The following is a 55086-nucleotide window of genomic DNA, read 5'->3' on the forward strand; positions in this document are numbered from 1 at the left end:
ATTTCATCGGAAGTTTGGTGAGGGCAATTCAGCGGCTTACGCGACTGCTCTTTCAAGCCATCCACGCCCAACGCTGCATACCGTTCCAGCCACTTGTCGATGGTTGGACGACTGACGCCATACCGCCGGCTTAATTGGCTTTTGGTGTAGCTGCCGCTGAGCCAATCGCTAATTAACTTCACTCGTTGATCCATTGGGGACTCTTGTTTCCAGGGCATGGTCAGCACCTCCTGACCATGATTGATACCTGTAAACCATGTCCCCGGTCTCAAACGTAAAGGATGTACCCGGTCTTTACCCCGCCCAGCCCTCTCCCCGAGGGAGAGGGAGCTGACCGAGGTGTCTTGCGTTATACATCGACCTGAAAGTCCGAGTCGATTATGGATTCGGTAAAGATCGATCATGTCGGCGGAGTTTTCCAATATCCCCCAATCAGTCCCCTCTCCCTATGGGAGAGGGTTAGGGTGAGGGGCTCTAGCTCTTCGCTCTAGCCCTTGCCTTTGGTCCGGGTCATATTCGGCCCGCCATTCTTCTCAAGATGCTCAATGATGATCCCCGCCACATTCTTCCCCGTGGTGGTCTCGATCCCTTCCAGCCCCGGCGACGAGTTCACTTCCATCACCAGCGGCCCGTGATTGGAACGCAGGATATCCACACCCGCCACCGCCAGGCCCATGACCTTGGCCGCGCGCAATGCGGTCATGCGCTCTTCCGGGGTGATCTTGATCAGGCTGGCGCTGCCGCCACGATGCAGGTTGGAGCGGAACTCGCCCGGCTTGGCCTGACGCTTCATCGCTGCGATGACCTTGTCACCGACCACGAAGCAGCGAATATCCGCACCGCCCGCTTCCTTGATGTATTCCTGAACCATGATGTTCTGCTTCAGGCCCATGAACGCCTCGATCACCGATTCGGCGGCGGTCGCGGTTTCGCACAACACCACACCGATGCCCTGCGTGCCTTCCAGCACCTTGATCACCAGTGGCGCGCCGTTGACCATGTCGATCAGGTCGGGAATGTCATCCGGCGAGTGAGCAAAACCGGTCACCGGCAGACCGATGCCGCGCCGCGACAGGAGTTGCAGCGAACGCAACTTGTCCCGTGAACGGGCGATGGCCACCGATTCGTTGAGCGGGAACACCCCCATCATTTCGAACTGACGCAACACCGCGCAGCCATAAAACGTCACCGACGCACCGATCCGCGGAATCACCGCGTCGAAACCCTCCAGCGGTTTGCCGCGATAGTGGATCTGCGGCTTGTGGCTGGCGATGTTCATGTAGGCGCGCAAGGTGTCGATCACTACCATTTGATGCCCGCGCTCGGTTCCGGCTTCGACCAGACGGCGGGTGGAATACAGACGCGGGTTCCGCGACAGCACAGCGATCTTCATGCAACACCTGTGGAAGAGGTAGATACCGGGAACACCGGCTTGTCTTGTACATACTTGATGCCCGGATTGACGACCAGATGGCCATCGATCAGGGCTTTGGAACCGAGCAACAGGCGATAGCGCATGGACTTGCGGCAGGCGAGGGTGAACTCGATCGGCCAGACCCGATCACCCAGGGCCAGAGTGGTGCTAATCACATAGCGCTCCTGGGCATGACCGTTGGAGCTTTTGATGGTTTTGCGCGTCACCAGTGGCGCTTCGCAGCGGCGGTGACGCAATTGCACCACCGTGCCCAGGTGTGCGGTGAAACGTACCCACTTCTGGCCGTCGCGTTCGAACGGCTCGATGTCGGTGGCATGCAGGCTGGAGGTGCTGGCGCCGGTGTCGATTTTCGCTCGCAGGCCTGCGACTCCCAAATCCGGGAGCGCCACCCACTCGCGCAGACCGACAACGGTCAAATGGTCAAATGTCTTCAATAGAAAAAACCAACGATTAACGCGTCCAGGCCTCAGGCGAAACCCGGGCCAACGCTTTGAATGCAGGTTTGGCGAACCAGTAGCCCTGCATCAGAAATATTCCACAGTCCGCCAGGAAATCCCGTTCACCGGCGCTCTCAATGCCTTCGGCAATGACTGTAACGTCCAACTCCGCACAGATTGTGACAATCCCCCGAACGATCACCTGACGAACACGGTCTTGATCGACATCGCGGATCAGCGCCATGTCGAGTTTGATCAGGTCCGGTTGAAAATCAGCCAGCAGATTGAGCCCCGAATGACCGGCACCGAAATCGTCGATGGCGGTCTTGAAGCCGAATTCGCGGTATTCACGCAGAATATTGGTCAAATGGCGATAGTTATCTACGTGCTCGCTTTCCAGGGTTTCAAAAATCAGTCGGTCGAGCGGGAAACAGTGCTTTTTTGCCGCTTCGAGCGTACTGCGAATGCACAGCTCTGGACGATAGACGGCGTTGGGCATGAAGTTGATCGACAAGTGTGTCTGCATATTAAGATCAGCCGCACCTTTGATGGCGCGGGTCCGGCAGAGCTGGTCGAAGCGGTAGCGGTTTTCTTCTGTAACCTGATTCAACACAGTGAATGCGCCTTCACCGCTCACCCCACGGACCAACGCTTCATGGGCGAAAACCGACTGATCGCGCAGATCCACGATGGGTTGATAGGCAAAGTCAAAATCGAAGCCCAACGGTTCACTGTGCTGGCAGCCCTGGCAACCGGTGTGAGTCGAAGTCAATGAAGAGGGAAATTTAGTCATTCGAGCACCCCCATGCCGGTGCACCGGCCAAGATCACAGTCTATCTGGAGGGCCGAGTTGTTGCGCCCGACAGAAACGGTAGTACAGTTCCGACTACTGGCTGAACGAGGAATTCAAATGGCGCAAAAAAGCGAAGAGGACGACAAGGTTCGTCTCGACAAGTGGCTATGGGCCGCGCGTTTTTACAAAACCCGTGCCTTGGCCAAAGCGGCGATCGAAAGCGGCAAGGTGCATTGTCGCGGTGAGCGCTGCAAGCCTGGCAAAGAGCCGCGCATCGGCGATGAGTTCGAGATTCGTACCGGGTTCGAGGTGCGTACGGTGAAGGTCGAGGCGTTGTCGATTGTGCGGCGCGGCGCACCGGAGGCGCAGACGTTGTACGCGGAGACCGAGGCGAGTATTGCCAAACGTGAAGCGGCCGCGGCAATGCGCAAGGCGGGGGCGTTGGGTGTGAGTACCGACGGCAAGCCGAGCAAGAAGCAGCGGCGGGATTTGTTCAAGTTTCGGGGTAGCAGCAACGACGAGTAAGCGCGACGTTTCCGGGCTGCTTGTGCTGGCCTCTTCGCGAGCAAGGTTGCTCCCACAGTAGATCCGGTTCCTCCAGTGGATACTTGATCAATTGTGGGAGCGAGCCTGCTCGCGAATCGAGGGAGCAGCCCTCGCCGAAGCCAGCTCGGTATCAGGCGCTACGCACCACACTCATTCGCGAAACCAGCGGCAACTTGCTCAGCAGATTGAAAATCGGCGAAGTCACCTTCAGCCAGAAATTCGAGGCGTGATAAGCAAACGGTGTGTAGTAACCCCAGCCCAACGCCCACACCGCCAGCAGCATACCGCCGATGTAATCGTCCTGACCCCAATGCGCACCGGCCACCAGACGCGGCAGCATGAACAACAGTGCCAGACCCCAGATCGCCACAAACTGCCCGACCGTGCGGCTGAACACGCCCATGAACAGCGCCCAGATCAGCAGCACCGAAGCATGGTCACCGGGAAAGCTCTGGCTCGAGCGATCCTTCAGCTCCCAGGTCTTCTCCATGTGCGGGAAGTAATCGCTGATATGCACCGCGCCTTCCAGCACCATCGACGGGCTGCTGTGCTGCCAGTCCATGTGGTCGGCGAATTTGGAAAACAGTGCGCGAATCACCACCATCAATAGCAGGATCGAGAAAAAACCGAAGAACGCACGACGCACATCAATTGCCTTGAAGACCCAGTCGCCCTTGATCAGCAGCGTCAGCAAGATCAGACCGACAACGATGTCGAACGGACGCAGACTTGCAATTGCCCAGATGTGGAGCCATATCGGGTTGCTGGCCAGCGGTGCATTGAGCAAGCGGAACAGCCACTCGTCGAAAATCACACACAGCGAGTTGCCCGTAGGCCATAACCAGAAAGCCAGTAGCGCCAGTGGCACTACGTTGCACAGAACCAGCCGGCCGAGGTTCCACCTAGATTGGAACAAACCCGGATTGTTCATAAAATGCCTCCCATGGCAGAGCAGTCGGCACCAAAAAGAGTGCCAAGAAGCGCAAATTTTCACGCCTTGTAACCATTTTGTCACCACATTCAGATACCCAAAATTATGACCGAGCTAGCGGATACCGATTTCACCCAACGTTTCATCTTCGATGACAGCGACACGCGCGGCGAACTGGTTGCGCTTGAACGCAGCTACGCCGAAGTCCTCGCCAAGCACCCGTACCCGGAGCCGGTGGCGCAATTGCTGGGCGAATTGATGGCGGCCGCCTCGTTGCTGGTGGGCACGCTGAAGTTCGATGGCTTGCTGATTCTGCAGGCGCGTTCCGAAGGGCCGATCCCGCTGCTGATGATCGAATGCTCCAGCGAGCGCGAAATTCGTGGTCTGGCGCGTTATGACGCTGAGCGGATCAAGCCGGACGCGAGCCTTGCCGACCTGATGCCGGGCGGTGACCTGACCCTGACCGTCGACCCGACGATTGGCCAGCGTTACCAGGGCATCGTCGATCTTGATGGCGAAACCCTGTCTGAGTGCTTCACCAACTATTTCGTCATGTCGCAACAAGTCGGCACGCGCTTCAAGTTGTTCGCTGACGGCCGCCGCGCCCGCGGGATGCTGCTGCAACAACTGCCGGCCGATCGCCTGAAAGACGAAGAAGAGCGCGCCGCCAGCTGGCAGCACCTCACGGCACTGGCGAGCACGCTGACCGCCGATGAGTTGTTGAGCCTGGACAACGAAACCGTTCTGCATCGCCTCTACCATGAAGAGCAGGTGCGCCTGTTCGATGTGCAGAATCTGCGCTTCCGTTGCACCTGCTCACGCGAGCGTTCGGGCAACGCGCTGGTCAGTCTGGGTCTTGAGGATGCACAGCAATTGGTTCAAGAGAACGGCGGCACTGTCGAGATCGATTGCCAGTTCTGCAACCAGCAGTACCTGTTCGACGCAGCCGATATTGCTCAATTGTTCGCTGGCGCAGGCGTCGACACGCCGTCAGATACCCGGCACTAAAACGGTTCAGCGCAGGTAAATTCACTGCGTAACGACGGAATTTCGCCGTTACGACGGGAGGACCCTACTCTTTTTGGGCTTTTCTGGCATAATCCGGCCCACTTTTTTCGCGGTAGTAGTGCACGACTTTCTACTACAAAACGTTTGGAGCACACTCGGCCACTGGCCGACGGGGAACCTCATGACGCAAGCCAATAACGCCGTGTACACCGATCTGAGTGTTGATGATCTGGTTAAAGAAGCCCTGAACCGCGGTGAGGGCGAGCTTGCCGATACCGGCGCTCTGGTTGTTCGCACTGGTCACCGCACCGGTCGTTCGCCTGTTGACCGTTTCATCGTTGAAGAGCCTTCCACCCAGGCCGCTATCGCCTGGGGCCCGATCAACCGCAAGTTCCCGGCCGACAAGTTCGACGCGCTGTGGGCTCGCGTAGAAGCCTTCAACAACGCGCAAGAGCACTTTGTGTCCCACGTGCATGTAGGCGCGGCGGAAGATCACTACCTGGCCGTGAAAATGACCACCCAGACTGCCTGGCAGAATCTGTTCGGTCGTTGCCTGTTCATCAACCCGGCCCAGTACAACCCGGCCGGTCGTGAAGAGTGGCAAGTGCTCAACGTGGCCAACTTCGAATGCGTGCCTGAGCGTGACGGCACCAACTCCGACGGTTGCGTGATCCTCAACTTCGCACAGAAGAAAGTCCTGATCGCTGGCATGCGTTACGCCGGTGAGATGAAGAAAGCCATGTTCTCCGTGCAGAACTTCCTGCTGCCGGCCGCTGACGTGCTGCCAATGCACTGCGCTGCCAACATCGGCGAAGAAGGCGACGTGACCCTGTTCTTCGGTCTGTCGGGCACCGGTAAAACCACCCTGTCGGCCGACGAAAGCCGTTACCTGATCGGTGACGACGAACACGGTTGGGGCGAAGGCGTGGTGTTCAACATCGAAGGCGGTTGCTATGCCAAGTGCATCGACCTCTCCGAGAAGAACGAGCCGGTGATCTGGAAAGCCATCAAGCACGGCGCAGTGCTGGAAAACGTTGTCATCGACGACGCCAAGCACGCCGACTACGCCGATGTCAGCCTGACCCAGAACAGCCGCGCCGCGTACCCGCTGGAGCACGTTGCCAAGCGTTCCGAGAAGAACCTGGGCGGCGAGCCAAACGCGGTGATCTTCCTGACCTGCGACCTGACCGGCGTGCTGCCGCCAGTGTCGATCCTCAACGAAGAACAAGCGGCCTACCACTTCCTGTCCGGCTACACCGCACTGGTGGGCTCGACTGAAATGGGTTCGGGCAGCGGCATCAAGTCGACCTTCTCCACCTGCTTTGGCGCACCGTTCTTCCCGCGCCCGGCTGGCGAATACGCAGAGCTACTGATCAAGCGCATCCGCGGCTTCGGCTCCAAGGTTTACCTGGTCAACACCGGCTGGACCGGCGGCGGCTACGGTGTCGGCAAACGCTTCAACATCCCGACCACCCGCGCGGTGATCGCAGCGATCCAGAGCGGCGCGCTGATCGGTGCAGCCACCGAACACCTCGACACCATCAACCTCGACGTGCCACTGGCCGTACCGGGCGTTGAAACCAACCTGCTCAACCCACGCAACACCTGGGCTGACAAGGCTGCGTACGACGAGGCTGCCAAGGCATTGGCCGGTCTGTTCATCGAGAACTTCAAGAAGTTCGAAGTGAGCGACGCGATCAAGGCTGCAGGGCCGAAGTTGTAAGATCTGTCGTCAATGAAGAAGCCGCCCCTTGGGGCGGCTTTTTTGTGGGCGTTTTTCTTGCTATGTGCCCTGCGAGGGCTTTCGCGTCAGCAATTCAGACAGCGAGTGAGTATTCATTGGGAAGTTCTTGAGTTTGTCTTGACTCACATACGCGGCTTCGATAACGCTCGTGTGTGAAGTCGGTAGTTTTCTTTGCTTTGGAATATCGAGACTCGGTTCACTCGCTGATTTTTTGCCGAGTGAAGTCTTGGAGGAAAGAAGCCTGGAGTCCTGCAGTCGGTAACCGCGTTCATCCGTGGAACCCAGAAGATTCAGATCTTGCTCGAGACCTAGTACGTGCATCACTGACAAGTACGCTCCCATTGTGACGCCTGCACTACCTGCTTCCAGTGAGCGTAATGTCATGACTGACATTCCAGCTCTTTCAGCGACTAGTTTTGCAGTGAGTCTGCGCCTAAGACGGGCCAGTTTCAGGCGCTCACCAAGATCGTTCAAGAGTCGTGCAACCTTCGGAAGTAGCGGCGAGGTTCTCCTGGCCATAAAGCTAAAATTCCTTCGCTTTTGGGGTGATAAAAACGGAATAATTACAGTTGGCCGGGGGGCAAGGAGTTACGTTTACCCTTGGGTCATTCAACCTTCTGAGCGCCCCATCACTCAACTGTCTGACGTGATCACGGCCATTTTTGCCTGGCATGCATCACTCTCAATACTTCCACACATTCGTCTTTGATCGTGTAAACGATGACGTAACTGGGGGTTGCGACGATTTCCCGTGTTCCTTCAACTCTGCCCTTTTTGTACAGCGTTGGACGCTGTCGGGCGAGCTCCCCTTTTGATTCAAATATTTCATCGAGGTCAGCCGCTGCTTCAGGGTTGTCCTGACTAATACGATCCATAATCCGCTCTCGGTCAATATGCGTCTCCGGACGCCAAATCAACTTCATTAGCGCACTCGTTTACGCAGGGCATCACGCTTGGCGGCAAATATTCGGCGGGTTTCTTCATCGCTAATACTAGGTCTTGGATCGTCAATACTGATCTGTACCTGTCGTTTGAACCATTCGTCATATGCGGCTGCCTCATGCGCTTGTTTCATTGCTTCGGCGCGATCAGGACGAGCGTATGTTTTCATTTGCGATGGGTCATAGCTGGAAGCGTCAACATCGAACTGGTTGATACCCAGTCCTCTCAAATAGGTCACCAGTGTTTCAAGCCTTTTGAACAGGCGCACCTGGCCACTCCGTTGCGCTGTTAGCAGATATTCTTCATTGCCATGCTGAATTTGGATCGCCCAGCCACCAGACTTGGCGACGATACTTGTGCTTTTTACAGAGCCGTTTTCAATCAGGCGACTGAGAGTGCTGTGATCAATGGTTTCAGTGGTCATGGAGGCAAACTCTTGGCTGAACAGTGGCGTCCATCGTACGCAATCAATAGTAGTTTGCAAAATTCAACTCCTGGCAGTAGACACCGAGTGTCCAAAATTATGTTCGTTCGTGAGGCAGGCGATTCTTGTCGGAAACACACCTGCCTGAGATTGTTTTCAGGCTGGATCCTTCCAATTGAGCATTTGCTGCTGTGCGACTTGCAGCAGGTCACAGCCATCCTGTGTCAGCAGATAAAGGGCGTGGGTGATGTGGGGGATGTCTTCGACGTCGGCTTGTCTGAAGTTGAGGCAGTAGAGGGTGCGTAGTAGGTCGCTTGAAGCGCGCAGGCGCTGAACGGCGCATTCGAGGATGTCTTGCGGGTTGGCCGTTGTGTCGATGATCAGGGGCTTGGTGTCGGTGAGGTTTGATTCGAGTGGGCGGTAGCGATCAGGGGTAAGCGGATTCCATGCTTTCATTGTTCTTCTCTCTATAGGCGTTCCAATAGCCGCCGCCATCATGACCAAACGATGGGAGGCGACTGTGTTCGGGTTGGTCAACCAGAGAGAGAGAACTCCGTGTACGCCGAAGCGTCCCAAACACAGCCGCCATAAAGCATGCCGCACAATAGATGGCGGCAAGCATACAAGGGCATGCGTAGTTTCTCTCTCTCAATTTCAGGTGACCAAACCCGAGTCGCTGATTTGGCAGCGACAGTTACGACTATAGATTTGACTTACCAAGCCGCGATAGGCGGTAACGGAGTCTAGGTTTGTAGGAACTGGACGAATAGCGGATAGGCTATTGCTGTAGGTTTTTTCGTCCGCTCACACCCCCAGCGCCATCAACCAATAATCCGATACTCCGCAACGTTCAATAGGCTCGTCGTCAGCCCCGTAGCCGGCGCGTAGATCGCGCCTTTCACCGCCGAAAACGGCACGCCTTTGCTGCCCAGCGAAACATAGCGCTCACCTTTATCCAGTTCGGTGAAGTAGGTGTAAGAAACGCTGTGCATCTGCTTGTAGCGCGCTTCGTCGGCGACGATGGCGCCCGTCAGGCGCAGCAGATCTGTTTCGCTCAGATGCAGGGTTTTGTTCAGTTGTACGCCCCAGCGTTTGAGGCAGGTTTCGGCGAGGTGGCGAACGATGCGGCCAGGTTCCACCAGGGTTTTCAGGTCGCTTGCGCTGGCAGGCACGCCACCGTCAGCTGTGGCGTTGCCGGCCATGGTCGCGTGGCGACCGGCCATCGGGTAGACGCAGGTTTTAGTGCCGGTGGCGGTTTGTGGAATGACGCAGCTGAACCCTTTGGAGCGTTCATCGCGGGCATAGAAGGCGACATATTCTTTGACGTTGGCGCCGAGTTTGACGCGCGCATCCTGGAAGTTGCCGATTCCTGGTACCGGATCAAGGGCAAATATATTCACCGGGATATTATTCAGCTCGCGATCATTGAGCATCGCATTGGCCAGCATATGGCAACTTACACCACCTCGGCTCCAGCCCACCAGATTGGCCTGAGTGGGAATAACGCCATCCTTGCGAAATGTCTTGATGATCTGCTCCTGTAACTTTTGTTGGGTCACGCTGCGATCACCGTAGTTATATTTACGCCAGAACCACGAACCCTCGACTTTTACATCTTCAATGGGAATCCCAGCGGCTTTGAGGCGGTTGTATTCGGCCTCGGTAAGTTGCTCACGCTGCCAGTCGCACTTGCCCTTGATAACATTGACGGCATGCTGCACGTTTTCCTCCCAGCCTTTACCGAACAGTGTGCCGGTAAGGCCGTACTCCTTGGTTTTGGTGAACAGATCGTCAGCTTGCAGGTTGCCGCTGCCAGGTCCGTCGACGATGATCCATTCGGCGAACTCACGGCCGGTATGATTGGCGGCCAGTGTTGAAACCAGTTCGCCGTCCCAGAAATTTTCATGGGCGGTATCGAACTTGTTGGAGCCAGTGCCGCAAAAAAATATGGTTAAAACTGTCATGGTGTTGCTCTCGCTTAGTTGTAAGAGCGAACAAGTTAGTGCGGGTTTCATATATAAATAAAGAGTTCTGGTGTTTCCGAGTTTGTAGCAAATTTTAGTTATATGTTGTTTGTGGTGGTTTTTGTTTGGCCACTTCAAGCAAGTCACAACCATCCTGAACCAGCAGATAAAGCGCGTTAACGATGTTTGGAATATCTTTCACGTCAGCCTGTTTGAAACATAAGCAGTAGAGCGTTTCCAGCAAATCCCCGGCCGCGCGCAGGCGTTGATCGGCGGCATTGATCAGGTCAGTCTGGCTGGAGTGGCTGTCGATAAGCAGTACCGGGTTTTCGCTGTAGCAAGTCTTGAGGGGGCGATAGCGGTTGATCATGTGAGGCGTGTCCTGTTCGAAGGCGCTGGGGCGGGCTGGTGCAGTGTTTGCAGCCGCGCCGGCCACTATAGAAGGGCGTTTCTCTGTGGGACAAGACAGCCGCAATGGACAGTATTCGTAGGGGGTTTTCCGTGTTTTGAGGAAATACCCTACGTGTTTTCGCAGCTTTTTCAGGCCAAAACCCTTAGGCGTAATAATTCCTACGTGATTGTCAGGCGATTCGCGGTAAACCGCTGTATCGTGCGCGCCAGAATCTGTAGGGCGTTTCCAAACGTCTGACACGCGCTTAAAGGGAATTAGGTATGCACTGGCTACGAATGGCTGCGATTTTATTGCTCGGGCTGGGCACTTGCCGTTTGGCGATGGCCTCTGACATTGGCAATGCGTGGGTGCTGGATTGCCTCGATCGCACCGATTGGCCGGAGGCAATCATCAGCCAGGCGAGCATGGACACGGCGGCGCGCGGTGAAGTGTTGATGTTCGCCAAAGCTCTGTTGGCCAGCGAAGCACTGGATGAGGAAGGGCTTGAGCAGCGACTCGGTGTGCCCCACGTGCAATTGAAGTCGATTCGCCACGTGCGTGATGGCCTCTGGGAGGGGTTGTTGAGCACCTATCGCAACGCCAGTCAGAGCTGTGATGAACAACTGTTCTGCCCGCGTGTGCGCAGCGTCGCTGACCTGCGGCAGTTGGCGGCAGCGTTCACGGGGGACATAAGCCCGGCTCATGCGCTGTGGGCGAGCAAGAGCCAAGGTGTGCATGAGCAGATGCTGAATGAGCAGTTGCGGGTGGCGGTGTTGCGCCCCTGAACCTTCGGTGTGGTGTTGTTCTGACTGGCCTCTTCGCGAGCAGGCTCGCTCCCACAGGGACCGTGGCAATCAAGTAATCGCTGTATCATTCCGAATCGATTTGGCCCCGACCTTTTCTCGACTCGCTGCGATCGCCCGCTAGGCTGTTGGCATGGCAGCAGTCAATGGAGTGACAGCGAATGCACAACACCCTGGAACAGGTTTTTGGTTTCCCACAGTTTCGACCCGGGCAAGAGGCGGCGATCAGCGCGGTGCTGGCCGGGCGCTCGGCAGCGGCGATTTTTCCCACCGGTTCCGGCAAGTCGATTTGCTACCAATTGCCGGCGCTGATGCTGCCGCACCTGACGTTGGTAGTCTCGCCGTTGCTGGCGTTGATGCAGGATCAACTGGCCTTTTTGCAGCGACACGGTATCTCGGCTGGCAGCATCGATTCGGCGCAGAGTCGCGATGATGCCAATGACGTGATGGCCCGCGCCCGCTCGGGTGAATTGAAGATTTTGATGATCTCGGTGGAGCGCTTGAAAAACGAGCGCTTTCGCAACTTTTTGCAGCAGGTACCCATCTCGCTGCTGGTGGTGGACGAGGCGCATTGCATCTCGGAGTGGGGCCATAACTTCCGCCCCGATTATCTCAAGCTGCCGGACTATCAGCGCCAGTTCAACATCCCGCAAACCTTGCTGCTGACCGCTACGGCAACGCCGAAAGTCATCGCCGACATGCAGGCCAAATTCGCTATCGCCGCTGACGATGTGGTGACCACGGGCTTCTACCGGCCCAACCTCAATCTGCTGGTGGAACCGGTACGTGGCCAGGACAAGCGCCGGCGGCTGGTCGAGTGGATGACCGAGCGTGCGGGGCAGCCGAGCATCGTCTACGTGACCTTGCAGAAAACTGCTGAGCACATCGCTGAACACCTTGAGCGCAACGGCATTCAGGCCGAGGCGTATCACGCCGGTTTAGCCCACGACAAACGCGAGGCGATCCAGAAGCGCTTTATGGCTGGGCAGTCCAATTGCATCGTCGCGACCATCGCATTCGGCATGGGCATCGACAAGAGTGACATCCGCAATGTCGTGCACTTCGACCTGCCCAAATCCATCGAAAACTACAGTCAGGAAATCGGCCGCGCCGGGCGTGACGGGCAGCCGTCGGATTGTCTGGTATTGGCCAATCGCGACAGCCTCAATGTGCTGGAAAACTTCGTCTACGGCGATACGCCGGAGCGCGACGGCATTCGCTATGTACTCGATGAGCTAAAGGCCTCGGTGCCGGAAGGGCAGTGGGAGTTTCTGCTCGGGCCATTGGCTGATCAAAGCAACATACGTGCACTGCCGCTGAAGACCTTGCTGGTGCAACTGGAACTGCGCGGTTTGATCGCGCCGCGCTACGCCTATTACGCCGAATACCGTTTCAAATACCTGTTGGAACCCGAAGCGCTGCTTGAGCGCTTCGACGGTGAGCGCAGGGATTTTGTCGGCGCAATCATTCAGACCTCGGCGCGCGCGCGCACCTGGGCCACGGTGAATTTCGAGGCGATGTATTCGCAGTATTCCGCCGAGCGCAATCGAGTGGTGAAGGCGCTGGATTACTTCCAGGAGAAGGGTTGGGTCGAGCTGGAAAGCAAGCAGATGACCGAGGTCTACAGCCTGCTGCACAGCGACTTCGACAGCGATGCCCTGAGTGCCGAGCTGCATGAGTATTTCACCCGGCATGAGCAGGCCGAAGTGGCGCGCATCCACGCCATGCTTGAGGTATTCGCCACCGAACGCTGCCTGGGTTATCGCCTGGCGGAGTATTTCGGTGATCACAATGCGCCTGAGCGGTGTGGGCATTGTTCGGTGTGTCATGGTCAAGTGGCGCGGTTGCCGGCACCACCGGAGTTGCCAGCACTTGTGGATAAAAACTTTGCGGCGCTGTGTGGTGATTTTATCCACAGGCATGAGCAGTACAGCGGGGTGATTCCAACGGCTGAGCGGTTGACGCGATTTTTGTGTGGGATCAGCGTGCCGTTGTTCACCAAGCTCAAGGCGCGCGCTATTCCCGGGTTTGCTGCGTTGGAGGAATATCCCTACGCCGAAGTCCGCAGCTGGGCTGATGATCATTTGCTCGGTTGAGCAAGAGCCCTTGTGGGAGCGAGCCTGCTCGCGAAAGCGGTACATCAGGCAACACTATTTTGAATGTGATGACCCTTTCGCGAGCAGGCTCGCTCCCACAAAAGCAGGGCTGTATCCATCCGCTGAATGTCGATCATCACGGTAATAAACTTCAAAAACCGTCGTTGGCTGACTATGGTTGAGGTCTGTCTTTGGATCGCCAACAAGAGAACAACATGGGCCAGACAACCTTCGATATTCAGCAAGCCGCGGTGATCGGCGCGGGCACCATGGGCCGGGGCATTGTCATGTGTCTGGCCAATGCCGGCGTGACGGTGCATTGGGTGGATAACAATCCACAGATGCTTGAACAGGCACTCGCCACTGTGGCCGAGACTTATGCACACAACGTGCGCCAGGGACGGATTGATCAGGCCGAAGCGGATGCGCGTTTGGCGCGGGTCAGTGCGGCAGCGGATTATGCGGCGATTCGCAATGTCGATCTGGTGATCGAGGCGGTGTACGAAAATCTTGAGCTGAAGCAGAAGATCTTTCGTGAGCTGGATGGTTTGCTCAAGCCTGAGGCCTTGTTGGCAAGCAATACCTCGGCGCTGGACATCGATGCGATAGCCGCAGCGACAAAGCGTCCGAATCAGGTGCTGGGCCTGCATTTCTTCAGCCCGGCGCACATCATGAAACTGCTGGAAATCGTTCGCGGCGCACAGACCTCTGCGACGGTGCTGGAGGCGGCACTGGCACTGGGCAAACGCATGGGCAAGGTCAGTGTGGTGTCGGGTAACTGCCATGGTTTTATCGGCAATCGCATGCTGCATCCGTATGTCCTCGAGGCGCGCAAGATGTTGCTTGAGGGCGCTTATCCACAGCAGGTCGACGCAGCGCTGCAAGGTTTCGGTTTTGCCATGGGGCCGTTCCGCATGTACGACGTGGTCGGCATTGATCTGGAATGGCGTGCACGCGAGTTGGCCGGCAAGGGCCAGGATGCGCCAGAGGTGCAGGTGGATAACCGTTTGTGCGAGATGGGCCGGTTCGGGCAGAAGTCTGGCAACGGTTATTATCATTACGAACCGGGCAGTCGTCAGGCTGAGCACGATCCTGAGGTCGATGCGCTGGTATTGCAGGTCAGCGAAGGGTTGGGCTTCCAGCGCCGCGAGATCGGTCCTGAGGAGATCCTGGAGCGCAGTCTTCTGGCATTGGTCAACGAGGGTGCGAAGATTTTGCAGGAGGGCATTGCCGAGTCTGCACACGACATCGATCTGGTGTACCTGAACGGCTACGGCTTCCCGGCGGACAAGGGCGGGCCGATGGCCTGGGCGGATCAGCAAGGGCTGGCGAATATTCATTCGCGGCTGTTGGCGCTGGAGACGCGGCAGGGCGATCAGTGGAAACCGGCGCGGTTGATTGGTGAGTTGGTGGCGCAGGATAAGGGGTTTGCTCAAGTGTAATGTCGCGGCCAAAATCGTTCCCCCTCACCCCAGCCCTCTCCCCCAGGGGGGAGAGGGGGAAGGGAGCCGATCTGCGTGGGTTTCAGCATCTGAGTTCGACTCGAAGGATCAGGTCGGTGTATTTCGAGAGAACACCTCGGTCAGTCCCCTCTACCTCTGGGAGAGGGCTAGGGTGAGGGCAAGCAGCCTCACTCAAAAAACAAGAGAACCAGCCCAACCATGTCCACCCCTCAGCGCACCGACTACCCACACTTCCAGCCCATCACCACACGCTGGCACGACAACGACGCCTACGGTCACGTCAACAACGTCACCTACTACAGCTTCTTCGACACGGCGGTGAACACTTACCTGATTCAGGTCGGTGGTCTGGATATTCATGACGGTGAGGTGGTGGGATTTGTAGTCAGTTCGGCGTGCGATTACTTCGCCTCGATCGCCTTCCCGGATCTGATCGAGATCGGTCTGCGAGTCGGCAAGTTGGGCAACAGTTCAGTGCAATACGAATTGGCGGTGTTCAAGGTGGGTGAAAGCGAGGCGTGTGCGGCCGGGCGCTTCGTTCACGTATTCGTCGATCGGGCGAGTAATCAGCCGGTGCCGATCCCTGCTGAACTGCGACAGGCACTGGAATACCTGGTGGTGTAAACGGCAAAAAAAATCGCAGCCCTTGGGCTGCGATTTTGCTTTACCGGCCAGCGAGGTGTTTGAGGCCTCAGTCGCGATAGTACTTGTGATGCTTGCGGTGGCCGTAGGCATGGCCGCGACCACGGTGGTCGTCACGATAGTAGCGACGATCATCATGGCGGCGATCGTAACGACGATCGTCGTCATCGCTCTTGTTGCCCATGTAGTTGCCCAGCGCGCCACCGGCGCCGCCACCTGCTGCGGAGCCGATCAGGCTGCCGGTGGTGCCGCCCATGCTGCGGCCGACCACGTTACCGCCGGCTGCGCCCAGCGCACCACCGATGGCGGCTTCGCCACGGCTGCGTTTGTCGGCGCCAACCGCGCTACCACCCGCGCCGCCCAAGGCTGCGCCGATGGTGGAACCTGTATTGCCGCCTAAGGACTGACCGACGACCGAGCCAAGAACCCCGCCCAATGCGCCGCCCACACCTGCTTCGGTGGTGCCGCCTGCGGAAGCAAAACCACTGACCAGGCCAAGGGACAACAAGAGAATCGAGGAGAACTTCATAGATGAGCCTCAAAGGGATGACGGCGCCGATCCTGAGGCTGTGTAACGAGCGTGACAATCGAAATCCGACGAATAACACGACTTGTATACAATTTTGCAAGTTGCTGTTTTATCAGCGGAACTTAACCGATTTTCGCCGGTCTTTAGCTACTTCGGACAGGCCGCTTTTGTGAAAAAGCGGCCTTTTTTGTGGGCGTTGGAAAAGTGCTAGGGCTTGGAAGCGTATTGCTTGAACCTACGCCTTCGCGAGCAAGCTCGCTCCCACATTTGAAATGCATTCCAATGTGGGAGCGAGCTTGCTCGCGAAGAGGCCGGTTCTGACATCGCGTTACGCGGACTTGGCCATGATCACCCCAGTCTCACTCGCCGCTTCCAACCGAATCGCAATGAACTTCGACGTCGGTGTATGGCTGCCATCCCCGGTGCTTTCCAGCGGCACCAGCGGATTCACTTCCGGGTAATAAGCTGCGGCTTGCCCCGCCGGAATATCAAATGCCAGCAGTGTGAAGCCCTTTACCCGACGCTCGCGACCATCGTCCCATATCGAAACAATGTCAGCCTTCTGTCCCGGCCGGAAGCCCAGACGAATGATGTCCGCCTCATTGGCGAACAGCACATCACGCTGGCCTTTCACTCCGCGATAACGGTCGTCGAGACCATAAATCGTCGTGTTGTACTGATCGTGGGAGCGCATCGATTGCAGGATCAGGTCCGGTATTTGCCCGGTGGCGCGAGTGCGTTCGTGCACCAGATCTTTCGGCAACATGTTGGCGCGGAAATTGGCCCGGCCCGACGGCGTGTTCCACTTGCGTGCGCCAGCGCTGTTGCCGAGGTAGAAACCGCCCGGGTTCTTGATCTTCTCGTTGAACGCTTTGAAGTTGGGAATGGTGTCGGCGATCAGTTCGCGGATGCGCCCGTAATCAGCCACCAGCCAGTTCCAGTCCACCGGTTTACTGCCCAATGTGGCGGCAGCGATACCGGCAATGATCGACGGCTCTGAACGCATCTGGTTCGACAGCGGCTGCAACTGACCGTTGGAAGCGTGAACCATGCTGAACGAGTCTTCCACGGTGACCGCTTGCGGGCCTTCGGTCTGGATATCGATGTCGGTACGACCGAGGCACGGCAGGATCAGCGCGTCTTTACCGTGAGCCAGGTGGCTGCGGTTGAGCTTGGTGCTGATCTGCACGGTCAGGTCGCAATTGCTCAGTGCGGCGAAGGTACGCGGGCTATCCGGCGTGGCTTGGGCGAAGTTACCGCCCAGACCGATGAAGACCTTGGCGCGACCCTCAGCCATTGCGTGGATCGCTTCAACCACGTTGTGGCCGTTGTGGCGCGGCACCTTGAACTGGAAGCGTCGCTCCAGCGAATCGAGGAACGCCACCGGCGGACGCTCGTTGATGCCCATTGTGCGGTCGCCTTGCACGTTACTGTGGCCGCGCACCGGGCACAGGCCGGCGCCCGGTTTGCCGATGTTGCCGCGCAGTAGCATCAGGTTGGCGATTTCCTGAATCGTCGGCACCGAGTGGCGATGCTGAGTGATGCCCATCGCCCAGCACATGATTACGTTCTTGCCCTTGGCGTACATACGCGCGGCTTGCTCGATTTCTACGAGGGTCAGGCCGGATTGCTCGACGATCTGTTCCCACGGGGTGTCATCGACCACGCCCAGGTACTCGAGCACGTTGGCGCTGTGGGCATTGAGGAAGTCATGATCGAACACGGCAGGTTCGCCAGCCTTCTGCGCATCGCGCTCCCACTGCAGGAGGAACTTGGCCATGCCGCGCAGCAGCGCCATGTCACCGCCGAGTGCCGGGCGGAAATAAGCGGTGTTGGTTGGCTTGTCGCCGTTGGTGAGCATTTCGATCGGGTGTTGCGGATGCTGGAAGCGTTCCAGACCACGCTCTTTCAATGGGTTGATGCACACCACTTGCGCGCCGCGTTTCACTGCCTCACGCAAGGGTTCGAGCATGCGCGGGTGGTTGGTGCCCGGGTTCTGGCCCCAAACGAAAATCGCATCGGCGTGTTCGAAGTCATCGAAGGTCACGGTGCCTTTGCCGACGCCGACGCTCTGCGCCAGGGCAACACCGCTGGCCTCGTGGCACATGTTCGAGCAGTCCGGGAAGTTGTTGGTACCGTAGGCGCGCACAAACAGTTGATACAGATACGCCGCTTCGTTGCTGGCGCGACCCGAGGTGTAGAACTCGGCCAGATCGGGGCTCGGCAGACTTTGCAGGTGCTTGGCGATCAGGGTGTAGGCGTCGTCCCAACTGATCGGTTTGTAGCGATCGGTTTCGGCGTCATAAACCATCGGCTCGGTCAGACGACCCTGATACTCGAGCCAGTAGTCGCTCTGCTCCAGCAAAGAAGTGACGCTGTGCTTGGCAAAAAACTTGGCGTCTACACGACGCTTGGTCGCTTCCCAGTTCACCGCTTTCGCGCCGTTTTCGCAGAACTTGACCATGCCGCTTTCCGGCGAATCGCCCCACGCGCAACCCGGGCAGTCGAAACCGCCGTTCTGGTTGGTCTTGAGCATCATGCGCAGGTTTTTCAGGGCGTTGTCGCTGGTCAACCAGGCCTGAGCCACACTGATCAGGGCACCCCAGCCGCCGGCGGCACCTTTGTAAGGCTTGTAGCGCGGGACAGGTTTCTGGTCGGCTTGATGATGTTGGCTCACGCTTGATTCTCCATCGCGGGGCTATACACCCGCGGCGCACTTTTCTGCGGCAGGTGGATGAGATTGAGGTTATGTCGACGCGCCCATTGCACGGCAAGACCGGTGGGTGCGGAAAGGCTGACCAGTGTCTGGATGCCGGCGCGCAAAACTTTCTGGATCAATTCGAGACTGCAACGGCTGGTGACAATCGCCAGTCCGCCATCTGTGGATATCTTCTGGCGGATCAGTCCGCCGATCAGCTTGTCGAGGGCGTTGTGCCGGCCGATGTCTTCGCGCCCGAGCAACAATTCGCCGCTGGCGTTCATGAACACCGCCGCATGCACCGCGCCGCAGTGCTGACCGAGCGGTTGGAACGCACCGATGCGCTGGCGCAGACCGTCGAGCCATTCGCTCGGTGGCAGCGGCGCGCCGGGCAAGACCTTGAGATCAGGCAGCGCCTGCTCCACCGCTTCAACCCCGCACAATCCGCAACCGCTGGTGCCTGCCATTTGCCGGCGCTGTTGCTTGAGATTCCAGAACGCACGGTTGGCGATGGTCACTTGCGCATACTGCGCTGAGCCTGCGCCGGTCAGTTGCAGGTCATAGATGTCGGTGGCATCGATGATGATGCCGCTGCCGAGGCTGAAGCCGACGATGAAGTCTTCCAGGTCGGTCGGCGTCACCAGCATGACGGCCTGGCTGATACCGTTGTAGGCAATTGCCAACGCGACTTCCTCGGCGAGCGCAGTGCTGGCCGATTCCTCACGGGGTAAATCGCTGTAACTGTAGGTCTGGCTGGCGGCAGGCGCGGGCGTTTCAAGTGCAGGCGCCGCGCAGGCAGGGCGCTTGGCGTTCATGGCATCACCGACGGTTTGATCAACGTTAAGACTAGGCGCGGCAAGTTGTCGCGTCTAATCGCTAGTGTCGATCTATCGATAGAGGCCGTCGATCAAGGCGCCGTTGGCGATTTCTGATAGAGCGCGAAACAGGCCTCGGCGAGCGCCGAGCGTGGCGCCCCGCGACGCATGATCAAGCCCAGTGGCGCTAGGGTCTGGGCGTTTTCGATGGGCTGCAGACGCAGGTGGTCGGTGAGTTTTTCCAGCCCGCCGTCCAACGGCATGATCGCGCAGCAGAAACCGCCGTGTACGGCTTGTAACAATTGATGCACGGCGTCGGTTTGCAGCAACGGTTGCGGAGTCAGCCCACGGCTGTGGAAGTTGTGGTCGATGGACTGACGGAAATGCATGCCGCTGGTGAGCATGCCCAGCGGCAGTTCGATCAGCGATTCCCAGCTCAGCGGAGCTTCGCCGAAGGTAAAAGTGCGCTGGTCGTACAGCAGGCCCATGCGGGTTTCGTCGAATGCCAGTGATTCGAAACGTTCGTGGTCCAGGCGGTCGAGATAAGAAACACCGATGTCGATTCGGTTGTTCGCCAGATGCTCGAGGATCTGCTCAGAACTCAGTGCCGACATTTCAAAGCGCAGATTCGGGTGGGCGCTGTGCAGGCGTTGCATCAACGGCAGTGGATCGAAACTCGACAGCGGCACCACGCCCAGCCTCAGCGTGCCGATCAGATTGCCGCGACACGCCGCCGCTTCCGCGTGCAAACCGTCATACGCCGCCATCACCGAACGTGCCCACGCCAGCACGCGCTCGCCCGGCGCGGTGAAACCTTCGAAACGCTGGCCACGGTTGACCAGTGGCAGGTCGAGTTCTTCTTCAAGACTGCGCAGGCGCATCGACAGGGTTGGCTGGGTGATATGGCAACGCGCGGCGGCCTGGCCGAAATGGCGGGTTTCGTCGAGGGCGATGAGGAATTTCAGCTGCTTGATGTCCATCTTCGCTCCGGGCGCTGGCAGGGTTGGGCGATTCTACCGCTTGCGCGGTGGCAGGGTCATTGGTCGGCTTGGAACCGGGTTTGTCTGTCGTGGTCTAGGCTTGGACGACTGAACCTTTATTCCATGGAGAGAACCACGATGAGTCTTTTAAGTTTTGTAAAAGAAGCCGGTGAAAAGCTGCTTGATCTGTTGACCCCGGGCAACGCCAATGCCAGTGAGCAGTTGAAGGAACACATCAGCAAGGTCGGTCTGGGTAATCCGAATGTGCAGGCGACGGTGGATGGCGACAAAGTGACCGTCACCGGTGAAGTCGCGAGTCAGGAAGAGAAAGAGAAGATTTTGCTGGCGGTGGGCAATATTGCCGGGGTTGGCAGCGTGGATGATCAGATCACCGTGAGCGGGCCAGTTGTCACTGCCGCACAATTTGTCGTGGTCAAGTCGGGTGACACCCTCAGCGCAATTTCTCTGCGCGTGTACGGGGATGCCAACAAGTATCAGAAAATTTTCGATGCCAACAAACCGATGCTCAAGGATGTGAACAAAATCTATCCGGGTCAGACCCTGCGTATTCCTGAGTAACACAAACCCTCTGAGCTGCCGAAGGCTGCGATCTTTTGATCTTGTTTGTAAAAAATCAAAATCAAAAGATCGCAGCCTGCGGCAGCTCCTACAGAAGATTAGAGTCCGGCAATCAAATCCCGATAATCCTCAACCGCCGCAAACTCAGCCGTGTCCTTCGGCCCCTTGCGACTGTCCGGCTCCTTCACCGCCAACAAATGCGCCACACCAAAATCCCGCGCACTGCGCAGAATAGGCAAGGTGTCGTCGATAAACAGACTGCGCGCCGGATCAAAGCCGATGTCCGCCTGCAAGGCATCCCAGAACTGCGGGTTCTCCTTGGGGAAACCGTAATCGTGGGAGCTGATCAACCGCTCGAAATATGGCGCCAGTTCGATTCGCTCCAGCTTCAGCGACAACGAATCGCGGTGCGCGTTGGTGATCATGATCACCCGTTTGCCCGCGCGTTTGATTGCCGCCAGAAACGTATCGGCATCCGGCCGCAGGGCAATCAGGTGCGCGGTTTCCTGTTTCAACTCACGCACCGACAACTTCAGCTCGGCACTCCAGAAATCCAGGCAGTACCACTGCAACTGGCCGGCATGGCGTTCGAACAACGGCTGCAACTCCATCTCGGCCATGGCCCGGCTGACCCCGTGCAGTTCGGCGTAACGCTGGGGCAGGTGTTCCAGCCAGAAGTGATTGTCGAAGTGCAGATCCAGCAGCGTGCCGTCCATGTCGAGCAGAACGGTATCGATGTCGGACCACGGTAATGAAGGCATGGCAACGTCTCGAACGGTAGAAAGATATCCGACATAAACAATCGGGAAAGCCGCGTTATAGTAGCGCGTTCACGCCAAGGAGCTTTGCATGCGCCAGAAACCCACCGTACTTGCCCGCGAGATCGTCGCCACCAGTCGCCTGTTTTGCGTCGAAGAACTCAAGCTGCGCTTTTCCAACGGCGTGGAACGCACTTACGAACGTCTGGTTGGTAAAGGTGCGGGCTACGGCGCGGTGATGATCGTGGCGATGCTGGATGCCGAACACGCGGTGTTGGTCGAAGAGTATTGCGGCGGCACTGATGAATATGAATTGTCCTTGCCCAAAGGTCTGATCGAACCGGGCGAGGATGTGTTGGCGGCAGCCGAACGTGAGCTCAAGGAAGAGGCTGGTTTTGGTGCGCGGCAACTGGAGCATCTGACCGAGCTGTCGCTGTCGCCCGGTTACATGAGCCAGAAGATTCAGGTGGTCCTGGCGACTGATTTGTACGAGGAACGTCTGGAAGGCGACGAGCCTGAGCCGATGCGTGTCGACAAAGTGAACCTGCGCGAACTGTCGTCGCTGGCGCTCAATCCTCAGTTTTCCGAAGGCCGTGCATTGGCTGCACTGTATCTGACCCGCGATCTGCTGACCGAGCGCGGGTTCTTTCCAGCATGAGTGAGATATCGATGAATTTCCCCCACCCGTTGATGGCGCCGGTCGTAGAGCTGGCCTTGCAGGCCGGCGAGGCGATTTTGCCGTTCTGGCGCGCCGGCGTTGAGGTCACGGCCAAGTCCGATGACTCGCCCGTGACGGCGGCCGATCTGGCCGCGCATCACCTGATCCTCGCCGGGCTGACGGCGCTGGACCCGAGCATTCCAGTGTTGTCGGAAGAAGACGCCAACATCCCTCAGAGCGTGCGCGCCGGCTGGCAGCGCTGGTGGTTGGTCGACCCGTTGGACGGCACCAAGGAATTTATCAGCGGCAGCGAAGAGTTCACCGTGAACATCGCGCTGATCGAAAACGGTCGCGTGGTGTTTGGTGTGGTGTCGATGCCGACCAATGGTCGTTTCTACGTCGGCGGTGCCGGGCTTGGCGCTTGGCGTTGTGACAAGGGCGGCACGCCGGTTGCGATTCAGGTGCGCGATGTACCGGGGCCGGGCGAGGCGTTCACCGTGGTCGCCAGCCGTCGCCATTCGAGTCCCGAGCAGGAACGTTTGCTCGCCGGGTTGAGTGCGAGTCTGGGCGAGTTGCAATTGGCCAATATTGGCAGCTCGCTGAAATTCTGCCTGCTGGCCGAAGGCGTGGCGGATTGCTATCCGCGACTGGCGCCGACTTCGCAGTGGGACACGGCGGCGGCTCAAGGTGTGCTGGAAGGTGCGGGCGGTGAGGTGCTGGATCTGCGCGGGGAGGCGTTCTGTTATCCGGCGCGGGAATCGCTACTCAATGAGTTCTTTTTGGCATTGCCGGCCAAGGCGGCCTGGCGCTCCAGATTGTTGGAGTTGGCTCGCGGTTAAGTGGGCTGATCCGAAATCCCCCTCACCCCAGCCCTCTCCCCCAGGAGAGGGAGCCGACCGCGGGATATTTGAGAGTAGCGCCGACCTGGTCGAGCTTTTGCTGAATCCATAATCGCTTCGATCTTTCAGGTCGATCTATATCGCAAGACGCCTCACCCTAACCCTGTCCCTTTGGGAGAGGGTTAGGGTGAGGGGCTTTTGATTGTCAGCGATGCAAAACGTACTGCCCGGTAAATGTCACGGCGTCTTCTTCGCTACCCTGATTGACGATCCGCGTATTCAACGTCAACCGCGCCCGCCCATAACGCCGATACATCGCCAGAAACCTCTTCCACTCCTTCGCATCAGGCGCCGGGCAAATCGCCGTAGCGTCCCCGGTCACCGGAAGCGGATAACTGATCTGCCCTTCCTGAATAACAATGTGCCCGTCGGTGATTCCTTCCTCTTTCAGGCGCAAATGCAACCAGCCCCACCCGGCCAGCACCGCGCCGCAGTAGAGGCTGCCACCGAACATCGTGCTCTTGTGGTTGACGTTCGGCTCGAGTGGCAGATGCAGGCTCAGTTGCTGTTCATGCCAGTCGAGCACCTTAAGGCCCATGTCTCGGGTCAGCGGGATGTCGTGATGCAAAACCGACTGAAGATAGGCGCTGTGGCTGATCATTCGTTCTCGTCCCCATGGCTGCTGTCGCCAAAGTTGAGGCCATGCTTGCGCAACTTGTCATGCAGGGTCTTGCGCGGAATGCCCAAGGCTTCGGCGAGGCTGCGCACCGAACTGTGGGAGCGCGCCAGTTCAGCAGCGATCAGCGATTTCTCGAAATTTTCCACCTGCTCGCTGAGGCCCCCATTGATGACTTCGACCGTGGTACTGCCACCGCCCTCGGCGTCAGCGTTATCCAGCGCCAATTCCAGGCCGAGGGCGAAACGTTCGGCGGCATTCTGCAGTTCGCGTACGTTGCCCGGCCAGGTGTGGCGCAGCAGCAAGGCGCGTTGCGCCGGTTGCAGTTCATGGGGCGGCAAACCGTGGCGGGCGCTGGCTTCATCGGCGTAATGCTGGAACAGCACCAGCGCATCTTCACCGCGCTCACGCAGTGGCGGAATGCGCAGTGGCGCGACGTTGAGGCGGTAATACAAGTCGGCGCGGAAGCGGCCCTGGTCAGCGGCCTGACGCAAGTCTTCCTTGGTCGCGGCGATGACGCGGATGTCCAGCGGGATCAGTTGATTGCCACCCAGACGCTCGACCACGCGCTCTTGCAGCATGCGCAGCAACTTCACCTGCACATCCATGCTCATGCTCTCGATTTCATCGAGAAACAAAGTGCCGCCATTGGCGAATTCGAATTTGCCGATCCGCCGTTTTTGCGCGCCGGTGAACGCGCCGGGTTCGTGGCCGAACAGTTCGCTTTCCACTACCGACTCGGCCAGTGCGCCAGCGTTGATCGCCACGAACGGGCCGTTTCGGCGGCTGGATAAATCGTGCAAGGCGCGGGCAACCACTTCTTTACCGGCGCCGGTTTCGCCGAGGATCAGCACGTCAGCCTTGGTCGCTGCCAGCGCGCCGATCTGCTCGCGCAGGCGCAGCATTGGGGGCGAATGGCCGACCAGCCGCGCGCTCAGCTCATTGCGATCGCTGAGGGCCAGGCGCAGGCTACGGTTGTCCAGCACTAGGCGGCGCAAGGCCAGGGCGCGGCGCACGCTGTCGAGCAGCGCATCGCTGGCGAAAGGTTTTTCAAGAAAGTCATAAGCGCCGGCACGCATGGCCTGCACCGCCAGTGGTACATCGCCGTGGCCGGTGATCAGCAACACCGGTAGTTCGGGATCCTGCGCGTGCAGTTCGCTGAGCAACTCGAGACCGTCCATGCCCGGCATGCGGATATCGCTGACCACCACACCCGGCCAGTCACGCTCAAGCTGTGCGGCCAGGCCTTTGGCTTCGGACAGCGGCAGAATTTTCAGGCCGGCCAGATCCAGGGTCTGGCCGAGGGCCTGACGCAGGTGCGGATCGTCGTCGATCAACACCACCTGAATGCGATTGTCGATGGTCATGCACTTCGATCCTCGGACGGTTGCAGGCTGACCCCGGGCGCACCGGCGCGCAGCCGCAGGGTAATCAAGGCGCCACCTTGCTTGTGGTTGGCGAACGACAGTTCACCGCCGAAGGCGCGCATCAGCGTTTCACAAATGGCCAGCCCCAGGCCAAGGCCTTGAGTGCGGGTCTTGGTGGTGTAAAAGGGCTCGCTGGCGCGGCCGAGGGCTTCCATGCAAAAGCCCGGGCCGTTGTCGCGAATGTACAGATTGACGCCTTCGGCTGTGGATTCGGCACTCAGCCAGAGTTTGCGCGGCGGGCCTTTCTCGGTGAGGGCGTCGAGGGCGTTGGCCAGCAGATTGCCGAGCACTTGGCGCAATCGGGTTTCTCCGGCCTCGACCCACAGAGTCGCGGCTGGCAGATCGCGGATCAGTTCGACTTCCATGCTGCGACGCCGTTTGGCCAGCAGCGCCAAGGCATCGTCGAGCGCCGGTTGCAGGGCAACGCTTTCCGGCGCGTGGCGATCGCGGCGGGCAAAGGCGCGCAGGTGGGCGATGATCGAGGCCATGCGCCCGGTCAGTTCGCTGATCAGTTTGAGGTTGCCGCGCGCATCGTCGGTGCGCTGATGATCGAGCAGCACTTCGGCGTTTTCCGCGTAGCTGCGGATCGCTGCCAACGGCTGATTGAGTTCGTGGCTGATGCTCGCGGACATCGTCCCCAGCGCCGACAGCTTGCCGGCCTGGACCAGATCGTCCTGGGCACGCACCAGTTCCTGTTGGGCTTGTTCACGCTCCAGCACTTCCTCCTTCAAGCGCCGGTTGAGGCCTTCGAGGTCGCTGGTACGTTCCGCCACGCGGCCTTCCAGTTCACGGCGTGCCTTGGCCTCGAACGCGATGCGCTCCAGATAATGGCGGCGGCGCTGCATCATCAGACCGAGCAACAACATCAGCACCAGCAGCGTGGCGCCGCCGATGGCGACCACGGTGCGCACCGGACGGTCGATCAGCGTGCGTGGGGCAAGGATGCTGACGCTCCAGCCGGTTTCGGCGATGTCGTGAGTCTGGATCAGCCACGCAGTCGGGCTGAGGTTCAGGGGGCGCGGCTCGCGGGTCGGGTAAGGCTGGATAGCGGTGATCGCCGAGCGTTCGCTGTCGCTCAAGTTACGGGTCGAACGGAAGCGCCATTCCGGGCGCGAGGTGAGGATGACCACGCCGTTGTGGTCGGTCACCAGCAGTTGTTCCGGGGTTTTGCCCCAGAGGCTTTCGGTGTGGTCGAGGTCAACCTTGATCACCAGCACGCCGATGATTTTTTCGCCGTTGCGCACGGCGGCAGCGAAGAAGTAGCCGCGTTTGGCCGAGGTCGTGCCGAGGCCGAAAAAGCGTCCGAGGCGTCCGGCCATGGCTTCACTGAAGTACGGACGGAACGAGAAATTGCGGCCGACGAAACTATCGTGTTTGTCCCAGTTCGACGCCGCCAGCGTCTGCCCGCTGGTGTCCATCAGGTACATGACTTCGGCACCGGTCTGCGCGGCGATGTTCTTTAGCAGGCGGTTGGCATTGCCTTGGGTGACGCCGTCGTCCGGTGCGCCGAGGACCGCACGCAGGGCGGGCAGGTCGCCGAGGATTTGCGGCAACACTTCATAGCGGTGCAGGGTGCCCAGCAGGTTGGCGACGTACAGGTCGAGGGTCTGCCGGTTCTGCCCCGCCAGTTCGCTGCGGTAATAGCGCTCGGCGAGATGTTCCAGCGGCCACAGCAGCGGCGCCAGACACAGGGCCAGCAGGGCGAGGCTGCGCCAGCGGGGTCTGCGGGGGAGGGTTGGTTTCATGAGCCGGATGCGCCTGAGATGTCAGGCGCATTATGCCTAGGCTCAGGCGAAGACGTCAGCGTCCTTGAGCAGGGCTGCAGCCTGATCCTTGGCGGACAGCTTCGGCGCTTCGTCCAGCTGCCAGTCGATGCCCAGCGCGGGATCATCCCAGCGAATGCTGCGCTCGGACGACGGGTCGTAGTAGTTGGTGGTCTTGTAGAGGAATTCAGCGAACTCGCTCAGCACCACGAAACCATGGGCAAAACCTTCCGGCACCCACAGTTGACGATGATTTTCGGCCGACAAGCGCACAGCCACCGATTTGCCGAAGTGCGGCGAGCTGCGCCGAATATCCACGGCCACATCCAGCACTTCACCGACGGTCACACGGACCAGTTTGCCCTGGGTGTTTTGCAACTGGTAATGCAGGCCACGCAACACGCCTTTTTGCGAGCGCGAGTGGTTGTCCTGAACGAATTGCGTGTCCAGACCGGTAGCGTCCTGGAACGCCTTGGCATTGAAACTCTCGTAGAAAAAGCCGCGCTCGTCACCGAACACCTTCGGTTCGATGATCAGGACACCGGGCAGGTCGGTGGTGATTACATTCATGGGGAGTTCCATAGGCAGGTGTGAATGGTCGACATTCTTGCGCAAAGTGCCTGAGGGTGCGAGTGCTGCAAGACAAATAGCCCGTATACCTTTGCGCGGTTGGGGGTTGCGGATCCCGTCCAGCAATGGCGATATAGGCGCCTAATAAAATTACAGGGGTCTTTTCATGCCGCTCGCCACGTTGATTCATCGCGCCAGTTTGCCCAGCCCGCAGGTTTCTGCCGAGCAGGCCCGGCAATGGCTGGCGGAGCATTACGGGCTCAGCGGCACGTTGCAGGCTCTTGGCAGTCAGCAGGATCTCAATTACCGCGTCGACAGCCCGCGTGGGCGGTTCGTGCTGAAAATCTGCCGTGGCGATTACGCCCTGGTGGAGCTGCAAGCCCAGCATGCCGGGCTCAAGTATCTGGCCGAGCACTCGGCGGTGACGGTGCCGCGGGTGATCGCGGCCAATAACGGCGAGGATCTGCTGTCGCTCGAGGTCGGCGGCGAAGCCGTCCATGTGCGGCTGCTGGATTACATCGAGGGCCAGCCGCTCACGCATCTCGAACACTTGGGGCGCGACGTGGTGGCGGGGTTTGGCCGGCTCTGCGGTGAGATGGATCTGGCGCTGGCCGGGTTCGATCACCCGGGCCTGGAGCGCACGTTGCAGTGGGATGCCCGTCACGCCAGTGCCCTGATCAGCCATCTGCTGCCGGTGATCAAGGATGAGCAGCAACGCACATTGATTGCCGATGCGGCCGAACAAGCCGAGCGCCGCTTGCAGCCGTTGCAGGGCAAGCTGCCGGTGCAGGCGATCCACATGGACATCACCGACGACAACGCCGTCTGGGCGCGCGATGCCTTGCGTCACTGGCAGTTGCAGGGCGTGATCGACTTTGGCGATCTGGTGCGCACCTGGCGCATCACCGATCTGTCGGTGACCTGTGCGGCGTTGCTGCATCACGCCGGTGGCGATCCGTTTGTCATCCTGCCGGCGGTGCAGGCCTACCACGCGGTCAACCCGCTGCAACATGAAGAGCTGCAGGCGCTGTGGCCATTGATCGTCGCGCGTGCGGCGGTGCTGGTGCTCAGTGGCGAGCAACAGGTCAGCATCGACCCCGCGAATACCTACAGCCGTGACAACCTAAGCCATGAGTGGGAAATCTTCCGCGTAGCGACATCGGTGCCACAGGCACTCATGGAAGCGGCGATCCTCACTGCCGTCGGTCACGCATTGCCGGTGATCGATAGCGAAGGTTTTGCGCCCTTGCTGCCCGGTCTGGTCGGACGTGAATTTGCCCTGATCGATCTCGGTGTCCTCAGCCCGCATTTCGAGGCCGGCAACTGGGAGCAGGCCGGCATCGATCAGCACCTGTTGAACGAAGCGGCGGCGGCCCATGGTTTGGCGGCAAGCCGTTATGGTCAGTACCGTTTGTCGCGCACCCGTCCCGACAGCGCCGTTGAACCGGACACTTTCCCGCTGCACGTGGAATTGCGCGTGCCCGATGGTACCGCCGTGGAAGCGCCGTTCGCTGGCGTCGTGCATCAGCCAGCAGACGGTGTGCTGCAACTGGATGGCCCGCAACTCAGCGTGCGCCTGTGGGGCGTGACACCTTCGCTACACAGCGGCGCGGCGCTGGTCAAAGGTCAGGTGCTGGGCGCAGTCAGCGGCCCATTACGGGTGCAGTTGTGCCGGGGCGCGCAGATCAATGCGCCGTTGTTTTGCACCCCGGCGCATGCAGCAGCGTGGCAGGCCCTGTGCCCGTCGCCAGCGGCGTTGTTAGGACTGGCCTGCGATGCCGAGCCGGAGCTGGACGCAAAAACCCTGCTCGAACGCCGCGATGCCAGTTTCGCCCGCACGCAGAAACACTACTACGTTGATCCGCCGCGCATTGAACGCGGCTGGCGTAATCACCTGATCGACATGCAGGGCCGCTCCTACCTCGACATGCTCAACAACGTTGCCGTGCTCGGTCACGGCCACCCGCGCATGGCGGCAGTCGCGGCGCGGCAGTGGTCGCTGCTCAACACCAACTCGCGATTCAACTATGCGGCGGTGGCGGAGTTTTCCGAGCGCTTGCTGAAATTGGCGCCGGAAGGCATGGACCGGGTGTTTCTGGTCAACAGCGGCAGCGAGGCCAATGACCTGGCGATTCGTCTGGCGTGGGCCTACAGCGGCGGGCGCGACATGATCAGCGTGCTTGAGGCCTATCACGGCTGGACGGTCGGCGCCGATGCGGTATCGACGTCAATCGCTGACAACCCGAAAGCCCTGGAAAGCCGCCCGGACTGGGTGCATCCGGTGCCTGCGCCAAACACTTATCGCGGTGAATTCCGTGGTCTCGATTCTGCGCCGGATTACGTGCGCAGTGTTGAGCATCACCTGGCAAAACTTGCCGAACAGAAGCGCCAACTGGCCGGGTTTATCTGCGAGCCGGTGTATGGCAATGCCGGCGGTATCTCGCTGCCGCCGGGATATCTCCAGCAGGTATACGCGCTGGTACGCGCGCAGGGTGGCGTGTGCATCGCCGACGAAGTGCAGGTCGGTTACGGGCGCATGGGCCACTTCTTCTGGGGCTTTGAAGAGCAGGGTGTGGTGCCGGACATCATCTGCATGGCCAAGGGCATGGGCAACGGTCAACCGCTGGGCGCGGTGATCACGCGACGGGAAATTGCCGAGGCGCTGGAGGCCGAGGGCTATTTCTTCTCGTCGGCGGGCGGCAGTCCGGTCAGTTGTCAGATCGGCATGGCGGTGCTCGATGTCATGGCAGAAGAAAAGCTCTGGGAGAACGCGCAGGTGGTCGGTGGCCACTTCAAGGCGCGTCTCGAAGCGTTGATCGATAAACATCCGTTGGTGGGCGCGGTGCACGGTTCCGGGTTCTATCTGGGACTTGAGCTGATCCGCAATCGCGAGACGCTGGAGCCGGCGACCGAGGAGACGGTGTTGCTGTGTGATCGCTTGCGTGAGTTGGGGATTTTCATGCAGCCGACCGGGGATGATCTGAACATTCTGAAGATCAAACCGCCGATGGTGACGTCGCGTCAGAGTGTGGATTTCTTTGTCGATATGCTTGATCAAGTCCTTACCGAGGGCCTGTAAAACGCAGCCAATCCCCTGTGGGAGCGAGCTTGCTCGCGAAAGCGGTGTGTCAGTCACCTTACTCAGTTCCTGACACACCGTATTTGCGAGCAAGCTCGCTCCCACATTTTCTTGGGTTGTTAATTCGATTTGTATCGGCTTTTATCGGGATTATTTAGACGAAAGGCATTTTGCAAGCTTCTAAAGCCGATATTTATCGGCTATAAAGTCGCCATTGCTCCGGCATGGTGATCTCATGTCCGGTGCGCGCGTTTTTCTTTTCGGTCGAATTGTCGACCGTCAAAGCACTTGCCCGGAGATGATTCATGAGCCGTATCGTTACCGTTGCCGCCACTCAGATGGCCTGTTCCTGGGATCTGGAAGCCAACCTCGAAATCGCTGAAAGGCTGGTGCGCGAAGCCACCGCCAAAGGCGCGCAGATCATCCTGATTCAGGAGCTGTTCGAGGCGCCATACTTCTGCCAGAAGCCGAACCCGGACTATCTGCAACTGGCGACGACGGTGGAAGAAAACGTCGCGATCAAACATTTCCAGAAAATCGCCAAAGAGCTGCAAGTGGTGCTGCCGATCAGCTTCTATGAGCTGGCCGGCCGTGCGCGCTTCAACAGCATCGCGATCATCGATGCCGACGGCAGCAACCTCGGGATTTATCGAAAAAGCCACATCCCGGATGGCCCGGGCTACCACGAGAAGTATTACTTCAACCCGGGCGACACCGGTTTCAAGGTGTGGAACACCCGTTACGCGAAAATCGGCGTGGGCATTTGCTGGGACCAGTGGTTCCCGGAAGCTGCGCGCAGCATGGCGTTGCAAGGCGCTGAAATCCTCTTCTATCCAACCGCAATCGGCAGCGAGCCGCACGACAAGACCATTTCGTCGCGCGATCACTGGCAGCGCGTGCAACAGGGTCATGCCGGCGCCAACCTGATGCCGCTGATCGCCAGCAACCGCATCGGCAACGAAGGACAGGACGGCTACGACATCACGTTCTACGGCTCTTCGTTCATCGCCAACCAGTTCGGCGAAAAAGTGCAGGAGCTGAATAAAACCGAAGAAGGTATTCTTGTGCACACTTTCAACCTCGACGAGCTCGAACACATTCGCAGCGCGTGGGGTTCATTCCGTGACCGCCGTCCGAACCTGTACGGCGCGTTGAAAACCCTCGACGGTTCCCTGGAGTCCTGATCCCGATGACAACTTTGAAAAGTACCCCGCGCGCCGACGGCTTTCACATGCCGGCCGAGTGGGCGCCGCAAACGCAGACCTGGATGATCTGGCCCGAGCGCCCGGACAACTGGCGTCTGGGCGGCAAACCGGCGCAAGCCGCACATGCTGCGGTGGCCAAGGCCATCGCGCGTTTTGAACCGGTCACCGTGGCCGTGTCCGCCGGCCAGTATGAAAACGCCCGCGCGCGCCTCGACGTGCCGAATATCCGCGTGGTCGAGATGTCCAGCGATGACGCTTGGGTACGCGACAGCGGCCCGACTTTCGTCATCAACAGCAGCGGCGAAGTGCGCGGTGTGAACTGGGACTTCAACGCCTGGGGAGGTTTCGACGGCGGTTTGTATTCGCCGTGGAATCGCGATTCGCAGGTCGGCGGCAAGATCCTCGAGATCGAGCGCAGCCCGCGTTACCGCACTGAAGGTTTCGTGCTTGAAGGCGGTTCGATTCATGTCGACGGCGAAGGCACGCTGATCACCACCGAAGAATGCCTGCTCAACCGCAATCGCAACCCGCACCTGAGCCGCGAAGAGATTGAAGCGGTACTCAGCGCCAATCTGTCTGTGGATAAAATCATCTGGCTGCCGGACGGTCTGTTCAACGACGAAACCGACGGCCATGTGGATAACTTCTGCTGCTACGTGCGTCCGGGCGAAGTGTTGCTGGCGTGGACCGACGATCCGCAGGATCCGAACTACCCGCGCTGCCAGGCTGCGATGAAAGTCCTGCAAAGCAGCACTGACGCCAAGGGTCGCCCGTTCACGGTGCACAAAATGCCGATTCCGGGACCGCTTTACGCGACAGAAGAAGAGTGCGCCGGTGTCGATCCGGTGGACGGCACGCAGGAACGCAATCCGTCTGTGCGCTTGGCGGGTTCCTACGTGAACTTCCTGATCGTCAACGGCGGCATCATCGCGCCGAGCTTCGACGATCCAATGGACGCGCCGGCCAAGGAAATCCTGCAGAAGCTGTTCCCGCAGCACGAAGTGGTGATGGTGCCGGGTCGCGAACTGTTACTGGGTGGCGGCAATATCCATTGCCTTACCCAACAGCAACCCGCGCCGCACAAAGAGTGAGTTGAGTCGTAACACCTTGAGTTGATTAACAAATCAGCCGGGTAATGATTAGCTCGCTATGCATCAACTGAGGCCCGCAGCCCGACAGGACCGCGGGCTTCTTTGTATCCGCTTGTCGACAACTAAGAAACATTGGCATAGCTCTTGTATTCATCACCCGTGCACTAGGGAGGGGGGAGAACTTCAACAGTTCTGTCATAAACCTTGGATAACGTAGCCGCTCACGAACGGGGAGAGAGCGCTGAAATGAACGCCGAAGTGAACGTAGTCAGCGAGCGGACGTTGCATCCCATGGCCGTAAACGGCGAATCGCTCCAGATTGTCGCGCACTGGTTAAAGTCCAATGGAACGCGTCAGATCAGGGAACCTGATCCGCGCCGGATGATGATCGAGCGTTACCCCGCTGGTCTGTTCAGCGAGGCCGAACTGGAAGCATTGTGGGCTGTGATGGAAGGATAAGAAGCACAACAGGGATTGGTGAAAGCGCTGCCGGGATGGCGGCGCTTTTTTATGCACGGCTATTTTGTACACACCCAATCAATGTGGGAGCGAGCCTGCTCGCGAAAGCGGTGGATCAGTTAACGAAGATGCCGACTGATCCGACGCTTTCGCGAGCAGGCTCGCTCCCACAGGATTGGTGTGAAATCAGAAACCGTAGGTGCCGGTCATCACAACGCTACGTGGTGCACCCGGTTGGATTTGATACTGGCTGGTCGCGGACGCGTAGTACTCACGATCGGTGATGTTGTTCAGCGCCGCGCGTAAATCCCAATCCTTGAAGCGGTAACCGACTAGGGCATCCCAGCGGCCGTAACCCGGCAACACGGTGGTGTTGGCGTTATCGGCATAGCGTTGGCCAACCAGGGTCAGGCCGGTTTCGCCGTACCAGCCCATCTCCGGTTTCCAGGTCAGGAACAGGCTGCCGTTATGCTTGGCAACGTTGTTGATGCGTTTGCCTTCCAGGCCGTTGTTGTCCTTCTCGATCTTCGCGTCTTGCATACCGACGCCACCGCGCATGTACCAGTTGCCGACGAGATTGCCGGTGGCCGTCAATTCGATCCCGCGCGAGCGTTGCAAACCTGACATCACCGTCAGGGTCGGATCGTTTGGATCAGTTGTGCGGCGGTTGTAGAGTTCCAGATCGTAGATCGCCAGCGTGGTGCTCAAGCGGTCATCGAGCCAGTCGCTTTTCACGCCGATTTCTTTCTGCTTGGTCAGCTCGGGACTGAGGTCGTTGGTGTTGCCGGCCGCACCCGGAGTGATGCCGATCAAGCCACCGCCCACCGGCGAAAACGTCTTCGACCACGAGGCGTAGAACGAATGATTTTGTAGCGGCGTCCAGACCAGGCCGACGCGCGGGCTGGTGCTATGGCTGTCGCGATCTTCGGAGATGTTGCGCAGCTTGTTGGTCGACTCGATATCGAAAGTGTCGTAACGCAGACCGGCGAGCACTTGCCATTGGTCGTTCAGGCGCAGTTGATCTTGCACATATACCGCACGGCTTTCGACTTCGGTGTGGCTGCTGCTGGAGACCTGCATGCTGCCGGTGTGGCGCAGATCACGGTTCGGGTTGTACAGGTCGAGCGACGGTACGGGCTGCGCTCCCGGGGTTCTGCCAGTGGCCGCGTTGTACAGCGTCGGGTCGCGGCGCTGGCTGCCGATCTCGATGCCAGTGAGCAGGCGATGCTCAAGGCCCAAGGTATCGAATCCGCCCTCAAGTTCAACGTTGTTATAGACGTTGCGAGTGGTCAGATCCTGCTGCCAATGCTGGCGCGTGACCTTGTTGGTCGCCGGCGTGTAACCGGTGAGGTAGGTGTTGTCGAAATCACTGTCGAGCTTGAACACGCCGAGGGTCTGGCGCAGTTGCCAGTTGTCATTGATTTCATAAGTGAGTTTCGAGCGCAGCGATTGCGACTTGTCGTCGATGAAATCGTGATCGTTGCCGTAGGTCGTATCGCGCCCGACATCGGCCGGGCGCCCGTTGATGCCGGGGATGCCGCGATCCGGGGTGCGGTTGTAGCGGCTGTATTCGTACTGCACCAGCCAGTTCAGGTCCGGCGTCAGTTGCCAGCTCATCGACGGCGCGAACAATTGGCGATTGCCACTGACACCGTCGCGGAAGCTGTTTTCATCCATGTTGCCCATGTTCAGGCGCAGGCTGATGTTTTCGCTCGGGTCGCTGCTGAGGTCGGCGTAAAGACTGCGCAAATCTTCGCTGCCAGCCTGGGCTTCGATAGTCGAGCGCCGGCCGAACTCGGGTATTTTGCTCACGCGGTTGACGATCCCGCCCTGACTGCCACGCCCGTACAGCACGGCGGCCGGGCCTTTGAGCACTTCGACGCGTTCAATATTGTGCAAGTCGCGCTTGTATTGGCTGTCGTCGCGGATGCCATCCAGATAGAAATCGTTGCTCGCGTCGAAGCCGCGGATGCGCAGGCTGTCGAAACGGGTGTCGGCGCTGCTGCTGACGTTAGGCATACCGCTCAACGCGTCGCCGATGTCATTGGTGCCGTAGCTGGCGACGTTCGAGGTCTTGACCGAATCGATCGCCTGCGGCACATAACGTACGGGCGTCGAGGTCCGAGTCGCGGTGCTGCTGAGCTTCACGCGTGGGTCATCGGCTTGCGCTTCGGCGCTGATTGCGGTGGCGGGTAACTCGGTCGCGGAGTAGGCAAAACCGCTGGACAGAAAAACAGAAAGCCCAAGGGTGACGGGCGTAAGACGGAACGGGGCAGGCATTGAACAGCGCATCCGAAAGGGTGGAAGAATTCGATCGCTCGAATGGTAATGCTTTGCATTTACTTCCGTTAATTATTCCTTATAAGTTCCCTTGGCTGATTGTTTCAATTTGTGTCCTAACCGACACAATCTGACTGGACGAATCATTCGACCGATTCATGAAACAGACTGAAAGCCATTCCGGCGTTTTTCCGCAAGAGTGCGAGGACTAATCTGCCGCCATCGATTTTCCTGACTTTCTGCCGGAGTTTTTCCCATGATTCTTCACTACATCTACGATCCGCTGTGTGGCTGGTGTTACGGCACCAAGCCGCTGGTGGAAGCGGCACAGTCAGTGTTGCCGGTGAATGCCCATGCCGGCGGAATGATGAGTGGCGCCAATCGCCAGCGTGTTTCCCCGCAACTGCGCAATTACGTCATACCCCACGACCGACGCATTGCCGAGTACACCGGCCAGCCGTTTGGCGAGGCCTATTTCGAAGGTTTGCTGCGTGATCACTCAGCGGTGTTCGATTCGACGCCAGCGATTGCTGCGGTCATGGCGGCTGAAGCCATCGACGGCGGCGGTTTGCGCCTGCTGGGGCGGTTGCAGACGGCGCACTATGTGGAAGGGCGACGCATTGCCGATTCAGCCGTGCTGTTGGAATTGGCGATGCAGATGGGCTATGCGCAGGAAGATTTCCACCTTGCGTTTGAGTCCGTTGATAGCGAGGGGCATATAAAAGCCAGTCGCCAGTTTTTGGCTCAATTGGGGGGTCAGGGTTTTCCAACGATTGCTCTGGAGCAGAACGGCACGTTCCAGTTGATCGACATCAGCCCCTGGCTGGGCAAGCCGCAGGCATTTGCCGATTGGTTGCAACAGGCAATCGTCGTCGATGAAACCGGTAAAACTTCTGCATTTTGTTCTATCGATGGTTGCGCCTGATACGCGCTGGATTCACTGGCTGTTTGCATTTCCCAGCAAGGAGTCAGCGCAAAATTTACGTTTCTTAGACGATTTTTACCTATTTAAAGACGATTCTTGAAATTGACACATTGTTCAGGGCGCGGCTACGATTCGGCCCAACGCCTGTGGCCAACCGCCATGACTCAAAATAAGGAGCAGGCCCGCCATGACATCGTCGTGGGCGGGTCTTTTTGTTTCGGGGTGAATAAAAGAGTGCAAAAGCGCCGTTTCCGCCGTTCGACACAGCGCGTTTCAACCCGTAATAAGGAAAACAAAATGTTGAACAAGCGAATCAGTCTGATCGCACTGGGGATGTTGAGCGCCACTCAGGCCATGGCTAACGACCAGGCCGAGTCCAAGGGTTTTGTTGAAGACAGTAGCCTCAAAGTGCTGCTGCGCAATGCCTACATCAATCGTGATTACAAAGACGGCAACAAAGACAAAGCCGAGTGGGGCCAAGCGGCCATCGGTACGTTCTCGTCCGGCTTCACCCAAGGCACCGTGGGTGTCGGTGTCGACGCTTTCGGTCTGTACGCACTGCGTCTGGACGGCGGCAAGGGCCGTAGCGGCGCCGGTGGTATCGATTTCTTCAAGCAGGAAAATGACGGTCGCGCGAACCATGACATAGCGAAGGGCGGTGCAGCGGTGAAGTTCCGCTTCTCCAACACCGTGTTGACCTACGGCGACCAGATGCCGGCCCTGCCGGTGCTGAGCTACGACAATGTGCGTCTGCTGCCGGAAAGCTACACCGGTACCCTGATCACTTCCAAAGAGATCAAAGGCCTGGAACTGAACGCCGGTCGTTTCACCGCCGAATCGCGCAAGAGCGATGAAGGCCGTGACAGCGGTGGACTGAAGTCGATCAACGTATTGGGCGGTAGCTACCAGTTCACTGAGAACTTCAAAGGTGCGTTGTACGCTTCCGACGTCGAAGACGTATTGAAGAAACAATACGTGAACGCCAACTACGTGTTGCCGTTCAACAAGGATCAGTCGCTGACCCTGGACTTCAACGGCTATCGCACCAAGCTCGACAGCTCGTACGTTCGCGAAAACACCGTTCCGGGCGAAAGCATCGTGACCGGTCGCGACAACAAGATCTGGAGCCTGGCCGCGACATTCGCCACTGGCCCGCACTCGTTCACCGTGGCGCACCAGCGCTCCACCGGCGACAGCAACCTGGGCTACGCCTATGGCGGTTACCAGAAAGATCAACACCGCGTCGGTGACGGTGGTAACTCCATCTACCTGGCCAACTCCTACTGGTCCGACTTCAACGCTGAAGACGAGCGCAGCTGGCAGTTGGGCTACGGCCTCGACTTCGGCGCATTCGGCGTACCGGGTCTGAGCTACAACTTCGCTTATGTGCGTGGCGACAACATCACCACGTCCACCAGCGAAGGCGGTACCGAGCGTGAGATCTTCAACCAGTTCAAATACGTCGTGCAGTCTGGCCCGGCCAAAGACCTGAGCGTGAAACTGCGCAGCTCGATCCTGCGTGTTTCGCAGAAATCCAGCGAGTACAACGTCAGCGGTAACGAACTGCGCGTTTTCGTGGATTACCCGATCAACATCTTCTGATGCCTGATCCAGTGTAAGAAACATGAGAAAAACCCCGACTGGTTCGGGGTTTTTTTTCGACGGTTATTCGATGAAAACCGGAAAAAACCCGTGTTTTTGTCATGTAAAAGTTGTTTTTAAGCGCCTGCAAACGCCGTTTCAAACAGTGCTTTAAATGCCTGAAATTCTTTCTCATGGACGCAAATTCTCCACCTAATAGATTAGGCCGCTCAACGCAGCGGAGAATTTGGTAATGATCGTTTTGAACAGAGAAGTGGGCGAATCGCTACGGCGCGACAAATATGTCAACGTCCAGGGTGGTGACTTCAATCTCTACGGTCATTTTGCCGACTTCGTCAGACTGACCAAAAGTTGGGAAAACATGGAGCCTGACAGCTACTACGGTCAGGCCGAAGCCGGCATGCGTTACCGTCGTTACAGCGACTTTGAGTACAACCCGAAAACCCGCGAGCTCAAGCAACTCGAGCATCGCGCCTACGTGCAGTCGAAAGAGAACAACGCCTATGTTGGCGGCCTGGTACGACACTTTCAGGACTTCTCCGATGAAGTAATTACTTCACCGGTGATGCGCAGCCTTATCGACACCGATTTCGAAGTGTACAAAAGCGTACTGCCGGAAGAGCTGCACGATGAAATCTGGCAGTGCCAGATCCATCAGATCCGCATCGAAATCAAACCCGGCAAGCAACTGGAAATCACCCCCGAAGGCATTCACTGCGACGGCTATCCGTTCAGCGGTGTGCACTTCTGGGGTCGCAATAATGTCGAGGGCGCGGAGAGTCGTCTGTACGACATCCACGAGCATCAACTGGCGTCGACCACTTACCAGGAAATTCTCGACACCACCTACTTCCTCGATCGTGACATGCGCCACTACGTGACTCCGGCGCGCAACACGCACACCCATGCAATGGCATACCGGCAGATTCTGGCGATCTCCTTCTCGCGGCCCGGGACCGCTTTCGACATTGTTCGCTAATCAGATCACCCCAATCGACGGCGTCGAGTGCTCGACGCCGGTGGTGCTGCGACGCGCCACGGCCAAGGATGCGCAGCGCATGGAGCGCTTCTTCCGCCAGTTCGACGAAGTGTCCTTCTGCGAGTGGCAGGACGCCAAGTGCCTGCGCGGCGTGCTGATCCAGAAAACCACCACGGCCTATCTCGCCTTTGACGTGGCGGGCGAGATCGTCGGCGCGGTACTCGGTGGCATGCTCGGCAGTCGCGGCACGATTAATCATCTGGCGGTCAGCCCGCGCTATCGCAGCCAGGGCGTCGGTCAACGACTGGTTGAAGCGGCGTCGTCCGATATGAAACGGGTCGGCGTGTTACGGATGTTTCTGTTCGTCGACGATGCTAACCTCGCGGGCAAGCGATTCTGGACTGCCCAGGGTTTTTGCGAACCCCACGGCGAGCGGACATTTGAGAGGGATCTATGAATGAAACGTCCGGCAGTGCGCCGCTGATGGCTACCCATCAGCCGTCGCGCACGTTTGCCGAAGCCAGCCCGGTAGTCGCTGGCTACTTCACGGTGTCATTCGTGTTCGGGTTGATGGCCGTCAACGCCGGGTTGCCGATGTGGCTGCCAGTGGCGATGTGTTTGTTCGTATATGCCGGCGCTTCGCAATTCGCCGCACTGGCGCTGATCTCCAGCGGCGCCTCGCTGACGACTATCGTACTGACCACTTTCCTGATCAACGCGCGGCACATGTTGATGTCGGTTTACATGGCCAAGGCTCTGCGCGCACTCGGCTTGAGCCGCATGGAGCGCTGGGCTTATGCCGGTGGCCTGACGGACGAATCCTTCGCTTTCCACAGCGTTAAACTCGGCACCGGTGCGCCGGTCAATGTGCGTTATCTGATTGGCTTCAACCTGTTCTGCCACACCTCGTGGGTGCTCGGCGGTTTGCTTGGCGCCGTTTGTGCGCAGTACGCGGCGCACCTGATCAAATATCAGCTCGACTACGCCCTGACCGCGATGATGCTCTACGTGCTGGTGTCGCTGTGCAACACGCGCAACAAACTCATCGCTGCTTCGGCTGCCGTGGCCTGCATGGGCGCGCTGAGCCTGGTCGGCAGTTCGCCGTTCAATGTGTTTATCGCCACGTTTGTGGGCTGCGGAGTGGGTGTATGCCTGACCAAACGTTCCTGATTCTGGTGGTCGCGCTGATGATGGCCGTGACTTTCCTGCCACGCGCGCTGCCACTGCAAGTCAACACCGAGCACTGGCCGCCGTTTATTGCGCGGGCGCTGGAATACTTGCCGGTGGCGATCGTCGCTGCGATCAGCCTGACACCCTTGTTGATCAAGGATCAGCACATACAGCTCGATCGCCCGGAATTCTATGCCGCAATTCCGACGTTGTTATGTGCGTATTTCAGCAAAAACCTCTTTCTCAGTGTGGCGGTTGGGACGGCTGCGTACATTGCGCTCGGCTCGTTCATGTAGCGGCAAGTCGACGACATCGTTGAGTGCCTGGTTCGACAACTCCGGATTGTTCACCGCCAGACGCACTTCGAGAAAATCCTCGAACCCGGGGAAAATCGTCAGGCCGTTCTTCTGCGCAGCTTCACGCGAGACCATGCCCACCGCGTCCATCTGCGTGATCAACGACAGCGTTAACGTTTCACTGCATGAATAGACCATGCGCTGGCCGTTCTCGTGATTGCCCAGCCCCGCGTCGAGAAAACGCAAAAAGCTGTGGGAATACGGACAATCTTCCGCAGGACGTACCTGAAACTTGTTGCCCAGCAAGGTCAGGGGATCATTCTCCTGACCACAATGGGCGCCAACGACCTGCACCTGTACATCCGGCAGGACGATACTCGGCAAGCCCGGCCGCTGCGGGCCGATCAGTACCGCAAGGTCGAAGTCTTCGTTCTTCAGCTTGCTGAGATTTTCCATCGACTCGGCGTAGCTGAATTCCATCTGATAATCGGGAAACACCTCGATCAGGCGTCCGATCATTCGGCGGTTGAAGTCAGCCGCCAAAGTGTTGTTCAACGCCACCTTCAACGTGCGCTGGCCGGGCACCTTCAGCGCCTCGACCTTCTCTTCCATCTGTCGCGTGGCAATCAGCACTTTGTCCATATAAGGCGTCAGCTCAGTGCCTTGCGGCGTCAGCGTCAGGCCTTTGTTGGAACGTCGAAACAAGCGGAAACCGAACTGCTCTTCGACCTTGTTCAACTGCGCGGCCAAGGCCTGCACAGTCAGGCACGAATGCTCGGCTGCGGCCGACAACGAGCCGGTCTGCACGATGCGCATGAGGTTGCGTAAGGTTCTGCTATCCATGGGTAATGCCCTCTAAAGTGGGCTGGGTATTGTTGTTTACGAGACTGCCGGTCAGGCGCCATATGCTGGCTATATTCCTGTACCTGAGCATAGTTGTCGCGGGTTTAGTAGCGAATTGATGTCCTCGCCGATGGCTGGAGGCTGACACAGGATCGGGGTTTTTGGTGACGTGCGGGTGATGGGGGTCAAAAAAAGTGCGTGGTTTTGGTGCGTGGGGGTGATTTTTCACGGGGAAATGGCTGACAACGTTAGTGGTTTTGGCCTGCGAAATACGTGGATGCATCCTAGGCGAACTTGCGACCGAGCTGATAGCGGCGACTTGTTAAAGCAGATGAAGTGGCAGCGTCGAGACATCGAGTCTCTGTGGCTACAGTTCTGAGTGAGGTAAGCGAAGTGATTGCATCACAAGAAGCGGCCGATATGGAGTGCCAAGTTGGCAACAGGCTTCACGACGTTATTGAAATCCAAGAGCAGCCGTCCATTGCACGAATTCCTACGGACAAGACTGCCCAAGCCATGTTGGAAGCACGAACTATTCGGCAGCGGTTCGATTCGGTCGACGAAATGCTCAAATCCGGTCATATCCGAATCCCAATCAATGGGGAATGTGGTAACCAGTAATACGCTTACGGAGCTTTTTTATCGATTTATTCGTATATGTACTAGTATCAAAGCAAGACAAATCTGGAGAGGCTCAATGACTACCTCATCCCCAGCCCTCACCCCACGCGAACAACTAGACGCCCCCGAAGCCGGCCGCGTCGCGCTGAAGTTCTTCTTCAACCTCATGGAGCGCTGGGGCTGCAGCGCCGAGCAGCAACGCACACTACTCGGCGGCGTTGGCAACACCACGTTCTATAAATACAAACACCTGCCGAACATACGTCTGCCTAACGACACCCTTGAGCGCATCTCCTACCTGATGGGCATTCACAAGGCGTTGAGCATCATCTTCAGCAACAGCCGTGAGCGCGCGTACACATGGGTCAGTAGTCCGAACACGGCGGCGCCGTTCAATGGGCTAACGGCGCTGGATTACATGCTCGCCGGACGCGTGGTCGACATCGCCGATGTTCGCCGCTACCTCGATGGGGTGCGCGGTTGAAGGCGCCCGATTTGGTTGATGTGGCGTGGACGCGAGCCTATCGGATCGTCAACAGCAGCTTCCCGCCGATTGCGTTGTTCGAAGACGTGCTCGATCCCGAAGACCTGGAAGTTGCCTACGCGATTGAAGCGCTAACCAACGATCGCCTGATCGAACAGGCCGGCGTACTCGCCCGCGTGCGACTCGAAGATCGACTCTCCGGCCCCGGCTCGACTCCGGTGATGGCTGCGTTTACCCACATCGGCAAACGCAGTCGTTTCTGCGACGGCACCTTCGGCGTTTACTACGCTGCGAGCAGTCAGGCTGCTGCCATCGCCGAGACCTGTTATCACCAGGAACGATTTCTTGCGGCGACCCAAGAAGCGGACCTTGAATTGACCATGCGGACTTACGTTAATCGGGTGGTTAAACCGCTGCACGATATCCGCCACAATCACCCCGAACTGCACAATCCGGATCCGGAGGCTTACGGGCCGTCTCAGCAATTCGCCCGGCAACTGCGCGAAACCGAGTCGTGGGGGCTGCTTTACAACAGCGTTCGCCTGCCGGGCCATGAATGCATCGCGGCGTTTCGACCACCGGCAGTGTCGATCCCGAAGCAGGGTAAGCATTTGCGCTATGTGTGGAGTGCGAGTCAGCAGAAGATTTCGTTTGTGTTTGAGATCAGTCAGGTCTGAAACGCAAAAGCCCTCGCATCAACGAGGGCCTTAAACCGGCGTTTACATCAACGGCTTGTCCGGCGGCGCATCCATCACTTTCACGACATCATCGATCAACGCCTTGCTTAACTCCTGCAGATACTGCGAGGCATAAGCGTGAAGGTCAGGGTCGCGAGAGACTGAGGTGTCCGCAGTGAGCAGTCGTGAAATGTGAAGCAAGTGCGAGGCGTGGGAAAGGGCGGCGATTACCGGTACACCACGGTTGTTGCGGAACATCGCTTGATTGGAGTGGAAGGAAAAGTGGGTGAGGCCGAGGGTTTTCAGATCTTGAGAGTTGGTCATTTCGCTTCACCTGCCGTTCGAGATGGACGGACTTGAAGTGACCGGTGTGCTGACGGATCAATGCCTTTCATTTGTTAACTCCCTGTATCAAATGAGAGCTGCCATTTCGTTCTCAGGCGAAAAGGTGGCAGCTATGCGCAGGCTGAGAAACCGGAGATACAGGAACCCGGCAGACCCGAAGGTCTCCCACGCACAGCCGCCATTGCACAGTAATGCTGACACAAAAAATGCGCCGGCAAACGTGAGTTGGGGCGCTGGTGCGCCTGCATCTTACCCGGGTTCTCAGGCCCGGTCGCTGAATTGGCAGCGACGGGTTTGACGGTAGCTTGGGAGGTAGCAGGCGCGCAATTGTGGCCAGTAGTGGCTTTGCTTGGATTCTCGTTACTGCAGATTTCTCAGGATTTCGCGCCGTGCGTTTTGTCGGTCATGACTTGTCCTTAGCCTTTTCTAAGCAACAAAACGAGGAGATCAGAGATGGTCGATGAACTGGAGCAATTCCAGCAGGATTTACTGGAGTCTGTACGTCAGATGAAGGCCGGTGAAGCCGCGCGCGTAACGCCGATGCCGTTCTCTGCGGCGGAGAAACCAAGCGTCGAGGCATCAAGCACTCTTGGACTGGGAAACCGGGTTGCCATTGAGTCAGGCGGTTCAGGGCGCTGAGAAACGCTGCTCATGCAATTACACTTTTTTATGGGCTCGCCATAATTTTTGCCAGTTCATAATTTGGCATAAAAGCGGAAATTTGAGCGTTTTGGTCAGAAGCTGTGCTTTTTGGGAGAAGGGCGTCTGGCAATTAGATCGACGTGTGCGGAGGAGAGACTCTATTTCTACTGAAGGTGAAACGCGGTTAAAGATATAGACGCCCAGAAACAACAAAGCCCCTGCATTTCTGCAGGGACTTTGTTTTGTATGGTGCGGTACAGGACGAACGGATCCACGCTTGGCAATCTGTGGTTTAGGCACCACATTTTGCTTTAGGCCTGCGTTCGCTCCTGACATTTCTCCAGACGCAATGGCAAAAAAACAAGACGTATGTCTTCCCTACCCCAAACACCACTGCGGTTGCCGTTTCCAGTCATCTGGAAATCCCATAAGTCTCAAATAACGCGGCTCTCTTTCGTCCATCATTTCGGCCAAGTGAAATTTCCAATGGCTGTCTGGACTGATCAAATCGGTTAGATACGCTAGCATCGTTAGTACTATGAATAGCCGCTGCTTGGGCTGAGGCCGATCGCCAGGTGCATTTTGGATGACCCATTCTTTAGGTAAGGATGGTCGAATCGAGAGCTCTCTGTTCCATAGTCGTGCGTGGTGGGCGCAGCAGTTTCGAATGAAGGTCAAAGTGTGGAGCCAGGAGGCCAGTACTTCGAAGGGGAGATTGAATCTGCTCGCGATCGCTTTTTTGTCGACGCTTTTGCCTATGGCATTGAACAGGGTGGATACCGTCCCAAGGCTAAGCTCTTCCAGAACAGCCCAAGCGGGCGGCAACTCGGGATTGGAATATGTTGATCCGTAGAATCGAAAATAGTTATCGCGCGTGCGATTTTCAATTCGCTGCTGCTGGATCTGATCTGCTCGGCTGCTCTTTTTTATACGATCAATCTCACGTCCAAGTTTGTTGCGTTCCTTGCTCAGTTGATCTCGCAGGGGCCGCAATAAATCCGAATGTGAATATGACGAGGAGAAGATTGACGCATCAGCTATCCAATCAGGCCCGTACTTCGGGCACATGTGATTGCTGATAGTCGCTCGTATGGCGACTTCGACACGTTCGATAGCATCCATGGTAATGCGTCGCAACGAACCATCGAAACGGTAGATGTCGACGACTGCTTTCAGAGTGCTACCAGGTTTGAAGGTGTGTTCAGGGTTTGTTTCCTGAAAAGGGCGCATATAGGGGCTCAAGCGAAACAGCGTGACCACTTCCAGGAAACGCATGGCGCGCTCGTCGTTTGCGACTTGCAGGCCTCGTTGCTTTAGCAGTTCCAATTGCTGTTCTACGCTGAGGGCCGGCTTGTCGAAGGGCCTCATGTAGTTTTCTCCAGGCAAAAAAAACCCGCACGATTTGAGCTTGCTGACAGGGTCAACCTAGGCTTGGCGGGTGTGTTGGGGTGCATTATAGGTAGGTGTAAGAGCCCGTCAATGTTGGGCTGATGTGAAATTGTAACGGGTCGAGGCGCGCGGGCTGAGTTGGTCTGTTGATTGAGTGGCGTCGCTGATCGCATCTCAGCGATGCGGAAGCTTCTACGGAGTTCTAAACGCCAGAAACAACAAAGCCCCTGCATTTCTGCAGGGGCTTCGTTTTGTATGGTGCCGGCACCAGGAGTCGAACCCGGGACCTACTGATTACAAGTCAGTTGCTCTACCAACTGAGCTATACCGGCGTTGTGGGCGACGATTATAGCGATTGGGAAGATCCTGTAAACCCCTGAATTCAGACTATTTTTGCATCGCAGCAAATTAAGCCCTGCGCAATGCGTAACACAGCATTCGCGCCTTACGCACGATAGGGCTGTTTTGCAGGGCAGGCAGTGGAGTTTCGGCTTTCGCGAGGCTGCAATTATTCACTCGGCGAGCCGATTATCCGGCGGTTATGTCGTTTTGATTGGCAGCTTATGCACAACTGAGAGGCGCGAGGACTGGCTTAGGCGAGGTTTTGTGAACCCATTCTCATTTTGTTCGCAAATCCCTGTTTTACAGGTTTTTTATTCATGTGAACAAAAAATGACCAGTGCTGTTAACGCAGCGAAACAGGCGCAGATATTGGATCCATGGGAAAACCATCAACAGAGTTATCCACAGGCTGTGATGTTTTAAACGCGTTCGGCCAGTAGCAGCAAATTACGCGGAGTCAGCGGGGTGTCGCAGAAGGCGCCTAGGCGGACGGTGTAGCCCTTTTCTTCAAGGAAAAGCGCCCGATCCAAATTCAGCCAAAGCTCCAATGGCCGTCGGAACAGCCCGCGAAGCAATTCGAGGTTGCGAACTTCGGTCAATCGCTGCCAACCGGCTGCTTCGAGTGCGGACCAATCTGGCGAACCGATTGTGGATAACTCTTTGAGCGCAGCCAGATCGCGACAGTAATCGGCGAACGGTTTTTCCAGCCAAGCGCTGGGCAGGGAGGGCGTTGGCAGGTATTCGTCAACACCGCGCACTTGTCGTTGCAACAGGTCGAAGGCGAGGCGGCGGGACATTGAGGTGTCGCGCTGACGTCGGATGCGTGCACCAGCGGTGACAGTTTCGCTCATCGGCAGCGCCAGATCTTCCAGCGAGAGCTGTAGGAGCGATGCCGATCCTGCGCAGGACAATGCCTGATATTCGCTACTTCTGATGCGGTTGTAGCAGCAGGGCGCGATCGCCATTCGTTGGCAACCGGCTGCACTGGCCAGTTGCATCAAGCACACATGCAGATCACCACACGCATGCAGGGCGACGGGCGTGTGAGCCGCGCTCAATACAGCAGAGGCATCAGTCGCCAGTACGTCTTGCTCCATATGCAAAGCGTGCAAGTGATGACGCTGACTTAACGCCTGACCGCTCGCGACCAATAAAGGATCGTATTCAACGCAAGTCAGTTGCTGCCCCGCGCGCAACAAGCGTCGCCCCAAATGCCCCTTGCCCGAACACCAGTCCAGCCAGTGCGTCGGTTGTGAGGCAAAAGCCAAACGGCTGGCAAATGCCTCGATCTGCTGCCACTTGCGTCCCGGCACATCGACATTCAGTCGATGCCCCGCAGCTTCCAGTGCATGCCCCGGCAACTCACCAACAGCACTCAGCTCGGCCGACAACGCCGCCAATGAAGCGAACGGTTCCGGCGCATCGACAAGATCAGCGGGTTGGTTGTGAGCACTTTCCGCGTCTTCCAGCGAGCGCCCGCGTAGCCACAAGGCCAACTCCGGGTAGGACGCTTCCCAGGCAAGCGAAAGATGAGTGAACGGTCGAGGTTTCCACAGCGCCTGATGCTCAATCAAAAAAGCATCCAGCGCCGTGAAGCGGGCGAGTAAGTCCTCGCCCGTCAGCACGAGGGAAGTATCAGCGCCCTTGGCAGGCATCGACGCGCAGCCAGCGCTCCAGCAGCTTGAAGCCGCGTACGAGAACGTAAGCCATCAGCAGATAGAACACGCCTGCCGCGAAGAAGATCTCCACCGGCAAGTAGGTGCGGGCAATAATCGTGCGCGCCATGCCGGTCAGTTCCAGCAGAGTCACGGTACTGGCCAGCGCACTGGCCTTGAGCATCAGGATCACTTCGTTGCTGTAGGCCGGCAGGCCGATGCGCGCGGCACGCGGCAGGATGATGTAGAACATCGCCTTGGGCTTGGACATGCCCAACGCTCGCGCCGCTTCGATCTCACCCGGCGGAATCGCCTGAATCGCCCCGCGCAGGATCTCGGCGATGTACGCCGCCGTGTGCAGGGTCATGGTCACCGTGGCGCACCAGAACGGATCGCGCAGGTACGGCCACAACGCGCTTTCACGCACCGCATCGAACTGCGCCAAGCCGTAATAAACCAGGAACAGCTGGACCAGCAACGGCGTGCCACGGAAAAAGAAGATGTAAGCGTAAGGCAGCGAGCGCACGTACCACAGCTTCGAAGAGCGGGCGATGCCCAGCGGAATCGCCAGCAGCAGACCGGCAATCACGGCGATGGCTACCAGTTCCAGGGTCAGGGTCGCGCCCTGCGCCAGTTTCGGCAGCCACTTGATGATGACTTCCCAGTTCATTAAGCGCTCCTCGCAAAGCCGCGAGCGGCGCGTTTTTCCAGGAAGTGCATGCCGGTCATCGCCAGCACGGTCAGGCCCAGGTACATGATCGCGGCGACCATATAGAAGGTGAACGGTTGTTTCGACACGGTCACGCCGATTTGCGCGTGACGCATGATTTCTTCCAGGCCGATCACCGAGACCAGTGCGGTGTCTTTCATCAGTATCATGAACAGATTGCCCAGGCCGGGCAGGGCGATGCGCCACATCTGCGGCATGATCAACCGGGTGAAGATCCGCCATTTCGATAGACCCAGGGCCTGGCCGGCCTCACGGTGGCCTTTGGGAATGGCGAGGATCGCACCACGGAACACTTCCGTGGCGTAGGCGCCGAAGCACAGTCCGAGTGCGATCACACCGGCGGCGAAGGCGTTGAGTTGCAGGTCGGGGTTGCCGAAGAACTCACCGAGGGCGCGCATCAGGTTGACCGTACCGAAGTAGATCAACAGCACCCAGAGCAATTCCGGGACGCCACGCACCAACGTGGAATAAGTGCCGCCAAGCCATTGCAGCGGCTTGTACGGGGAAGTCTTGGCCAAGGCGCCGAGCAGACCGAGCACCAGCCCCAGGCACAGGGCGGTGAGAGCCAGTTGGACGGTCATCAGCGCGCCGGCAGCGAGGGCCGGGCCGAATCCGTAGAGGTCGATAATCATGGGTTTCTGTTCAAATTGCGGCAGGCAAAGTCGGGAGCCGGCGCCGTCGAATCACGGCGCCAGTCCCACAGGTCAGGATCAATAGATGCTGAACGGGAAGTACTTGTCGTTGATCTTCTTGTAGGTACCGTCGGCGACGATTTCCTTCAGGGCAGCGTTCAACTTCTCACGCAGGGGATCGCCTTTACGCACGGCGATGCCGATCTTGTCGCTTTCTAGAACCGGGTCGCCCTTGAACTCGTAGTTCTTGCCCGCGTCGCTTTTCAGCCAGTCGTAGTTGGCGTACTTGTCGGCGAGGATCGCGTCGACACGACCGGACGTCAGGTCGAGGTAGGCGTTTTCCTGGGTGTCATAGAGTTTGACGTTGAGATCGCTGCCGTAGTTGTCTTCCAGCCAGGTGCCGGCCAGCGTGGCACGCTGGGTACCGATGGACTTGCCCTTCAGCGAGTCCTTGTCGGTTTTGAAGTCGACGTTTTTCGGTGCAATGAACTGCAGTTTGTTCGAGTAGTACGGGTCGGTGAAGTCGACCGCGCCCTTGCGCTCGTCGGTGATCGACAGCGAGGAGATCAGGAAGTCGAACTTCTTCGCGTTCAGGGCCGGGATGATGCCGTCCCAGTCGGAAGTGACCACGGTGCACTCGACTTTCATCTTCGCGCACAGGGCGTCGCCGATGTCTTTGTCGAAGCCGACCACGTTGCCGCTGGCGTCTTTGTTGTTGAACGGCGGGTAAGCCGCTTCGATGCCCATCTTCAGTGTTTCGGCCATGGCACCGGCGCTGAACGCGAGGGTGACGGCGGCGGCCAGGAAGACCTTTTTAAAATTCTGCATGCATGTTGCTCCGTTAGCGGTTGCTGGACATGAATTGTTTGCAGCGCGCCGAAAGCGGGTTTTCGAACACCTGCTGAGGCGATCCTTGCTCTTCTATAAGGCCCTGATGAAGGAACACCACTTCGCTGGAGACCTGACGGGCGAAACCCATTTCGTGGGTCACGAGCAGCATGGTACGGCCTTCTTCGGCCAATGCGCGGATGACACTAAGTACTTCCTGAACCATTTCCGGGTCAAGCGCCGAGGTGGGTTCATCGAACAGGATCACCTTCGGTTGCATCGCCAGCGTGCGGGCAATCGCCGCGCGTTGTTGCTGGCCACCGGACAGTTGCGCCGGGTAGGCATGGCGCTTGTCGGCGATGCCGACCTTGGCCAGCAGCGCTTCGGCGACTTCGATGGCTTCGGCCTTGCTCTGGCCGAGCACGCGACGCGGTGCCTCGATGATGTTGTCGAGGATGCTCATGTGCGGCCACAGATTAAAGTTTTGAAACACAAAACCAATCTCGGAACGCAGGCGGTTGATCTGTTTGCCGTCGGCGGCAATCAGTTCGCCATTTTTGGCGGATTTGAGCTTGAGTTCTTCGCCGGCCACCAGAATCTGGCCCTGATGTGGATTTTCCAGCAGGTTGATGCAACGGAGGAACGTGGACTTGCCGGAACCGGAGGAACCGAGGATCGAGATCACATCGCCGTCGCGGGCGGTCAGCGAGATACCTTTGAGTACCTCAAGCTGTCCGTAGCGTTTGTGCAAGTTGCGGATTTCAAGCGCGGGCGTGGCCTCAGCCATGTGCGTTCCTCATATATGTTGCGCTCCAGCTGTTGGATGGCCTTCCTGGCGAGGCGGCCAAGCTAGCATAGCGTTTCAATGGCAGCCAACAGCGCTACGAGCGGTTAACGGGTGGCATGTGGCAGGTTGTCGCATCGGCACAGCAGACTGTCGCCCCATCAACAACCGAACGGGTGTTTGATCGTGCAAACCCGTGGGTGTCGCGTAAAAAAAGGCGCGATGTTGCCAGCTTTGTCGGGGTGTTGGAAGCGCTATCCGGCCGAACGTTCCTGAATCGCCCTTTTATTGTGCATCCCACACTTTTTCGGTGTGTTTCTGGTGCGCTGTTTCGTTTGAAAAGTGAGTCGCAGGGTAACGCTCTGGCGGATTGCCATTAAATCCAAGGACTTGCGATGACTGTCCGGTCTCGCGCAAAACCGCAGCCCTGAAGAGTTTGAAACATTTTGGCGCATTTATTGCGTGCAGAATACGGAACGCCCCGTTGGTTTCTTTTTACGAGAAAGAAAATGCCAGACGGGCCGGACGCAATCGCTTTCCTCGCAAAGGTAGTTTCGATGAGCAGTACCCCAAGCTCCAATGGCCTCGAACAGGGGCTCAAACCGCGTCATGTGACCATGTTGTCGATCGCCGGTGTAATCGGCGCCGGTCTGTTCGTTGGCTCCGGCCACGCCATCGCAGCCGCCGGCCCTGCCGTGCTGCTGGCCTACGCCGCCGCCGGTACCCTGGTGGTTTTAGTGATGCGCATGCTCGGCGAAATGGCCGTTGCCTCGCCGGACACGGGCTCCTTCTCGACGTACGCCGACCGTGCCATCGGGCACTGGGCCGGTTTCACCATCGGCTGGCTGTACTGGTGGTTCTGGGTCTTGGTGATTCCACTGGAAGCCAACGCCGCCGCAACCATTCTCCATGCGTGGTTCCCTGATGTCGGCATCTGGGCATTCGCGCTGGTCATCACCTTGTTGTTGACCGTCACCAACCTGTTCAGCGTAAAGAATTACGGCGAGTTCGAATTCTGGTTCGCGCTGATCAAAGTGCTGGCAATCATCGGCTTCATCATCCTCGGCCTTGCGGCGATCTTCGGCTTTCTGCCGAACAGCCAGGTCAGCGGCGTTTCGCACCTGTTCGACAGCGGCGGCTTCCTGCCCAACGGCATGGGCGCGGTACTGGGTGCGATCCTGACCACCATGTTCTCCTTCATGGGTACCGAGATCGTCACCATCGCGGCCGCGGAATCGAAGAACCCGGGCAAGCAAATCTCCAAGGCCACCAACTCGGTGATCTGGCGGATCGGCCTGTTCTATCTCGTGTCGATCTTCATCGTTGTGGCCTTGGTGCCGTGGAACGATCCTACGCTGGCCAATCTCGGTTCCTACCAGACTGTGCTTGAGCGCATGGGCATCCCGAACGCCAAGATGATCGTCGACATCGTGGTACTGGTCGCGGTGACCAGCTGCCTGAACTCGGCGCTGTACACCTCGTCGCGCATGCTCTTCTCCCTCGGCAAGCGTGGCGATGCGCCGGCCATGGCGACACGCACCAACAAAAGCGGCACACCTTACTGGGCGGTCATGCTGTCCACCGGCGCTGCGTTCCTGTGCACCTTCGCCAACTACGTGGCCCCGGCGGCGGTGTTCGAATTCCTGCTGGCCAGCTCCGGTGCGATCGCACTGCTGGTGTACCTGGTGATCGCTTTCTCGCAACTGCGTATGCGTAAACAACGCATGGCGCGCGGCGAGAAAATCGTCTTCAGCATGTGGCTGTTCCCGGGCCTGACCTACGCGGTGATCATCTTCATCGTCGCAGCCCTGACCATCATGCTGTTCCAGGAAGCGCATCGCGTGGAGATCCTCGCGACTGGCTTGCTGAGTCTGATGGTGGTGGCTGCCGGTCTGTTGGTGGCACGCCGTCGCAAGCTGGAAAAACGTGGCGCGGTGGTGTTGAACTGATCCGTTACGCGTAACGCAAAACGGCCGCTGTCAGTGATGACTAGCGGCCGTTTTTGTTTCTGCTAACGGTTTCGAAATATTCTGCGCTTCAGATCCGGATCAGCTTTGTTCTCGCGAGAGCATGAAGTCTGAGCTGCATTTCTCTCCGTCGAACCATTCATCCCAAGTTGGTTGTTTGAGAGATTTAACAGGGTCGCTCTCGAGGTTCGCTGCTGAGTCTTCTGCTTTCGGGATTTGCCCGTCCTCGCGTGAGTCTGCTGTCTTCATCTGACTTCCTTTTCCTGATCGTGCGTGGACGTGAAGCGGAAAAAATTACTCGGCCTTGGGTTCGGTGTCTTCAACCGACTTGCCATAAGCATCCAGCGCAACCCCGAAATCGGTGATGAACTGCGGTTCGCTCAGCCAGGCCTGGGCTTCTTCGATCGTTACGCCTTCGGACCACATGCGGTAGTCGATCAGCATGTCGGCGGCCAGGTGGGTGGCGGCCATGCCTTCGTTGTCGGCGTTTTCCATGTCCAGCAGCTCTGGATGGTCAACGATGACGAACGCCAGTTCGCGCAGCAGGGTCAGCAGCATTTCGTTGCGGCTGACGGCTTCGGCGTCGCGCATTTTGCTGAACATCGCCAGGGTGTATTCCGGGATCGGCTCGGCGAGGTGGTCGAGGTCTTCGTCCTGTTCCAGCGGCTTGCGGCCGACCATACGGATTTGCTTGGCTTTGGCCTTGGCGCGTTTGGCGCGTTTCTGTTGCTTGTTCAGGGATGCCATGGGAACTCAGTTCTTCTGTTGGGTTTGCGCGGCGATCGCGTCGGACGCCGCCACATAGTCGGCCTGGAAGGCCGGGGATTCGATCCACGCCAGCGCGCCGGCCTCGTCGGTTTCCTGCGACCACTGGCGATACTCGATCAGCGCGGCGAGGATGAAATCCATCGCGCCTTCTTCGCCTTCCTGCTCGTAGACCAATTCCAGCAGCGGGTCTTCGAGGAACGCGGTGCACAGCGCTTGCTGGCTGATCTTCTCGGCGTCGATCATTTTCTTGAACAGCTCGGTCAGGTCCACCGATTCGAAGTCGATGCGATCATCGTTCGGGTCCAGCTCGACCGGCGCTTCGGCGCGTTTGGTACGGTTCTGTTTGGCCTTGGCTTTGGCCCGGGTGGCGCGTTTTTGCTGCTTGTTGGCGGAGGCCATGATGTGTTCCGTCGTGCGTTGAGAGGGGCTCAGCTGCGTGGCACTTGCCGCCCGGGAGTATCGGGGGCCAGTTCTCCGGTTTGCAGCCAGGTCAGAGCGATGGGCCATAGTGTGGCTTGGTATGCGCTGCGAAAAAAGGCGAAATGTCCGACTTGTTGTTCGTTGATGTCCTGCGGTTCGATGCGCAAGTGGGTTTTCGTAGCGTTACTGAGGTAGTCGAGCAGGCGTTCGATGGCAGGAAGGGTGCCGTAGGGATCGTCGTTGATGCTGATCGCCAGTGTCTGTGCGCGGACGTTGGCGAAGGGCAGGGCGCCGCTCTTTTTCATCAACGCGCGACCACTGGGGCGCTGTTCGTAACGCGCTGCAGGCGTGCTCCAGTCGCGCACTACACCGGCCGGCGTATCTTCCAGCCAGCCAAGACGTTTGCCCGGGAAGTAACCGCAGACCAGCGTCAGCAGTGGCATCAACACATGCCATTTGCCGAACATTCGCCAGCGCTGTTCGGGGGCGTAATCGCGCCAGTAGGCGAACTGGGCACCGACGGTGACCAGCCGTCGGATAACCTTTCCCGACTCACCGAGGCCAGCGGCGCAGCCACCAAAACTGTGGCCGACCACATCGATCGGCTGACCGGGAAATTGCCGTTGTGCGCGTTTGAGCATCGCCTCGAAATCCAGCGCGCCCCAGTCTGTCCACGAGGCCTCAAGGCCTTTCATTGAGTCGGGTCGAGATTCGCCGATGCCACGGTAGTCGAAGATGATCACGTCGAAACCATTGGCGAACAGATAGGCCGCGAAACGCGAGTAATGGCGACAGCGCACGGACGTGGCGGCGTTGATGATCACCACCGGGCGCTGAAGGTCGGGCAGGGCATGGCGCCAGGTGAAACCGCCAAGGACAAAACCGTCGGCGGCTGTTTCCTTGAAGGCTTCATTTTGCAGCTCGGCGGCCAATAGCGGCTTGCGCTGCACAGCTGGCAATGG

General features: G+C 58.3%; 55 protein-coding genes, 1 tRNA gene and 1 pseudogene (1 of these 57 only partly in view). 24 read left to right on the plus strand and 33 right to left on the minus strand.

What is annotated here, in order from left to right; genetic code table 11:
* The 4 genes from BMY54_RS03560 to BMY54_RS03575 all read right to left on the minus strand — a co-directional run.
* Window positions 1-218: helix-turn-helix domain-containing protein (locus tag BMY54_RS03560; RefSeq protein WP_139213378.1), on the minus strand; the 218-nt coding region annotated here is incomplete at its 3' end.
* A gap of 269 nt (window positions 219-487) precedes the next feature.
* The gene (gene rimK / locus BMY54_RS03565) at window positions 488-1393 is read right to left on the minus strand and encodes a 30S ribosomal protein S6--L-glutamate ligase (RefSeq protein ID WP_093429980.1); all 906 of its coding nucleotides are present in this window, start codon (window positions 1391-1393) and stop codon (window positions 488-490) included.
* Window positions 1390-1836, minus strand: coding sequence for a retropepsin-like aspartic endopeptidase RimB (locus BMY54_RS03570; protein WP_175559556.1), 447 nt, complete (start codon window positions 1834-1836; stop codon window positions 1390-1392). Before BMY54_RS03570 ends, rimK begins: the two co-directional genes overlap by 4 nt.
* 49 nt (window positions 1837-1885) lie before the next feature.
* A complete protein-coding gene (locus BMY54_RS03575) occupies window positions 1886-2665 on the minus strand; it encodes a S6 modification regulatory phosphodiesterase RimA (protein ID WP_093429982.1) in 780 nt (259 codons plus the stop codon).
* A 117-nt stretch (window positions 2666-2782) separates the two neighbouring features.
* Here BMY54_RS03575 and BMY54_RS03580 point away from each other — a divergent pair, with 117 nt between their 5' ends.
* Window positions 2783-3190 carry an RNA-binding S4 domain-containing protein gene (locus BMY54_RS03580; RefSeq protein WP_007917939.1) on the plus strand — a complete coding sequence of 136 codons (408 nt, stop codon included), beginning with the start codon at window positions 2783-2785 and terminating at the stop codon, window positions 3188-3190.
* Between the two features lie 151 nt (window positions 3191-3341).
* Here the strand turns inward: BMY54_RS03580 and BMY54_RS03585 are convergent, their stop codons facing one another.
* Window positions 3342-4142, minus strand: coding sequence for a phosphatase PAP2 family protein (locus BMY54_RS03585; RefSeq protein ID WP_093429983.1), 801 nt, complete (start codon window positions 4140-4142; stop codon window positions 3342-3344).
* A 105-nt stretch (window positions 4143-4247) separates the two neighbouring features.
* Between BMY54_RS03585 and hslO the strand changes: the two genes are divergently transcribed.
* Window positions 4248-5150 carry an Hsp33 family molecular chaperone HslO gene (gene hslO, locus BMY54_RS03590; RefSeq protein WP_093429984.1) on the plus strand — a complete coding sequence of 301 codons (903 nt, stop codon included), beginning with the start codon at window positions 4248-4250 and terminating at the stop codon, window positions 5148-5150.
* Window positions 5151-5331: 181 nt separating this feature from the next.
* Entirely contained in the window at window positions 5332-6873 is a 1542-nt protein-coding gene (locus BMY54_RS03595; RefSeq protein ID WP_025110978.1) for a phosphoenolpyruvate carboxykinase, read from the plus strand.
* A gap of 60 nt (window positions 6874-6933) precedes the next feature.
* Here BMY54_RS03595 and BMY54_RS03600 read toward each other — a convergent pair whose 3' ends face one another.
* From BMY54_RS03600 to BMY54_RS03625, 6 genes are all read right to left on the minus strand, one after another.
* Window positions 6934-7413: a helix-turn-helix domain-containing protein gene (locus BMY54_RS03600; RefSeq protein ID WP_093429985.1), complete on the minus strand. Its 480-nt coding sequence runs from the start codon at window positions 7411-7413 to the stop codon at window positions 6934-6936.
* A gap of 131 nt (window positions 7414-7544) precedes the next feature.
* On the minus strand, window positions 7545-7817 hold the full coding sequence (locus BMY54_RS03605) for a type II toxin-antitoxin system RelE/ParE family toxin (protein WP_093429986.1): 273 nt from the start codon (window positions 7815-7817) through the stop codon (window positions 7545-7547).
* Window positions 7817-8260 carry an antitoxin PaaA2 family protein gene (locus tag BMY54_RS03610; protein ID WP_093429987.1) on the minus strand — a complete coding sequence of 148 codons (444 nt, stop codon included), beginning with the start codon at window positions 8258-8260 and terminating at the stop codon, window positions 7817-7819. Before BMY54_RS03610 ends, BMY54_RS03605 begins: the two co-directional genes overlap by 1 nt.
* A 156-nt stretch (window positions 8261-8416) precedes the next feature.
* Window positions 8417-8716: a hypothetical protein gene (locus BMY54_RS03615; RefSeq protein WP_093429988.1), complete on the minus strand. Its 300-nt coding sequence runs from the start codon at window positions 8714-8716 to the stop codon at window positions 8417-8419.
* A 365-nt stretch (window positions 8717-9081) separates the two neighbouring features.
* Complete coding sequence (locus BMY54_RS03620; RefSeq protein ID WP_093429989.1) at window positions 9082-10224, minus strand: hypothetical protein; 1143 nt, start codon at window positions 10222-10224, stop codon at window positions 9082-9084.
* A gap of 94 nt (window positions 10225-10318) precedes the next feature.
* On the minus strand, window positions 10319-10594 hold the full coding sequence (locus tag BMY54_RS03625; protein WP_007917948.1) for a hypothetical protein: 276 nt from the start codon (window positions 10592-10594) through the stop codon (window positions 10319-10321).
* 302 nt (window positions 10595-10896) lie between these two features.
* Between BMY54_RS03625 and BMY54_RS03630 the strand changes: the two genes are divergently transcribed.
* The 4 genes from BMY54_RS03630 (at window position 10897) to BMY54_RS03645 (ending at window position 15601) form a co-directional block, all read left to right on the plus strand.
* Window positions 10897-11400: a polysaccharide deacetylase gene (locus tag BMY54_RS03630; protein ID WP_093429990.1), complete on the plus strand. Its 504-nt coding sequence runs from the start codon at window positions 10897-10899 to the stop codon at window positions 11398-11400.
* 179 nt (window positions 11401-11579) lie between these two features.
* Complete coding sequence (locus BMY54_RS03635) at window positions 11580-13514, plus strand: RecQ family ATP-dependent DNA helicase (RefSeq protein ID WP_093429991.1); 1935 nt, start codon at window positions 11580-11582, stop codon at window positions 13512-13514.
* A 215-nt stretch (window positions 13515-13729) separates the two neighbouring features.
* The gene (locus BMY54_RS03640) at window positions 13730-14956 is read left to right on the plus strand and encodes a 3-hydroxyacyl-CoA dehydrogenase (RefSeq protein ID WP_093429992.1); all 1227 of its coding nucleotides are present in this window, start codon (window positions 13730-13732) and stop codon (window positions 14954-14956) included.
* 219 nt (window positions 14957-15175) lie between these two features.
* The gene (locus tag BMY54_RS03645; RefSeq protein WP_093429993.1) at window positions 15176-15601 is read left to right on the plus strand and encodes an acyl-CoA thioesterase; all 426 of its coding nucleotides are present in this window, start codon (window positions 15176-15178) and stop codon (window positions 15599-15601) included.
* A gap of 67 nt (window positions 15602-15668) precedes the next feature.
* Here the strand turns inward: BMY54_RS03645 and BMY54_RS03650 are convergent, their stop codons facing one another.
* The 4 genes from BMY54_RS03650 to BMY54_RS03665 form a co-directional block, all read right to left on the minus strand.
* A complete protein-coding gene (locus BMY54_RS03650; protein ID WP_093429994.1) occupies window positions 15669-16148 on the minus strand; it encodes a glycine zipper domain-containing protein in 480 nt (159 codons plus the stop codon).
* 328 nt (window positions 16149-16476) lie between these two features.
* Window positions 16477-18825 (minus strand): FdhF/YdeP family oxidoreductase, encoded by a 2349-nt coding sequence (locus tag BMY54_RS03655; protein WP_093429995.1) that lies wholly within the window; start codon window positions 18823-18825, stop codon window positions 16477-16479.
* Entirely contained in the window at window positions 18822-19661 is an 840-nt protein-coding gene (gene fdhD / locus BMY54_RS03660; RefSeq protein ID WP_093429996.1) for a formate dehydrogenase accessory sulfurtransferase FdhD, read from the minus strand. Before fdhD ends, BMY54_RS03655 begins: the two co-directional genes overlap by 4 nt.
* A 92-nt stretch (window positions 19662-19753) precedes the next feature.
* A complete protein-coding gene (locus BMY54_RS03665; protein WP_093429997.1) occupies window positions 19754-20641 on the minus strand; it encodes a LysR family transcriptional regulator in 888 nt (295 codons plus the stop codon).
* A 138-nt stretch (window positions 20642-20779) separates the two neighbouring features.
* On the opposite strand from BMY54_RS03665, the gene lysM reads away from it, so the two are divergent.
* The gene (gene lysM / locus BMY54_RS03670; RefSeq protein ID WP_064388966.1) at window positions 20780-21220 is read left to right on the plus strand and encodes a peptidoglycan-binding protein LysM; all 441 of its coding nucleotides are present in this window, start codon (window positions 20780-20782) and stop codon (window positions 21218-21220) included.
* Between the two features lie 98 nt (window positions 21221-21318).
* On the opposite strand, the gene yrfG is transcribed toward lysM, so the two are convergent.
* Entirely contained in the window at window positions 21319-21981 is a 663-nt protein-coding gene (yrfG, locus tag BMY54_RS03675) for a GMP/IMP nucleotidase (protein ID WP_093429998.1), read from the minus strand.
* 88 nt (window positions 21982-22069) lie between these two features.
* Here yrfG and nudE point away from each other — a divergent pair, with 88 nt between their 5' ends.
* A complete protein-coding gene (nudE, locus tag BMY54_RS03680) occupies window positions 22070-22636 on the plus strand; it encodes an ADP compounds hydrolase NudE (RefSeq protein ID WP_034151897.1) in 567 nt (188 codons plus the stop codon).
* An 11-nt stretch (window positions 22637-22647) separates the two neighbouring features.
* Complete coding sequence (gene cysQ / locus BMY54_RS03685) at window positions 22648-23475, plus strand: 3'(2'),5'-bisphosphate nucleotidase CysQ (RefSeq protein WP_093429999.1); 828 nt, start codon at window positions 22648-22650, stop codon at window positions 23473-23475.
* A 205-nt stretch (window positions 23476-23680) separates the two neighbouring features.
* Here the strand turns inward: cysQ and BMY54_RS03690 are convergent, their stop codons facing one another.
* From BMY54_RS03690 to rfbC, 4 genes are read right to left on the minus strand one after another with little or no spacing between them, the layout of a single operon-like run.
* Window positions 23681-24136, minus strand: a complete 456-nt coding sequence (locus tag BMY54_RS03690) for a YiiD C-terminal domain-containing protein (RefSeq protein WP_093430000.1) — start codon at window positions 24134-24136, stop codon at window positions 23681-23683.
* Complete coding sequence (locus BMY54_RS03695; protein ID WP_093430001.1) at window positions 24133-25518, minus strand: sigma-54-dependent transcriptional regulator; 1386 nt, start codon at window positions 25516-25518, stop codon at window positions 24133-24135. The genes BMY54_RS03690 and BMY54_RS03695 overlap by 4 nt, the downstream gene beginning before the upstream one ends.
* A complete protein-coding gene (locus tag BMY54_RS03700) occupies window positions 25515-27323 on the minus strand; it encodes a sensor histidine kinase (RefSeq protein WP_007909099.1) in 1809 nt (602 codons plus the stop codon). The genes BMY54_RS03695 and BMY54_RS03700 overlap by 4 nt, the downstream gene beginning before the upstream one ends.
* A 42-nt stretch (window positions 27324-27365) precedes the next feature.
* On the minus strand, window positions 27366-27911 hold the full coding sequence (gene rfbC / locus BMY54_RS03705) for a dTDP-4-dehydrorhamnose 3,5-epimerase (RefSeq protein ID WP_034151902.1): 546 nt from the start codon (window positions 27909-27911) through the stop codon (window positions 27366-27368).
* A 166-nt stretch (window positions 27912-28077) separates the two neighbouring features.
* Here rfbC and BMY54_RS03710 point away from each other — a divergent pair, with 166 nt between their 5' ends.
* The 4 genes from BMY54_RS03710 to BMY54_RS03725 all read left to right on the plus strand — a co-directional run bounded on the left by BMY54_RS03710 (window position 28078) and on the right by BMY54_RS03725 (window position 33745).
* Window positions 28078-30990, plus strand: a complete 2913-nt coding sequence (locus BMY54_RS03710; RefSeq protein WP_093430002.1) for an aminotransferase — start codon at window positions 28078-28080, stop codon at window positions 30988-30990.
* Window positions 30991-31295: 305 nt separating this feature from the next.
* Window positions 31296-32174, plus strand: coding sequence for an N-carbamoylputrescine amidase (aguB, locus tag BMY54_RS03715; protein ID WP_093430003.1), 879 nt, complete (start codon window positions 31296-31298; stop codon window positions 32172-32174).
* 5 nt (window positions 32175-32179) lie between these two features.
* Complete coding sequence (gene aguA, locus BMY54_RS03720) at window positions 32180-33286, plus strand: agmatine deiminase (protein ID WP_093430004.1); 1107 nt, start codon at window positions 32180-32182, stop codon at window positions 33284-33286.
* Between the two features lie 246 nt (window positions 33287-33532).
* Window positions 33533-33745: a hypothetical protein gene (locus BMY54_RS03725; protein WP_008080512.1), complete on the plus strand. Its 213-nt coding sequence runs from the start codon at window positions 33533-33535 to the stop codon at window positions 33743-33745.
* A gap of 186 nt (window positions 33746-33931) precedes the next feature.
* On the opposite strand, the gene BMY54_RS03730 is transcribed toward BMY54_RS03725, so the two are convergent.
* Window positions 33932-36025 carry a TonB-dependent receptor gene (locus tag BMY54_RS03730; RefSeq protein ID WP_093430005.1) on the minus strand — a complete coding sequence of 698 codons (2094 nt, stop codon included), beginning with the start codon at window positions 36023-36025 and terminating at the stop codon, window positions 33932-33934.
* A 256-nt stretch (window positions 36026-36281) separates the two neighbouring features.
* Here BMY54_RS03730 and BMY54_RS03735 point away from each other — a divergent pair, with 256 nt between their 5' ends.
* The 6 genes from BMY54_RS03735 to BMY54_RS03760 all read left to right on the plus strand — a co-directional run bounded on the left by BMY54_RS03735 (window position 36282) and on the right by BMY54_RS03760 (window position 40997).
* Window positions 36282-36950: a DsbA family protein gene (locus tag BMY54_RS03735; RefSeq protein ID WP_093430006.1), complete on the plus strand. Its 669-nt coding sequence runs from the start codon at window positions 36282-36284 to the stop codon at window positions 36948-36950.
* Window positions 36951-37247: 297 nt separating this feature from the next.
* Complete coding sequence (locus BMY54_RS03740) at window positions 37248-38552, plus strand: OprD family porin (protein ID WP_093430007.1); 1305 nt, start codon at window positions 37248-37250, stop codon at window positions 38550-38552.
* Between the two features lie 232 nt (window positions 38553-38784).
* On the plus strand, window positions 38785-39531 hold the full coding sequence (locus BMY54_RS03745; protein ID WP_034151909.1) for a 2OG-Fe dioxygenase family protein: 747 nt from the start codon (window positions 38785-38787) through the stop codon (window positions 39529-39531).
* Window positions 39532-39610: 79 nt separating this feature from the next.
* Window positions 39611-39988: a GNAT family N-acetyltransferase gene (locus BMY54_RS03750; protein ID WP_008080517.1), complete on the plus strand. Its 378-nt coding sequence runs from the start codon at window positions 39611-39613 to the stop codon at window positions 39986-39988.
* Window positions 39985-40701: an AzlC family ABC transporter permease gene (locus BMY54_RS03755; protein ID WP_093430008.1), complete on the plus strand. Its 717-nt coding sequence runs from the start codon at window positions 39985-39987 to the stop codon at window positions 40699-40701. The genes BMY54_RS03750 and BMY54_RS03755 overlap by 4 nt, the downstream gene beginning before the upstream one ends.
* Window positions 40680-40997 (plus strand): AzlD domain-containing protein, encoded by a 318-nt coding sequence (locus tag BMY54_RS03760; protein WP_007909127.1) that lies wholly within the window; start codon window positions 40680-40682, stop codon window positions 40995-40997. Before BMY54_RS03755 ends, BMY54_RS03760 begins: the two co-directional genes overlap by 22 nt.
* Here the strand turns inward: BMY54_RS03760 and BMY54_RS03765 are convergent.
* The gene (locus tag BMY54_RS03765; RefSeq protein ID WP_093430009.1) at window positions 40914-41840 is read right to left on the minus strand and encodes a LysR family transcriptional regulator; all 927 of its coding nucleotides are present in this window, start codon (window positions 41838-41840) and stop codon (window positions 40914-40916) included. The genes BMY54_RS03760 and BMY54_RS03765 overlap by 84 nt on opposite strands.
* A gap of 697 nt (window positions 41841-42537) precedes the next feature.
* On the opposite strand from BMY54_RS03765, the gene BMY54_RS03780 reads away from it, so the two are divergent.
* Window positions 42538-42945: an MbcA/ParS/Xre antitoxin family protein gene (locus BMY54_RS03780; protein ID WP_093430011.1), complete on the plus strand. Its 408-nt coding sequence runs from the start codon at window positions 42538-42540 to the stop codon at window positions 42943-42945.
* An 11-nt stretch (window positions 42946-42956) separates the two neighbouring features.
* The gene (locus BMY54_RS03785; protein WP_093430339.1) at window positions 42957-43622 is read left to right on the plus strand and encodes an RES family NAD+ phosphorylase; all 666 of its coding nucleotides are present in this window, start codon (window positions 42957-42959) and stop codon (window positions 43620-43622) included.
* A 42-nt stretch (window positions 43623-43664) separates the two neighbouring features.
* On the opposite strand, the gene BMY54_RS03790 is transcribed toward BMY54_RS03785, so the two are convergent.
* A complete protein-coding gene (locus BMY54_RS03790) occupies window positions 43665-43946 on the minus strand; it encodes a DUF3077 domain-containing protein (RefSeq protein ID WP_093430012.1) in 282 nt (93 codons plus the stop codon).
* Between the two features lie 474 nt (window positions 43947-44420).
* On the opposite strand from BMY54_RS03790, the pseudogene BMY54_RS03795 reads away from it, so the two are divergent.
* Window positions 44421-44564: pseudogene (locus BMY54_RS03795) on the plus strand (transcriptional regulator); the annotation flags it as partial.
* A gap of 423 nt (window positions 44565-44987) precedes the next feature.
* Here BMY54_RS03795 and BMY54_RS03800 read toward each other — a convergent pair.
* The 7 genes from BMY54_RS03800 to BMY54_RS03830 form a co-directional block, all read right to left on the minus strand.
* Window positions 44988-45977 (minus strand): Abi family protein, encoded by a 990-nt coding sequence (locus BMY54_RS03800; protein ID WP_093430013.1) that lies wholly within the window; start codon window positions 45975-45977, stop codon window positions 44988-44990.
* A 277-nt stretch (window positions 45978-46254) separates the two neighbouring features.
* Window positions 46255-46330 (minus strand) — tRNA-Thr (locus BMY54_RS03805).
* Window positions 46331-46759: 429 nt separating this feature from the next.
* Window positions 46760-47995: a methyltransferase gene (locus BMY54_RS03810; RefSeq protein WP_093430014.1), complete on the minus strand. Its 1236-nt coding sequence runs from the start codon at window positions 47993-47995 to the stop codon at window positions 46760-46762.
* Complete coding sequence (locus tag BMY54_RS03815) at window positions 47976-48665, minus strand: ABC transporter permease (RefSeq protein WP_007909164.1); 690 nt, start codon at window positions 48663-48665, stop codon at window positions 47976-47978. Before BMY54_RS03815 ends, BMY54_RS03810 begins: the two co-directional genes overlap by 20 nt.
* Window positions 48665-49357 (minus strand): ABC transporter permease, encoded by a 693-nt coding sequence (locus BMY54_RS03820; protein ID WP_007909165.1) that lies wholly within the window; start codon window positions 49355-49357, stop codon window positions 48665-48667. The genes BMY54_RS03815 and BMY54_RS03820 overlap by 1 nt, the downstream gene beginning before the upstream one ends.
* Before the next feature lie 78 nt (window positions 49358-49435).
* Window positions 49436-50185, minus strand: a complete 750-nt coding sequence (locus tag BMY54_RS03825) for an ABC transporter substrate-binding protein (protein ID WP_093430015.1) — start codon at window positions 50183-50185, stop codon at window positions 49436-49438.
* Window positions 50186-50198: 13 nt separating this feature from the next.
* Window positions 50199-50972, minus strand: a complete 774-nt coding sequence (locus tag BMY54_RS03830; protein ID WP_093430016.1) for an ABC transporter ATP-binding protein — start codon at window positions 50970-50972, stop codon at window positions 50199-50201.
* 554 nt (window positions 50973-51526) lie between these two features.
* Between BMY54_RS03830 and gabP the strand changes: the two genes are divergently transcribed.
* Window positions 51527-52918, plus strand: coding sequence for a GABA permease (gabP, locus tag BMY54_RS03835; RefSeq protein ID WP_093430017.1), 1392 nt, complete (start codon window positions 51527-51529; stop codon window positions 52916-52918).
* Window positions 52919-53230: 312 nt separating this feature from the next.
* Here gabP and BMY54_RS03840 read toward each other — a convergent pair whose 3' ends face one another.
* The 3 genes in view from BMY54_RS03840 to BMY54_RS03850 are tightly spaced (at most 29 nt apart) and all read right to left on the minus strand, a layout consistent with a single transcriptional unit that may run on beyond the window.
* Entirely contained in the window at window positions 53231-53683 is a 453-nt protein-coding gene (locus BMY54_RS03840) for a hypothetical protein (RefSeq protein WP_093430018.1), read from the minus strand.
* A 6-nt stretch (window positions 53684-53689) separates the two neighbouring features.
* Window positions 53690-54103 (minus strand): hypothetical protein, encoded by a 414-nt coding sequence (locus BMY54_RS03845; protein ID WP_008080543.1) that lies wholly within the window; start codon window positions 54101-54103, stop codon window positions 53690-53692.
* Between the two features lie 29 nt (window positions 54104-54132).
* A protein-coding gene (locus BMY54_RS03850; RefSeq protein WP_093430019.1) for an alpha/beta hydrolase family protein crosses the window boundary here: on the minus strand, window positions 54133-55086 show its 3' portion. It continues 21 nt past the right edge of the window; 954 of the gene's 975 nt are visible here — the last part of the coding sequence; the start codon falls outside the window, past its right edge; its stop codon occupies window positions 54133-54135.

The organism is Pseudomonas sp. ok266 (assembly GCF_900110195.1).
Classification (GTDB): domain Bacteria; phylum Pseudomonadota; class Gammaproteobacteria; order Pseudomonadales; family Pseudomonadaceae; genus Aquipseudomonas; species Aquipseudomonas neuropathica.

Excerpts from the sequence above, each read along its gene's own strand:
- rimK (WP_093429980.1), bottom strand. The coding sequence starts at position 1,393 with ATGAAGATCGCTGTGCTGTCGCGGAACCCGCGTCTGTATTCCACCCGC.
- BMY54_RS03575 (WP_093429982.1), bottom strand. The coding sequence starts at position 2,665 with ATGACTAAATTTCCCTCTTCATTGACTTCGACTCACACCGGTTGCCAG.
- BMY54_RS03580 (WP_007917939.1), top strand. The coding sequence starts at position 2,783 with ATGGCGCAAAAAAGCGAAGAGGACGACAAGGTTCGTCTCGACAAGTGG.
- BMY54_RS03585 (WP_093429983.1), bottom strand. The coding sequence starts at position 4,142 with ATGAACAATCCGGGTTTGTTCCAATCTAGGTGGAACCTCGGCCGGCTG.
- hslO (WP_093429984.1), top strand. The coding sequence starts at position 4,248 with ATGACCGAGCTAGCGGATACCGATTTCACCCAACGTTTCATCTTCGAT.
- BMY54_RS03595 (WP_025110978.1), top strand. The coding sequence starts at position 5,332 with ATGACGCAAGCCAATAACGCCGTGTACACCGATCTGAGTGTTGATGAT.
- BMY54_RS03600 (WP_093429985.1), bottom strand. The coding sequence starts at position 7,413 with ATGGCCAGGAGAACCTCGCCGCTACTTCCGAAGGTTGCACGACTCTTG.
- BMY54_RS03605 (WP_093429986.1), bottom strand. The coding sequence starts at position 7,817 with ATGAAGTTGATTTGGCGTCCGGAGACGCATATTGACCGAGAGCGGATT.
- BMY54_RS03610 (WP_093429987.1), bottom strand. The coding sequence starts at position 8,260 with ATGACCACTGAAACCATTGATCACAGCACTCTCAGTCGCCTGATTGAA.
- BMY54_RS03615 (WP_093429988.1), bottom strand. The coding sequence starts at position 8,716 with ATGAAAGCATGGAATCCGCTTACCCCTGATCGCTACCGCCCACTCGAA.
- BMY54_RS03620 (WP_093429989.1), bottom strand. The coding sequence starts at position 10,224 with ATGACAGTTTTAACCATATTTTTTTGCGGCACTGGCTCCAACAAGTTC.
- BMY54_RS03625 (WP_007917948.1), bottom strand. The coding sequence starts at position 10,594 with ATGATCAACCGCTATCGCCCCCTCAAGACTTGCTACAGCGAAAACCCG.
- BMY54_RS03630 (WP_093429990.1), top strand. The coding sequence starts at position 10,897 with ATGCACTGGCTACGAATGGCTGCGATTTTATTGCTCGGGCTGGGCACT.
- BMY54_RS03635 (WP_093429991.1), top strand. The coding sequence starts at position 11,580 with ATGCACAACACCCTGGAACAGGTTTTTGGTTTCCCACAGTTTCGACCC.
- BMY54_RS03640 (WP_093429992.1), top strand. The coding sequence starts at position 13,730 with ATGGGCCAGACAACCTTCGATATTCAGCAAGCCGCGGTGATCGGCGCG.
- BMY54_RS03645 (WP_093429993.1), top strand. The coding sequence starts at position 15,176 with ATGTCCACCCCTCAGCGCACCGACTACCCACACTTCCAGCCCATCACC.
- BMY54_RS03650 (WP_093429994.1), bottom strand. The coding sequence starts at position 16,148 with ATGAAGTTCTCCTCGATTCTCTTGTTGTCCCTTGGCCTGGTCAGTGGT.
- fdhD (WP_093429996.1), bottom strand. The coding sequence starts at position 19,661 with ATGAACGCCAAGCGCCCTGCCTGCGCGGCGCCTGCACTTGAAACGCCC.
- BMY54_RS03665 (WP_093429997.1), bottom strand. The coding sequence starts at position 20,641 with ATGGACATCAAGCAGCTGAAATTCCTCATCGCCCTCGACGAAACCCGC.
- lysM (WP_064388966.1), top strand. The coding sequence starts at position 20,780 with ATGAGTCTTTTAAGTTTTGTAAAAGAAGCCGGTGAAAAGCTGCTTGAT.
- yrfG (WP_093429998.1), bottom strand. The coding sequence starts at position 21,981 with ATGCCTTCATTACCGTGGTCCGACATCGATACCGTTCTGCTCGACATG.
- nudE (WP_034151897.1), top strand. The coding sequence starts at position 22,070 with ATGCGCCAGAAACCCACCGTACTTGCCCGCGAGATCGTCGCCACCAGT.
- cysQ (WP_093429999.1), top strand. The coding sequence starts at position 22,648 with ATGAATTTCCCCCACCCGTTGATGGCGCCGGTCGTAGAGCTGGCCTTG.
- BMY54_RS03690 (WP_093430000.1), bottom strand. The coding sequence starts at position 24,136 with ATGATCAGCCACAGCGCCTATCTTCAGTCGGTTTTGCATCACGACATC.
- BMY54_RS03695 (WP_093430001.1), bottom strand. The coding sequence starts at position 25,518 with ATGACCATCGACAATCGCATTCAGGTGGTGTTGATCGACGACGATCCG.
- BMY54_RS03700 (WP_007909099.1), bottom strand. The coding sequence starts at position 27,323 with ATGAAACCAACCCTCCCCCGCAGACCCCGCTGGCGCAGCCTCGCCCTG.
- rfbC (WP_034151902.1), bottom strand. The coding sequence starts at position 27,911 with ATGAATGTAATCACCACCGACCTGCCCGGTGTCCTGATCATCGAACCG.
- BMY54_RS03710 (WP_093430002.1), top strand. The coding sequence starts at position 28,078 with ATGCCGCTCGCCACGTTGATTCATCGCGCCAGTTTGCCCAGCCCGCAG.
- aguB (WP_093430003.1), top strand. The coding sequence starts at position 31,296 with ATGAGCCGTATCGTTACCGTTGCCGCCACTCAGATGGCCTGTTCCTGG.
- aguA (WP_093430004.1), top strand. The coding sequence starts at position 32,180 with ATGACAACTTTGAAAAGTACCCCGCGCGCCGACGGCTTTCACATGCCG.
- BMY54_RS03725 (WP_008080512.1), top strand. The coding sequence starts at position 33,533 with ATGAACGCCGAAGTGAACGTAGTCAGCGAGCGGACGTTGCATCCCATG.
- BMY54_RS03730 (WP_093430005.1), bottom strand. The coding sequence starts at position 36,025 with ATGCCTGCCCCGTTCCGTCTTACGCCCGTCACCCTTGGGCTTTCTGTT.
- BMY54_RS03735 (WP_093430006.1), top strand. The coding sequence starts at position 36,282 with ATGATTCTTCACTACATCTACGATCCGCTGTGTGGCTGGTGTTACGGC.
- BMY54_RS03740 (WP_093430007.1), top strand. The coding sequence starts at position 37,248 with ATGTTGAACAAGCGAATCAGTCTGATCGCACTGGGGATGTTGAGCGCC.
- BMY54_RS03745 (WP_034151909.1), top strand. The coding sequence starts at position 38,785 with ATGATCGTTTTGAACAGAGAAGTGGGCGAATCGCTACGGCGCGACAAA.
- BMY54_RS03750 (WP_008080517.1), top strand. The coding sequence starts at position 39,611 with ATGGAGCGCTTCTTCCGCCAGTTCGACGAAGTGTCCTTCTGCGAGTGG.
- BMY54_RS03755 (WP_093430008.1), top strand. The coding sequence starts at position 39,985 with ATGAATGAAACGTCCGGCAGTGCGCCGCTGATGGCTACCCATCAGCCG.
- BMY54_RS03760 (WP_007909127.1), top strand. The coding sequence starts at position 40,680 with ATGCCTGACCAAACGTTCCTGATTCTGGTGGTCGCGCTGATGATGGCC.
- BMY54_RS03765 (WP_093430009.1), bottom strand. The coding sequence starts at position 41,840 with ATGGATAGCAGAACCTTACGCAACCTCATGCGCATCGTGCAGACCGGC.
- BMY54_RS03780 (WP_093430011.1), top strand. The coding sequence starts at position 42,538 with ATGACTACCTCATCCCCAGCCCTCACCCCACGCGAACAACTAGACGCC.
- BMY54_RS03790 (WP_093430012.1), bottom strand. The coding sequence starts at position 43,946 with ATGACCAACTCTCAAGATCTGAAAACCCTCGGCCTCACCCACTTTTCC.
- BMY54_RS03800 (WP_093430013.1), bottom strand. The coding sequence starts at position 45,977 with ATGAGGCCCTTCGACAAGCCGGCCCTCAGCGTAGAACAGCAATTGGAA.
- BMY54_RS03810 (WP_093430014.1), bottom strand. The coding sequence starts at position 47,995 with ATGCCTGCCAAGGGCGCTGATACTTCCCTCGTGCTGACGGGCGAGGAC.
- BMY54_RS03815 (WP_007909164.1), bottom strand. The coding sequence starts at position 48,665 with ATGAACTGGGAAGTCATCATCAAGTGGCTGCCGAAACTGGCGCAGGGC.
- BMY54_RS03820 (WP_007909165.1), bottom strand. The coding sequence starts at position 49,357 with ATGATTATCGACCTCTACGGATTCGGCCCGGCCCTCGCTGCCGGCGCG.
- BMY54_RS03825 (WP_093430015.1), bottom strand. The coding sequence starts at position 50,185 with ATGCAGAATTTTAAAAAGGTCTTCCTGGCCGCCGCCGTCACCCTCGCG.
- BMY54_RS03830 (WP_093430016.1), bottom strand. The coding sequence starts at position 50,972 with ATGGCTGAGGCCACGCCCGCGCTTGAAATCCGCAACTTGCACAAACGC.
- gabP (WP_093430017.1), top strand. The coding sequence starts at position 51,527 with ATGAGCAGTACCCCAAGCTCCAATGGCCTCGAACAGGGGCTCAAACCG.
- BMY54_RS03840 (WP_093430018.1), bottom strand. The coding sequence starts at position 53,683 with ATGGCATCCCTGAACAAGCAACAGAAACGCGCCAAACGCGCCAAGGCC.
- BMY54_RS03845 (WP_008080543.1), bottom strand. The coding sequence starts at position 54,103 with ATGGCCTCCGCCAACAAGCAGCAAAAACGCGCCACCCGGGCCAAAGCC.